We start from the raw sequence: 53956 nt of genomic DNA, 5'->3' as shown, positions 1-53956 counted from the left end.
GAACAAGCGAGGGGTCATCCGGGAGGATGGGGCCATGAGCGCCCAGATTCTCGATGGCAAGGCCACCGCAGCCGCGATCAAGTCCGACCTGACCGCCCGTGTGGCGGCCCTCGAGGAGAAGGGCGTCACGCCCGGCCTCGGCACGATCCTGGTCGGCGACGACCCGGGCAGCCAGAAGTACGTCGCGGGCAAGCACCGCGACTGCGCGCAGGTCGGCATCGCCTCCATCCAGCGTGAGCTGCCCGCCACCGCCACCCAGGACGAGATCGAGGCGGTCGTACGCGAGCTCAACGAGGACCCGGCGTGCACCGGGTACATCGTCCAACTCCCGCTCCCCAAGGGCATCGACGAGAACCGCATCCTGGAGCTGATGGACCCGGCCAAGGACGCCGACGGTCTGCACCCGATGAACCTCGGCCGTCTCGTGCTGAACGAGCCGGCGCCGCTGCCCTGCACCCCGTACGGCATCATCCAGCTGCTGCGCGAGCACGGCGTGGAGATCAACGGCGCGGAGGTCGTGGTCGTGGGGCGCGGTGTCACCATCGGGCGCCCGATGCCGCTGCTGCTGACCCGGCGCTCGGAGAACGCGACGGTGACGCAGTGCCACACCGGTACGCGTGACCTGGCGGCGCATCTGCGGCGGGCCGACATCATCGTCGCCGCGGCCGGTGTACCGCACCTGATCAAGGCCGAGGACGTGAAGCCGGGCGCCGCCGTGCTCGACGTCGGTGTCTCGCGCAACGGCGAGGGCAAGATCCTCGGCGATGTCGACCCCGGTGTCTCCGAGGTCGCGGCCTGGATCTCGCCGAACCCCGGCGGTGTGGGCCCGATGACCCGTGCGCAGCTCCTGGTCAACGTCGTCGAGGCCGCGGAGCGCGCGGCCGCGGCGCTCTGACGATGACCTCGCGCGTGAGCGCCAAGGGCGCCGCGGGCGCCGAGGACCCGGGCGAGGACGTGGACGCGGGCCGGATCGAGGGCTGGACGGAGGGCGAGGTGCCGGACGCCTCCGCCGAGTCCGCAGCCCCCGTCGAGGACCCCGCCGAGCCGTCCGCCAAGGACGCCTCCGCGACCGCCCCCGGGCGGTCGCGGCGTCCGCCCGCCATGACGACGGACACCGCGCGGCCCGAGGGCGGCGGTCGGGCCGCTCCCGTCGGGGCGCCCGCGCCGGCGCGGCAGTGGCCGCTGCTGACCGTGCTCGGGCTGACCGCGCTGGGACTGTTCATCGTCGGGACGGATTTCTTCGCGCAGTCGTTCCGGGTCGGCACGATGCTCGTCGGCGTCGCGCTGCTCACCGGCGCGGGGCTGCGGCGCGCGCTGCCGTCCGTCGGGATGCTCGCCGTACGGTCGCGGTTCACCGACATGGTCACGTACGGGGTCATGGGCGGGCTCATCGTGCTGCTGGCGCTCATGGTGCAGCCGAACCCCTGGCTCAGGATCCCGTTCCTGGAGGATGTCCTCCACCTCACGGTCACCTAGCCCCCGACGGAACGGCGGCGCCCGTCCTCTCCCCCGAGGGAGGACGGGCGCCGCCTGCGTTCGAGCGTCATGTACGTGCCAATGTGGTTCAAGGTTCGTCAGCGCCTTGTGGCACGGAAGTGACCATTCCGCTACGCCCCGGGGGCGCACGCCCGATTCGTATGCACCCGTGCGCTCCTGCCCCGGGAACTGCCATCCTGGCCCGGAGCATCCTTCTAGGGGGACACAAAGGAGGACAAGGGGGGAACGCGCATGCCTCGCTGGAAAGCGTTGCCGGACGAACTCGACCCACAGATACGCGAGTTCGCGAGTCAACTACGGCGCCTGATCGACCGCAGCGGACTGAGCATCGCCGCCGTCGCGGACCGCACCGGCTACAGCAAGACCTCATGGGAGCGGTATCTCAACGGACGGCTCCTCGCGCCCCGGGGCGCCGTCGTCGCGCTCGCCGAGGTGACCGGCACCGACACCGGTCATCTCACGACGATGTGGGAGCTCGCCGAGCGTGCCTGGAGCCGCTCCGAACTGCGCCGCGACCTGACCATGGAGGCCCTGCGGATCTCGCAGGCGCGCGCCGCCCTCGGGGATCCCGGCCCCTCCGGCGCGAACGCCTCGACGGAGACCAGGGGCGGAAGCGACGGCGGCCCGCCGCCCGCCCGGCGCACCGCCGCCCCCGTCGGACCGGCGCCACCTGCCGCGGCGCCGCCCCGGCAGCCGTCCGGGGCCTCACGCCCCCGCCGCGCCGCCCTGATCCTGACCGGCGTCCTCGGCGCCCTGCTCGTCATCGCCGCGGCCGTCCTCCTCACCGACCTCGGGGGCCGCTCCACCGGCGACGACGGGAAGAAGGCCGGCGGCACGCCCACCGCGACCCCGAGCGCACCGCCCAGCACCACCCTCCCCGCAGGGGTGAAATGCGCCGGAGCCGGCTGCGCGGGCCAGGACCCGGAGGCGATGGGCTGCGGCGGCACCTTCGCCACCACCGTCTCCCGCGCCCGGGTCGGCACCGCCGGCCAGGTGGAGGTGAGGTACAGCAGGACGTGCGGCGCCGCCTGGGCGCGGATCACCGGGGCGGGCCCCGGCGACACCGTCCGCATCACCGCCGCCGGTACCAGCCAGAACGCGGTGGTGGACGCCGACGCCGACGCGTACACGCCGATGGTCGCCGTGGCCAAGGGCACGGACGCGACGGCCTGCGCGACGCTGAAGAGCGGGGCGAAGGAGTGCACCGGCGAGGGGTGACGGCGCCGCGGCCCGGCGCGGCGGGGGTGCCGGGCGAGCGGTGACCGCGCCGCGGCGCGGTGCGAAGGCAGTCGGGTGGCAGTGAGCCGGACCACAAGGGGGTGGGGGTTGAGCGGGTCCCGGGTCGGATAGCCTGACCGCTGGATATCTCTTCACGTCGAGACATCGGGTCGACCGATCGATCGTCGATCAGGGGAGATGTCCAGCATCAGGGGCAGGGACCCCCACCGCCAGCTGTCTTACGGAGATCGCCATGACCCGCACTCCCGTGAATGTCACCGTCACCGGCGCGGCCGGCCAGATCGGCTACGCGCTGCTCTTCCGCATCGCCTCCGGCCACCTGCTCGGCGCGGACGTGCCGGTCAAGCTGCGCCTCCTCGAGATCCCGCAGGGCGTCAAGGCCGCCGAGGGCACCGCCATGGAGCTCGACGACTGCGCCTTCCCGCTGCTCAAGGGCATCGACATCTTCGACGACCCGAACAAGGGCTTCGAGGGCGCGAACGTGGCCCTGCTCGTCGGCGCCCGCCCGCGCACCAAGGGCATGGAGCGCGGCGACCTGCTCGCCGCCAACGGCGGCATCTTCAAGCCGCAGGGCAAGGCCATCAACGACCACGCCGCGGACGACATCAAGGTCCTCGTCGTCGGCAACCCGGCCAACACCAACGCCCTGATCGCCCAGGCCTCGGCCCCGGACGTCCCGGCCGAGCGCTTCACCGCGATGACCCGCCTGGACCACAACCGCGCGCTCTCGCAGCTGGCGGCCAAGACCGGCGCGTCCGTCGAGGACATCAAGCGCCTCACCATCTGGGGCAACCACTCGGCGACCCAGTACCCGGACATCTTCCACGCGGAGATCGCCGGCAAGAACGCCGCCGAGGTCGTCAACGACGAGCAGTGGCTGGCCGACACCTTCATCCCGACCGTCGCCAAGCGCGGCGCCGCGATCATCGAGGCCCGTGGCGCGTCCTCGGCCGCCTCGGCCGCCAACGCCGCGATCGACCACGTCCACACCTGGGTCAACGGCACCGCCGCGGGCGACTGGACCTCCATGGGCATCCCGTCGGACGGCTCCTACGGCGTCCCGGAGGGCCTGATCTCCTCGTTCCCCGTCACCTGCACGGACGGAAAGTACGAGATCGTCCAGGGCCTGGACATCAACGAGTTCTCCCGCGCCCGCATCGACGCCTCGGTCCAGGAGCTGGCCGAGGAGCGCGACGCGGTCCGCGAGCTCGGCCTCATCTGAGCCTGAGCCGGCTGTTCCCTCTCCGCCCCCGGTCGTCCGCGACCGGGGGCGGAGTCGTGTCCACGGCGCTCGGCCCCGTCACGCAGGGCGTCCGAACCCGGACAGCTCTCCCGCCAGTTCCGCGACGCCCCGCAGGGTGCGCAGCAACAGGCCGTGGCCGAAGGTGATCCGGGCCGCGCCCAGCCGCCCGAGCCCGGCGGGCGACGGCCCGTCGGGCAGGGCCAGCACGTTGAGCGGTGCGTCGATCCCGGCGCGCAGCAGCGGGAGATGGGCCGCGGGCGCCTTGATCGGGTACACGCAGTCCGCGCCCGCCTCCGTGTAGAGCCGCGCCCGCTCGATCGCGGCGGCCGGATCGTCCACCCCGCGCACATAGGTGTCCACGCGCGCGTTCAGGAAGAGCCGCGGCCCGGCCTCCGCCCGTACCTCCGCGAGCCAGGCGGCGTGCTCCCGCGGGTCCTTGAGCCGGCCGGAGCGGCTGGTGTCCTCCAGGTTCACCCCGGCCGCCCCGGTCTCCAGGACCCGCGCCACGAGCTCCTTCGGAGCCAGGCCGTAGCCGTCCTCCAGATCGGCCGTGACCGGTACGGAGACGGCCCGCACGACCCTCGCCACGGCCGCGAACATCTCCTCGGGCGGGGTCTCGCCGTCCTCGTACCCGAGGGAGGCGGCGATCCCCGCGCTCGGTGTGGCGAGCGTCGGGAAGCCGGCCTCCTCGAAGACGCGCGCGCTGGCCGCGTCCCACGGACCCGGCACGACCAGCGGATCGTCCGCCGAGCGCCCGGAGTGGAGGGCACGCAGTACGTCGGCGGGGGACGAGGGGGTCACTTGGCGTACTGCCCGGGGGTGTAGTGGCCGGGCGTCAGCCGGGTGCTGACGCCGATCCGGTTCCAGGCGTTGATGACGGTGATGGCGGCGATGACCCTTGCGAGTTCGGTCGCGTCGAAGTGGGCCGCGGCCTTCGCGTACACCTCGTCGGGGACGAAGCCGTCGGTGAGGACGGTGACGGCCTCCGTCAGCGCGAGCGCGGCCAGCTCGCGCTCGGTGTAGAAGTGCCGCGACTCCTCCCACGCCGACAGCTGGACGATCCGCTCGACCGACTCGCCCTCCGCCAGCGCGTCCTTGGCGTGCATGTCGATGCAGAACGCGCAGTGGTTGATCTGCGAGGCCCGGATCTTGATCAGGTGGTAGAGGGTCGGGTCCACGTCCTTCGCGGCCGCCTGCTCCAGCCGGATCATCGCCCGGTAGAACTCCGGGACCTGCTCGGCGAGGTTGAGGCGGGGGGCGTGCTCGTGGGCGTATTCGGTCGTCACGGTGTCGTTCGTCGTGGTGGTCGTCATGGTCATCACCGTACGGCCGGGATGGCGCAGGAGTATGGTCCATTTCCATGGCGAACGACTGGGCCACTTTTGGGACCGACCTCCATCTGGAGCTGCGGGGCACGGGTCTGCGGACGGGGCTGATGGACGCCCTGCGGGAGGCGGTGCGCAGCGGGCGCCTGGAAGCGGGCGTACGTCTGCCGTCCTCCCGCTCGCTCGCGGCGGACCTGGGCGTGGCCCGCAACACCGTCGCCGACGCGTACGCCGAGCTGGTCGCCGAGGGGTGGCTGACCGCCCGGCAGGGCTCCGGGACGCGGGTCGCCCAGCGGGCCGTGCCGCGCCGGGTGGCCGGGGCGGGCGCGCGGCCCCCGGTGACGGCGGCCAGGCCGGCCGCGGCCCGGCCGACGTACGACCTGAAGCCGGGCGCGCCCGACCTGGCGTCCTTCCCGCGCTCCGAATGGCTCAAGGCGTCCCGGCGCGCGCTCACGGCCGCGCCCCACGAGGCGTTCGGCTACGGCGATCCGCGCGGCCGGATCGAACTGCGCACCGTGCTCGCCGAGTACCTCGCCCGGGCGCGAGGCGTCCACGCGCGGCCGGAACGGATCGTGATCTGCGCCGGGTTCGTGCACGGGCTGATGCTGATGGGGCAGGTGCTGAGGGCCCGCCGCGTGCGGGAGGTGGCCGTCGAGTCGTACGGGCTCGACGCGCACTGGGAGCTGCTGCGCGGAGCCGGGCTGCGGCTGCCCGCCCTTCCGTACGACGAACTCGGCACCAGGACCGAGGGGTTGGCCGAGATGAAGGGCGTCGGCGCGGCGCTGATGACGGCCGCCCACCAGTTCCCGCTCGGCGCCGCGCTCCACCCCGACCGGCGGGTGGCGGCGATCGACTGGGCGCGGGCCTCGGGCGGGTTCGTCCTGGAGGACGACTACGACGGGGAGTTCCGCTACGACCGCCAGCCCGTGGGCGCGCTCCAGGGCCTCGACCCCGAGCGGGTCGTCTACATGGGCACCTCCAGCAAGTCCCTGGCACCCGGGCTGCGGCTGGCGTGGATGGTGCTGCCGGAGCGTCTGGTGGACGAGGTGGTGGCGGCGAAGGGGCGGGTGGACTGGGTGTCCAGCTCGCTGGAGCAGCTGACCTTCGCGGAGTTCCTCGCCTCGGGCGCCTACGACCGGCATGTCCGGGCGATGCGGCTGCGCTACCGGCGGCGGCGCGACGAGCTGGTGGCGGCGGTGGCCGCACACTCCCCGGAGACCCGGGTCAGCGGCATCGCGGCCGGCCTCCACGCGGTCCTGGAACTCCCGCCGGGCCTCGAGCCCGCGGTCCTGCGCTCCGCCGCGTGGCAGGGCCTGGCACTCTTCGGCCTCAACCGCTTCCGTCACCCGGACGTCCCGACGACCCAGGACGGTCTGGTCGTCGGTTACGGCACGCCTCCGGACAGCGCCTGGGCGGGCGCCCTGGCGGCGCTGTGCCGAGTCCTGCCCTGACGGCCAGCCGTCAGCCGCCCGCCGGGGATCCCGACGGTTCCGGTCCGGGCTCCGGGGTCGGGGGTTCGCCGAAGCGGGCCAGGACCAGCGCGCCGGCCACCGCGACGGTGAAGCCCAGGATCGCCAGCCAGCCCAGGCCCTCGCGCGTCTGGTCGCCCAGCCAGATCACGCCCACCAGCGCCGGGCCGATCGTCTCGCCGAGGACCGCGCCGGCCGTCGCCGTCGTCACCGAACCCCTCTGGAGCGCCGAGGTCAGCAGCACGTACGCGGTCCCGCCGCCCAGGAGCAGCGCGTACACCGCGGGGTTCGCGAGGTCCCAGCTGTCGATCAGCCGGACGGCCACCTCCACCACCCCGAAGCCGAAGCCCGCGAGGAGGCCGAGGGCCAGCGCCCGCGGCCTTCCGGGCAGCCGTCCGGCGACCGCGCCGAGCCCCAGCACCCCGAACGCCGCCGCGAGCATCGCCCACCGCAGCGCCTCCGACGAGCTCTGCTCGCCCTCGTCGCCCGCGGCGAGGGCGAGCATCGCGAGCCCCGCGCACACCACGCCCACCGCCGCCCACTCCATCCGGTGCAGCCGGACCTCGAGCAGCCACGAGGCGGCCACCGCCGTGACCGCCAGACTCGCGGCGAGCGCCGCCCCCACCATGTAGATCGGCAGCGTCAGCAGAGCGACGATCTGCAGCCCGAACCCGATCCCGTCCAGGGAGAGCCCGGCCAGATATCGCCACTGCCGCATCGCCCGCAACTGCAGTGCCACGTCGACGCCGGCGCCCGTCCCGGGCGTCACCGCCCGCGCGCCGAGCGCCTGCAACACCGACGCCATGCCGAAACAGAGCGACGATCCGAGCGCACAAATCATCCCCAAGAGCACAAAGGGACTCTAGTGCGAGGGCGTTCGGACAGCGGCCTAAACTGTGCGGTCGCTGACCCCGCGATCGGAAGGACTGACATGCGCAGGCTGAGGTCGAGCACGGTCGTGCTCGGCGGTATGGGGGTGCTCGCGGCGACGATCACGTCCTGCGGCTCCGAGCCGGACCGGCGGTGCGTCGACCCGCTGACCCGGGAGAAACTGCCGAGCTACGAATGCGAGAGCAGCAGTGGCAGCGGTAGTGGCAGCTCGACGCGCGGTTCGTACTACTACGGCGGCAGCGTGAGCGACAACAGGGTCAGCGGCGGCAGCTTCGACAAGACGGCCGTCGACACCGGCGGCTTCGGCTGCTCCGGTTCCGGCGGCGGCTGAGCGGGACGGACCGTACGACATGCAGCGGCACACGATCGACCCCCGGCCGGGGTGGCAGCAGACGGTGGAGGAGCAGGGGCTCGTCTACCCCCTGACCCGCTACCCCGACGACTCCCTGCGCCCGTACTGGGACGAGAGCGCCTACTACTCCTTCACGCTGCCCGAGGTCGAGGCGCTGGAGGAGGTCGTCGAGGAGCTGCACGCCATGTGTCTGGCGGCGGCGGCGCACATCGTCGAGCAGGATCGTTTCGCCGATCTTGGTCTCACCGACCCCCGGCTCGTCTCCCTCGTCGCCGAGTCCTGGCGCCGCCGTGCCGAACTGCCCTCCCTCTACGGGCGGTTCGACCTCCGCTACGACGGCACGGGCCCGGCCAAGATGCTGGAGTACAACGCCGACACCCCGACCTCCCTGGTCGAGGCCGCCAGCCCGCAGTGGTTCTGGATGGAGGAGCGCTTCCCCGGCGCCGACCAGTGGAACTCGCTCCACGAGCGGCTCGTCGACGCCTGGAAGCGCCAGGCGAAGCTGCTGCCGCCCGGGCCCCTGCACTTCGTCCACTCCGACGGGGACGAACTCGGCGAGGACCTGATGACCGTCGCGTATCTGCGCGAGACGGCCCAGCAGGCCGGGCTCGACACGCAGGCGCTGTCGGTCGAACAGATCGGCTGGGACCGGCTCTCGGGGCGGTTCGTGGACGACCGGCTCCGCTTCATCCGCAGCTGCTTCAAGCTCTACCCGTGGGAGTGGCTGACCACCGACCGCTTCGGCCCGTACGTCCTGGACACCCTCGACAACGGCGGCGGTACGGGCACGACCTGCTGGATCGAACCCGCCTGGAAGATGCTGCTCTCCAACAAGGCGCTGCTCGCGATCCTCTGGGAGCTCTACCCGGACCACCCGAATCTGCTGCCGGCCTACCTCGACGGCCCCCGCGAACTGGCCGCGACCGGCGGCTACGTCGCCAAGCCGCTGCTCGGCCGCGAGGGCGCGGGCGTCACCGTCCACGAGCAGGGCTCCCCGGCCGTGCTGCGCGAGGAGCCCTGCTGCTACCAGGAGTTGGCCCCACTGCCCGACTTCGACGGGAACCGTGTCGTGCTCGGCGCGTGGGTCGTCGAGGACGAGGCGGCGGGGCTCGGGATCCGCGAGTCCGCGGGCCTGATCACGGACGAGTACGCCCGCTTCCTGCCGCACGTCATCCTCTGAGCGCTCCGCCGACGACGGGCCCGCTCCGCCGACGATGGGCCCGCCCCGCCGACGATGGCGCCCGCGCCGCCGGGGCGGGCGCCGTGTCACTCCGAGAGCACCGCCCGCAGCTGCTCCAGACCCCAGTCCAGATCCTCCTTGCTGATGACCAGCGGCGGCGCGATCCGGATCGTCGAACCGTGCGTGTCCTTCACCAGCACGCCCCGGTCCATCAGCTTCTCCGAGATCTCCCGGCCCGTGCCCCGGGACGGCACGATGTCCACACCGGCCCACAGCCCGCGCCCGCGCACCGCCTCGACGGCGCCCCCGCCCACGAGCAGCCCCAGCTCGGCGTGGAGATGCTCGCCCAGCTCGGCCGCCCGCTGCTGGTACTCCCCGCTCCGCAGCATCGCGATCACCTCCAGCGCCACCGCGCACGCCAGCGGATTCCCGCCGAACGTCGACCCGTGCTCGCCGGGCCGGAACACCCCGAGCACAGCACGGTCCGCGACCACCGCCGAGACCGGGACGACACCGCCGCCCAGCGCCTTGCCCAGGACGTACACGTCCGGCACCACGCCCTCGTGCTCGCAGGCGAACGTCCGCCCGGTCCGGCCGAGGCCCGACTGGATCTCGTCCGCGATGAACAGCACGTTCCGCTCACGGGTCAACTCCCGCACCCCGCGCAGATATCCGGCGGGCGGCACCAGGACCCCCGCCTCGCCCTGGATCGGCTCCAGGAGCACCGCCACGGTGTGCGCGGTGACCGCACGCTCCATCGCCGTCAGATCGCCGTACGGAACGATCTCGAAACCCGGGGTGTACGGGCCGTAGTGGTCACGGGCCTCGTGGTCCGTGGAGAAGCTCACGATCGTCGTCGTCCGGCCATGGAAGTTGTTCGCCGCGACCACGATCTTCGCGTGCCCGTCCGGCACGCCCTTGACCTCGTACCCCCACTTCCGCGCGGTCTTCACCGCCGTCTCGATGGCCTCCGCGCCGGTGTTCATCGGCAGGACCATCTCCTTGCCGCACAGCTCCGCGAGCTGCGTACAGAACTCCGCGAACCGGTCGTGGTGGAACGCTCTCGACGTGAGCGTCACCCGCTCCAGCTGCGCCCGCGCGGCATCGATCAGCCGCCGGTTGCCGTGCCCGAAGTTGAGTGCCGAGTACCCGGCGAGCATGTCGAGGTAGCGGCGGCCCTCGACGTCGGTCATCCATGCCCCGTCCGCCGAGGCGACGACGATGGGCAGGGGGTGGTAGTTGTGAGCGCTGTGCGCCTCCGCGGAAGCGATCGCGTCTTGCGTTCTCGACACGGGATCTCCGTTCGTCCTGCGGGCTGGGGCGGGTGTGGCCCCTTTTTCTATCGTCGCTCGGATGCCGGACGAAGAAACCTGGGTGACGGCGCGCCCGCTAGGCTGGAAACACGCACGGCGACTGGCGTACGGGGAAGCGACCCCGGGGGAGCCGTGCGCGGCAGACCACACGAGATGCCGCCCGCCTGGGCATCTTCGGGAAACCGAACCTCCCGTGTGGTGCCGCCCAGTCGATCTGAGCCGTACCCCGGGATCCGCCGAACGCCCGGAGGAACGCCATGAACGACACCACCCCGCACCCCGCCCTTGCCGCCACCGACCCCGAACTCGCCGCGCTCGTCGGCGCCGAGGAGCAGCTGCAGGCCGAGACCCTGCGACTGATCCCCAGCGAGAACTACGTCTCCCAGGCCGTCCTCGAAGCCTCCGGCACCGTCCTGCAGAACAAGTACAGCGAGGGCTACCCCGGCCGCCGGTACTACGAGGGCCAGCAGAACATCGACCAGGTCGAGACCCTCGCCATCGAGCGCGCCAAGGCCCTCTTCGGTGTCGACCACGCCAATGTGCAGCCCTACTCCGGCTCCCCGGCCAACCTCGCCGTCTACCTCGCCTTCGCCGAGCCCGGCGACACCGTGATGGGCATGGCCCTGCCGATGGGCGGCCACCTCACCCACGGCTGGGGCGTCTCCGCGACCGGCAAGTGGTTCCGGGGCGTGCAGTACGGCGTACGCCAGGACACCGGGCTCATCGACTTCGACCAGGTCCGCGAGCTCGCCCTCAAGGAGCGGCCCAAGGTGATCTTCTGCGGGGGCACCGCGCTGCCCCGCACGATCGACTTCGCCGCCTTCGGCGAGATCGCCCGCGAGTCCGGCGCCGTGCTCGTCGCCGACGTCGCCCACATCGCCGGCCTGATCGCGGGCGGCGCCCACCCCTCCCCGGTCCCGCACGTCGACGTCATCTCCACCACCACCCACAAGACCCTGCGCGGCCCCCGCGGCGCGATGCTGATGTCCCGCGAGGAGCACGCGAAGGCCCTCGACAAGGCCGTCTTCCCCGGCCTCCAGGGCGGCCCGCACAACCAGACCACCGCCGCCATCGCCGTCGCCCTGCGCGAGGCGGCCCAGCCCTCCTTCCGCGACTACGCCCACGCCGTCGTCGCCAACGCCAAGGCCCTCGCCGAGGCCCTGCTCGCCCGGGGCTTCGACCTCGTCTCCGGCGGCACCGACAACCACCTGATCCTGATGGACCTCACCCCCAAGGAGGTCCCGGGCAAGGTCGCCGCGAAGGCCCTCGACCGGGCCGGGATCGTCGTCAACTACAACACCGTCCCCTACGACCCCCGGAAGCCCTTCGACCCCTCCGGCGTCCGCATCGGCACCCCCTCCCTCACCTCCCGCGGTCTCGGTACGGAGCACATGGCCCAGGTCGCCGACTGGATCGACCGGGGCGTCGCGGCGGCGGGCTCGGGTGACGAGGACGCGCTCCTCACGATCCGCGCCGAGGTCGCGGCCCTGATGGCATCCTTCCCCGCACCGGGCCTCCCGGTCTGATCCCGCACGGCCTGGCCCCGGACGGGCCGGACCGACGCGAGCCGGTCCGTGGCGGTCCGGGGGTCCGGTCGGGGCGATCCGGCCTGAGCCAGGCGGTCTGGCCCGTGGGGGGCCGACGCGAGCCGGTCCGTGGCGGTCCGGCCGCTCAGCCCGCCGACTCGGCGATGCGGCGGGCCCTCTCCAGGGAGGGTTCGCCCTCGAGTCGCAGGGTCAGGGCTCCCGCGTTTCTCGTCCAGAGGAGCGTGGGGCCCGCCGTGCGTATCGACTGGGTCCACTCCTTCCCGCTCGCGTCCGTCATCGGGAACCGCAGCAGATGGGGCTCGGCGAACCAGTAGCCCTCCGCACCGTCCGGCAGATCGACCCACTCCGGATGCGTCTGGACCTGCTTGCCGAAGGCCATGGGGAGCCGCGCCGGGAACTCGTCGAGCCGGACCGTCCGGCCGCCGTCCTCCCGCCAGCACAGGGTGATCACCGCCCGCCCCGGCTCAGCCGAGCCGGTCACCGAGACCGCGTCGGGCGGGCCCAGCGCGCTCGGTATCAGCGGCGTGAAGCCGGCCCTGCGCCCGGCCTCCTCCAGCGACACCGGATCGGTGCACTCCGGCACCACCGAGCCCGGGCCGGGATGCGTCCCGGGGTCGTACCGCACCTCCACCCCGCCGAAGCCGAACCAGTCCGCCACCGTCGCCCGGACGGGCGGCGTGAGCACCAGCACCACCAGGACCCCGGAGAGGGCCGCGAGCAGCGTCTTCCACCGCCCGCGCAGCCACCCGAACCCCGGCCGGCCGAACCGCCGCCGTGGGGCCGCGGGCGCCGGCACCTGCTCCGCCAGGAGCTGAGCGAGCACCCGCTCGGCCATGGTCTCCCCGTCCACGTCCGGCACCCTCAGATGCCGTCCGAGGTCACGCAGCTCATCCGGGAGCCCCTCGTCCGTCATGCTCGTCACCTCCCTCCAATGCCAGACCGAGCTTCTTCAGCGCCCGGCTCAGCCGGGACTTCACCGTCCCCCGCGGCCAGCCCAGCGCCTCGGCCGTCTCCGCCTCGTCCAGCTCCAGCAGATACCGGTGGATCACCACCTGCCGGTGGTCCTCACCCAGCCCGTCCAGCGCCGCGAGCAGCTGCCGCCGCCGCTCGCCCTCCTCCACCGCCACCGCCGGGTCCGCCCCGTCCGGTATCAGCGGCTCGCCCGCGAGCAGCTCCGCCTCCCGCCCCGCGACGGCCCGCTGCCGACCCGCCGAGCGCACTGTGTTCCTCGTCTCATTGACCACGATCCGCAGCAGCCACGGCCGGAACGCGGCCCCGTCCTTGAACCGCCCCAGCGACCGATACGCCTTGAAGAAGGCCTGCTGCACCACGTCCTCGGCCTCCGCCCCCGCCCCGCACGCCACCGCCGCACGCAGCGCGACCGCCGTGTGCGCGCGGACCAGCGCCGCGTACGCCTCCGCCTCCCCGGCGCGTACCCGTGCGATCACCGCGGCCTCGGCTGTGTCTACGACGACCCGGCCCCCCTCCAGCGTCCTCACACCTTTGATACACCGGCAGAACGCGATCGGTTCCCAGTCCGGGATCGCCGCCGGCACCTGAGAGAATGGTGAGCATGGCCTCTGACGTTCCCCGTGTGCTCTCCGGAATCCAGCCCACCGCAGGCTCGTTCCACCTCGGCAACTACCTCGGCGCGGTCCGCCAGTGGGTTGCCCTGCAGGAGACTCACGACGCCTTCTACATGGTCGTCGACCTGCACGCGATCACGGTCCCGCAGGACCCCGCGGAGCTGCGCTCCAACACCCGGCTCGCCGCCGCACAGCTGCTTGCCGCCGGGCTCGACCCCGAGCGCTGCACGCTGTTCGTCCAGAGCCACGTCCCCGAGCACGCGCAGCTCGGCTGGATCATGAACTGCCTCACCGGTTTCGGCGAGGCCTCCCGCATGACCCAGTTCAAGGACAAGTCCGCCAAGCAGGGCGCGGACCGGGCCACCGTCGGTCTCTTCACGTACCCGATCCTGCAGGTCGCCGACATCCTCCTGTACCAGGCCAACCAGGTCCCGGTCGGCGAGGACCAGCGCCAGCACATCGAGCTGACCCGCGACCTCGCGGAGCGGTTCAACGGCCGCTTCGGCGAGACGTTCACGATCCCGGCGCCGTACATCCTCAAGGAGACGGCCAAGATCTACGACCTGCAGGACCCGGCGATCAAGATGAGCAAGTCGGCGTCCACGCCCAAGGGTCTGATCAACCTGCTCGACGAGCCGAAGATCACGGCGAAGAAGGTCAAGAGCGCGGTCACCGACACCGACACGGTCATCCGCTTCGACCCCGAGAACAAGGCCGGCGTCTCCAACCTGCTGACCATCATGTCCACGCTCACCGGGACCGGCATCGCCGATCTGGAGAAGAGCTACGAGGGCAAGATGTACGGCGCGCTGAAGACCGACCTGGCCGAGGTCATGGTGGACTTCGTCACGCCGTTCCGCACCCGTACGCAGGAATACCTGGACGACCCGGAGACGCTGGACCAGCTCCTGGCCAAGGGCGCGGAGAAGGCGCGTGCCGTCGCCGCGGAGACGCTGGCGCAGACGTACGAGAAGGTGGGCTTCCTGCCCGCCAAGCACTGAGTCCAAGGACCCTGGCCTCAAGGGTGGTGCAGGCCGCACACTGGCGGCTGCACCACCCATCGACCTGAGAAGACCGACGACGGAGGAGAACGACGTGGGGACCGTAACGCTCGGCGTTTCGATCGCGGTCCCGGAGCCCTACGGCAGCCTGCTCCAGGAGCTGCGCGCGGGCTTCGGGGATCCCGCCGCGCACGGCATCCCCACCCACGTCACCCTCGTCCCACCGACGGAGGTCGACGAGGAGCGGCTGCCCGCGATCCGGGCGCACCTCGCCGAGGTCGCGTCCGGCGTCCGCCCCTTCCCGGTCCGGCTGAGCGGCACCGGAACGTTCCGCCCGCTGTCACCGGTCGTGTACGTCATGCTCGCCGAGGGCGTCTCCGCCTGCTCCTGGCTCCAGGAGCGGGTCCGGGACGAGTCCGGGCCGCTCGTGCGCGAGCTGCAGTTCCCGTACCACCCGCACGTCACCGTCGCGCACGGCATCTCCGAGGAGGCGATGGACCGGGCGTACGAGGAGCTGACCGACTTCGAGGCGGCCTGGGCCTGCTCGTCCTTCGCGCTCTACGAGCAGGGGCCGGACGGGGTGTGGCGGAAGCTGCACACGTACGAGTTCGGCGGCTGCGGCACCGTCCCCGCGGTCCCCGCCCAGGGCACCCCGGTCGACACCCCGACCCCGGCCGCCGGCTGACCCCGGGGCCTCACACCGGCAGCCGCCGGAAGACGGGCCTCGGCACGTGCCGGAGCGCGGCCATCACCATCCGCAGCGCGCCCGGCACCCACACCGTCTCCGAGCGGCGCCGCAGCCCCAGCTCGATCGCCGTCGCGACCGCCTCCGGCGTCGTCGCCAGTGGGGTGGCCTCGAGACCGGCCGTCTTCCGGGACCGTACGAACCCTGGCCGCACGACCATCACATGCACCCCCGTTCCCTGCAGGGCGTCCCCGAGCCCCTGCGCGAACGCGTCGAGACCGGCCTTGGACGAGCCGTAGATGAAGTCGGCGCGGCGGGCGCGCTCCCCGGCGACGGAGGAGAGCACCACCAGTGACCCGTGCCCCTGCGCCTGCAGCGCCGCCGCGCAGACGAGCCCGGCGGAGACCGCCCCCGTGTAGTTGGTCTGCGCGACCCGGACGGCGGCGAGTGGATCGGCCTCGTCGTGGGCCTGGTCGCCGAGGATCCCGAAGGCGAGCAGCACCAGGTCGATGTCCCCCTCGGTGAAGATCTTGCCGAGTCGCTCCGCGTGCGACTCGGGGTCGAGGGCGTCGAACGGGACGGTGTACACCTCGACCCCCAGCACCCGCAGCGAGTCGGCGGCGGCCGTCAGGGCGGGGGAGGGGCGCCCGGCGAGCCAGACCGTACGGGTGCGGCGGGCGATCAGCCGACGGGCGGTGGCGAGCCCGATCTCGGAGGTGCCGCCGAGGAGAAGCAGGGACTGCGGGGTGCCGAAGGCGTCCTTCATGACGATCAAACTCCTCGGAGAGCAATCGGAGGGCGAGACGACGGGAGAGGTCCGAGGCGACCACGGACCGTGGGGCGACCACGGCGGGCGCGGTGCGGCCCCGGCCGGTGGGGGCTCGACCGGGTGTCGCTCTCGGCGGCCATGGAGGTGACCGTATCGCCCTGCATGTGCCCGATGCCCCGTTTGACCGCAGTTCGGCGAAATGGGTGATCGTATGAGCATCGGAAGAGATGCCCCGCCGTCGCCGACACGGTGTCAGGGTCCGGTGTGGGCAGGGTTCTTGCGGTGCGTCTGCGATTCTGGGGCCCGGATGGTCACATTCCGGTCAACTGGTGGATCAAGGGGTATGCGAACGACATGGACTGGCTGACCAAGCTCCCCGTCATCGGCCCCTGGGTCGCCCGGCTCATGCGGACCCATGCCTGGCGTTCGTACGAGACCCTCGACGCCGCCCACTGGACCCGGCTCGCCGCCGCCATCACCTTCATCAGCTTCCTCGCGCTCTTCCCCCTGATCGCCGTCGCCGCCGCGATCGGCGCCGCGCTGCTCAGCAAGGAGCAGCTGGACAAGATCGAGGACAAGGTCTCCGACCAGGTCCCCGGCATCTCCGACCAGCTCAACATCGGCGGGCTCGTGGACAACGCGGGCACGATCGGCCTCGTCGCCGGCGCGCTGCTGCTCTTCACCGGCATCGGCTGGGTCGGCTCGATGCGGGAGTGTCTGCGTGCGGTGTGGGGGCTCGACGACGAGGACGAGGGCAACCCCGTCGTCCGCAAGGGCAAGGACGCGCTCGTGCTGTTCGGACTCGGAGGAGTCGGGCTCTGCTCGCTCGCCGCGTCCTGGCTCGGTTCCACCGCCGTCGGCTGGAGCGCCGACCGGGTCGGGATCTCCGGCGAAGGAGCCACCGGCATCCTGCTCCAGGTGGCCTCCGTCGCCGTCGCCGCCGTCGCGGGCTTCCTCGTCCTGCTGTACCTGCTGACGCTGCTTCCCGGCGTCCGCCCGCCGCGCCGCCGTCTGGTGGTGGCGGCGGTGATCGGAGCGATCGGCTTCGAGCTGCTCAAGCTGCTGATCGGCGGCTACATGCGGGAAGTCGCGGGGAAGTCGATGTACGGCGCGTTCGGCGTCCCGGTCGCGCTGCTGCTCTGGATCAACTTCACCGCGAAGCTGCTGCTGTTCTGCGCGGCCTGGACGGCGACCGGGGCTAGTGAGTCGGCTCGTCGTCGACGCCCTCGCGGGGCTTCGGACGACGGCCGACCAGCTCCGGCAGCGGCCAGCGACGGTTGACGAGGAAGACCGCGCCCGCGAGCACGACGAGGACGCCGCCGACCACGCCGAGGGCGACCCCGACGCCGCCGGCCCTCCCTCCGGCCGCCGAGCTCTCGGCGGCACCCGTGCCCGGGGCGTTCTTGCCGGGGGCGGGGGTGGAACCGTCGTTCCCGGCTCCCTGGTTCGTACGGGCGGACCTCGGCGGCACCAGCTGGCCGACCGGCGTCACCTTCCCGGACGCCGCGAAGCCCCAGTCGAGGAGCCGGGCGGTCTCCATGTAGACCGCGTGCTGCTCCTTCGAGGACGGGTTCATCACCGTCACGAGCAGCACTTTGCCGTTGCGCTCCGCAACGCCGGTGAAGGTGGAGCCGGCGTGCGTCGTGTTGCCGTTCTTCACGCCCGCCATGCCCTGGTACGGCGCGACGCCGAGCGCGCCGGTCAGCAGCCGGTTGGTGTTCTGGATCTCGAAGGTCTCGCGCTTCTTGCCCGGCTTCTGCTCGCCGGGGAACTTGGCGCGGGCCGTGGCCGCGTACTCCCGGAAGTCGGCCTTCTGCATCCCGCTGCGGGCGATGAGGGTGAGGTCGTACGCGGAGGAGACCTGGCCCGGGGCGTCGTAGCCGTCCGGCGACACGACCTGGGTGTCGACGGCCTGGAGCTCGGCGGCGTGGTCGTTCATGTCCTTCACGGTCTTCGGGATGCCGCCGTTCATCTCGGAGAGCACCCGCACGGCATCGTTGCCGGAGCGAAGGAAGACACCGAGCCAGAGGTCGTGCACGGTGTAGGTCTGCTTCTCCTTGACGCCGACGAGGCTGGAGCCCGAGCCGATGCCGGCGAGCTCCTTGGGGTCGACGGTGTGGCTCGTGGTCTTCGGGAACCTCGGCAGGACGGTGTCCGCGAAGAGCATCTTGAGCGTGGAGGCCGGAGCGAGCGGCCAGTGGGAGTTGTGCGCGGCGAGCACGTCGCCGGTCTCCGCGTCCGCGACGATCCAGGACCGCCCGGTCAGCTCCTTGGGAAGCACCGGGGCGCCCGTGCCGAGCTTCACCTGGGTCCCGGGCAGGCCGAGCAGCTTGCCGCCGACGGAGGCCATGGCAGCGGGGGGCTTGGGCTGTTGGTCCTCCTTGTTGTCCGCGTGGGCCGGCGAAACGGAGACAAGGGGAAGCAGTGCGGCAGCAGTGACCGCCCAAGCGGTCTTCTTCGAGGCAGACACGATCGAAAACGTACAGGTACGCGTCAGGGGACCGCACCCGCGGGGCGGTTCGCTCCCGGGCTCTCCACCCGGGCGCCCCGGCCGTGGAGACCGTGGGACGGGCGGTGATACTGGGGCTATGAAGCTCAGCCGTCCCGTCTCCTGGTTCCTGCTCGCGTTCGGGGTGTGGAGTTGGTTCATCTGGATCACTTTCGTCAAGAACCTGTGGAACGACGGGAGCGGTCTCGCCTTCGACGACGCGGGCGACCCGACGGCCTACTTCTGGGTTCATCTGCTGCTCGCCATCACGTCCTTTGTCCTGGGGACGGTGGTCGGCGTGATCGGGTTGCGTGGCGTGCGCGCATTGCGGCGCGGATAGGGGTTGGGGCGCGTGCTCGTCTTCATGGTGGTGCTGGTCGTGGTCCTCGCCCTGCTGGGCGGGGTCCACTGGTACGTGTGGAAGCGACTGGTCCGTGATGTGACGGTCGCGGGGGGCACGGCACGGCGCGTGGGTACGGCGGCCGCGTTCGTCCTGCCCGTGCTGTCGCTCGCCGCCCTCACCTCCGGCCGGGCCGGAGCCCCCTTCTGGCTCCAGCAGGTGGTGTCCTGGCCGGGCTTCCTCTGGCTGGCCCTGCTGCTCTACGTGACCCTCGCCCTCGTGGTCGGCGAGGCGGTACGCCCGCTCCTGCGGCGGTGGCTCGAGCGCCGCGGGGCCGGGGCGGCCGCAGCCGGCGAGGGCCGGGACGGGACGGCGTCCGCGCCGGAACCCACGGGCTCCGGGCCCACCGGATCGCGCGCCGGAAAGCCGGCGGGCGGCCCGGTCGCCACGGCGGGCGGGGGCGCCTCCGCGCCGGCCGGCGGGCTGCTGACCGAGGTCGACGCCGAGCCGTCGCCGACCGGACCGCAGGCCGAGGCCTCCGCCGCCACGGACGTGTCCACCGCGGCCGAGGGCGGGGCCGGGACCCCCGGCGGCACCGATGCGGCCGGTACCGCCGGTGCGACCGGTCCCTCGGGCGCCACCGCCGTGTCGCGGCGGCTGTTCGTGTCGCGGGTCGTCGGCGGGGCCGCTGCCGCAGCCGCGGTGGGGACCGTCGGATACGGGACGTACGGGGTGCTGCGCGGGCCCCGCGTCAAGCGGGTCACCGTGCCGCTCGCCAAGGTGCCGCGCGCCGCCCATGGATACCGGATCGCCGTCGTCTCCGACATCCACCTCGGGCCGATCCTGGGCCGCGCCCACAGTCAGCGCATCGTCGACACCATCAACGCCACCCAGCCCGACCTGATCGCCATCGTCGGCGACCTCGTCGACGGGACCGTCGAGAACCTCGGATCCGCCGCCGAGCCCCTCGCCCGGCTCCGGGCCCGGCACGGCTCGTTCTTCGTGACCGGCAACCACGAGTACTTCTCCGGCGCCGACGCCTGGGTCGACCACGTCCGCGAGCTCGGCCTGCGCCCCCTGCGCAACGAACGCGTGGAGATCGCCGCCGGCTTCGACCTCGCCGGGGTCGACGACGTCGCGGGCGAGAGCGAGGGCCAGGGCCCGGACTTCGCCGCCGCGCTCGGCGACCGCGATCGCGCGAAGGCTTCCGTCCTGCTCGCGCACCAGCCGATCGTCATCCACGACGCCGTCCGTCACGGCGTCGACCTCCAGCTCTCCGGCCACACCCACGGCGGCCAGCTCTGGCCCGGCAACTACCTCGCCGACCTCGCCAATCCGACGGTTGCCGGTCTGGAGCGGTACGGCGACACCCAGCTCTACGTCTCCCGCGGCGCCGGCGCCTGGGGACCCCCCGTACGGGTGGGCGCGCCCTCCGACATCACCCTCGTGGAGCTGGCTTCCAAGCAGGCGTGACAGCAGGCCTGACAGCGGCGCGGCAACGGCGTGGCCGGGGCGTCACAGGACGGGTTGCAGGGGCGTAAGTCCCTCTATCCCGGACATATGCGTGCAGTGTGAAGGTTTACTCTTCCACATGTGAAATACGTGTGATTGGGTTGCGCCATCGCGGCATGGCTGGGCGCCGCCGCGCCAGGGGTGGGCACGAAAAAAGGAAGCACGGCGATGCGGTCGACGGTCCGTCTGCGGATCCTCATCACTTGTGGAGTTCTGGTGGCCGCCGGGGTGGGGGGCTGGCAGCTTCTTCCCTCCGACGACGTCCGGAAGGACCCCATCACCGTCGGCACCACCGACGAGGTGACCTCGCTCGACCCGGCGGGCGCGTACGACGCCGGTTCCTGGGCGATGTACAGCAATGTCTTCCAGTCGCTGCTGACGTTCAAGCCGGGCTTCACCACGCCCGTCCCGGACGCCGCCGACAACTGCAAGTTCCTCGGGGCCAGGCTCACCACGTACCGGTGCGAGCTCCGTGACGACCTCACCTTCGCCGGCGGCCGCAAGGTCACGGCCGAGGACGTCAAGTTCTCCTTCGACCGGATGCTGGGCATCAACGCGGACGTCGGTCCCGCCCCGCTCTTCCCGACGCTGAAGAACGTCGTGGCGGACGGCCAGATCGTCACCTTCAATCTGAGCGGCCGTGACGCCACCTTCCCGCTGAAGCTGGCTACGGGCGCCGGCTCGATCGTCGACCGCACCCAGTACCCGGCCAAGAAGCTGCGCGAGGGCACCACGGTCGAGGGCTCGGGGCCGTACGTCCTCAAGGAGTACAAGCCCGGCGAGAGCGCGCGTCTGGAGCCGAACCCGAACTACCGGGGCGCGCTCACCAGGACCGGCGGCCCGGTCGTCGTCCGGTACTTCACCGAGTCCGAGCAGCTCGCCTCCGCGTGGAACACCAAGCAGGTCGACGTCACGCACCGGCAGATGCCCCCGGAGTTCCTCTCCAAGCTGGGGAGCGAGAAGGGCTCGGCCCGGATCACGGAGGCGCAGACCGCCGAGATCCGCAATCTCTACTTCAACGTGAAGTCTCCGTCGCCGATGGCGAAGAAGGCGGTCCGGCAGGCCGTCGCCGCCGTCATCGACCGTCCGGCGATCGTCACCGGCGCCTACCACGGCACGGTCGAGCCGCTGTACTCGCTCATCCCGCAGGGCTTCAACGGCCACAGCACCGCGTTCTACGACAGGTATCCCGAGCCGTCGAAGCAGAAGGCCGCGAGCCTGCTGGAGAAGGCCGACATCGAGACCCCGGTCTCCTTCACCATCGGGTACCGCAAGGACGCCACCTACGGCGCCGAAGCGGCCGAGCTGAAGCGGCAGTTGGAGGCCACCGGCCTGTTCAAGGTGAAGCTCGTCGAGGCGGAGTGGAAGGACTTCCAGAAGGCGTACGTGAAGGGTGACTACGACGCGTACCCCGTCGGCTGGCTCCCCGACTTCCCGGACTCCGACAGCTTCACCGCTCCGCTCGTCGGGTCGGACAACGCGATGCACAACGGCTTCGCGAGCAGGAAGATCGACTCGCTGATCTCCGCCACGCAGCAGTACAGCGACCGGGGCGCGGCCTCCAGCGACTTCGAGTCCATCCAGGCGGAGGTGGCCGCGGACGTGCCCCTGGTGCCGCTGTGGCAGAAGAAGGACTACGTCCTGGCCACGGACGACGTCGCCGGTTCGCAGTACCTGACCGACGGCACCGGTATCTGGCGGCTGTGGGAACTCAGCTGGATCTGATCTCCCGCTTTCACACCGAGGCCCCGAGTCGACCTGCGACTCGGGGCCTCGGTGCGGGCGGTGCGTCAGTCCTTCGCCTTGGGCGTCTTCGCCTTCGGGGCCGCCCGCTTGGGCATGCCCGAGGCCGCCATGCCCGCCGCCGTCGGCATGAAGTCGGCGAGGAGGTCGTGCGTCTCGCGCACCAGGGGACGCAGCAACCGGAAGCGGGAGAGCGAGATCGCCCGGGCGGTGACCGGTGCGAGCCGCTCGACCAGACGGCGGCTGTTGGCGCAGCCCTCGGAGCGGTCGTACACCCAGAACAGCACCAGCCCCATCTGCTGGAGCCAGAGCAACTGCGGTAGTGGTTCGGCCAGTTCGGGGTCGACCTTCACGGAGGCGCCGGAGATGACCCTCCGGTGCACCTCGATGGCCGCCTCGCGCGGGCCCTCCGACTCGGGGGAGAAGGGGCTGAGCGGGCTGTCCGGGTCGGCCGCGTTCTTGAAGAACTGGGCGGCGAACTCGTGGTACGGCTCGGCGATGTCGAGCCAGCCGAGGAGGACCCCGCGGATGCGGGCCGTGAGGTCCTTCTCGTCGCTGTCGAGGATTCCCTCGACGGCCGTCTGGTGCTCCTCGGCGATGCGGTCGTAGAAGCCCTGGACGAGGTGTTCCTTGGAGGCGAAGTAGTAGTACGCGTTGCCGACGGAGACCCCGGCCTCCTGGGCGATGGCCCGCATCGTCGTCTTGTCGTAGCCGCGCTCCTTGAAGAGCCGGAGCGCGGTCTCGAGGATGAGCGTGCGGGTCTGTTCGCTCTTCGCGGCCTTGGCGGGCTGCGGGGCGGGCTCGGCAGCCTGCTCGGCGGGCTCGGCGGGCTTCTCTTCCTTCACGTCCTTCACAGTGCCCGAGCCTAACCGGGCGTGCCGGGTACTTCGCAGCGCCCGTCCTCGCAGGAGGCCCCCTTGATCGCCTCGCGCCACTTGGCGGCGGCGAGGACGGTCGCCCGGGCCAAGGGCTGTCCGGCCGGGGTGGCCAGCCAGTGGGCCTTGGGCCGGTGGTCGGCCAGGGCCCAGAGGCAGACGATCCAGGCGGACGTGGCGCGGTAGATCTGTCCCCGGTCCCCGATCACGGTGATCTCCTTCAGGGTGGAGTCGTGGTCGAGGTCCGGGAAGCGGCGCTTGGCCTCGTGGGAGGCGGCCGGGACGAGGTCGAGCGGGACCAGCTGCCGCTGCCGGAGGAGCCAGTGCCGCAGGTGGACACAGAGCGAGCAGTCGGCGTCGTACAGCACGGTCAGGCGGTGTACGGGTGTGGTCGGTCGTCCGGTCGGCGTCGTCATGGCCGGCTCACGCGCCGGCGCCGGCGCCCGCACCGGTGGCGGGCGGTGCCCAGGGGCCGCCGCGGCCGGACTGCTCGGTCCAGCCCTGCGGGGGCACCGGCGGGACCTGCTCGCGCTCCATCACGCCCCGGCGACGGATCTTGTTGAGGACGTAGACGTTGCCGAGGTGCATCACGCCGAGGACGAGGAGGACCACGCCGAGCTTGACCGAGAGGGCCTCGAAGAGGGACCGGGCGTCGGCCACGGCCTCGTCCTGGCTCAGATAGAGCGCGACGAAGCCGAAGTTGACGAGGTAGAACCCCACCACCAGGAGGTGGTTCACGGCTTCGGCGAGCTTCTCGTTCCCGTGCAGGACGTCGGCGAGGAAGATCCTTCCGTTGCGGCTGAGGGTGCGGGCGACCCAGATGGTCAGAGCCACGCTGATCAGCAGATAGACGATGTAGGCGACGACAGTGAGGTCCATGCCCCACGCTCCCTTGAACGCGTTCAAAAGCTGGCAGTCATGACTGTAGACCCTCTTTTGAACATGTTCAAGGGAGGGTCGGGGAGGGGGTGGGGAAACCCGTAGGCGATGGGGGTACCGGACGCCTAAGGTGACGCCTGATGCTCTCTCATGACGTGGCCGGTGAAGGCCCTTCCACAGTTGTCCTGCTCCACTCCGGCGTCTGCGATCGGAGGATGTGGGACGCCCAGTTCGCGGCGCTGGCCGCCGCCGGGCACCGCGTGGTGCGCTGCGACCTCCGCGGCTTCGGCGAGACCCCGGTCGACCGCCCGCACACCCACTGCGACGACGTCGTGGAACTCCTCGACGCCCTCGGCGTCGAACGCGCCGTCCTCGTCGGTTCCTCCTTCGGCGGCGAGGTCGCCCTGGAGACCGCGGTCCGCCACGCCGACCGCGTCTCCGCGCTCGCGCTGCTCTGCTCCGGCATACCCGACTTCAACCCGAGCGACGAACTGCGCGCCTGGGGCCGACGCGAGGACGAGCTGCTCGAAGCGGGCGACCTGGACGGGGCGGTCGCGCTCAACGTCGACACCTGGCTCGGCCCGGAGGCCGACGACGAGGCGCGCGAGCGGGTACGGGTGATGCAGCGGCGCGCCTTCGACGTACAGCTCGCCGCCTCCGAGGAGTTCCGCCCGGTCGACGCCGGTGTGGCATCGGCGGAGCTGGCCGGGATCGACATGCCGTGCCTGGTCGTCTCCGGTGCCCACGACGTGCCCGACTTCCGGGAGATGTCGGCCCGACTCGCGACGCTGCTGCCCGGCGCCCGTCACGTCGAACTGGAGTGGGCAGCCCACCTTCCCGCCCTGGAGCGCCCCGAGGAGACGAGCGCGCTGCTCGCCGGCTTCCTGGCGGAGGTCAGAGCCCCCGGCGTATCCGTGAAGTGATCGTGCGGTCGGTGATCCCCCCGTCGGCGGCGAGCAGGAACGCCTTCGAGAGGATCACCGACAGCATCCCGCCGTCCTCCTCGAACGGCAGGAACACCCTCTCCGGGGCCTGCGGAGATCGGTCCGCCTCGATGTGCAGCGGGGCGTCCTCCGGCTCCATCAGGACGTTCCCCGAGCCCAGGTGGATCCGGTACGCGCGCAGCTCGCCCCGGACCCGAAGGAACCGCTCCGTCAGCTCCGTCCGGTCGGCGATCCCGGTGCGCGGCAGCAGCCGGGCAAGCGTCTCGCGGCGGATCCGGGCCGCGGCGGTCAGCTCGCCGAACGACCAGCTCTGCCAGTACCCGTCGTACGCCCGCTCCTCACCGCGGTCCCGCCAGTCCGGGTCCGCGCCGATGGACGCCACTCCCACGAACAGATCGACGTCCCGCAGCGCTTCCGACAGCACGAGCGCCGGTACGTCGGCCGGTGCCACCCGCTCCCAGAGGCCTCGCGTCCCGGCAGGGGCCGAGCGGCGCTCGAAGCGGACCTGGTCGGTGGAGCAGAGTGCGGCGACCCCGCTTGCGGAGGCGCCCGCGTCGACCAGCTCGAGGAAGAACCGGGCCCGCCAGAACACCCCCTCGTCCACCGGTAGATCACCGGGGCGCGGCAGGTCCCGCACCATCTCGGAGGAGCCGCCCTCCCCGAAGTAGCCCAGGTGGCCTCCGGTCCAGCCGCGCTCGGCCATCAGGGCGCGCGCCTGGCCGTAGCGCAGGATGTGTCCGGCGAAACGGTTGGAGTAGGAGCCGGTCGCCACCTCGGCCGGGGTGAGCGGGTACACCTCGCGGAAGACCTGCTTGAACGGCTGGCGCAGCTCCCGCTCCGTCAGCTCGGCCCGCCATTCGGCCACGTCCTCGGCCTCGGTGCGGATCGGATGCCACAGGCGCAGCCGGGATCCGGGGGAGACGGGGATCGCCGTGCCGTCCGCGCCGGCCAGCGCCCAGCCGCCGCCGGTCCGCTCCGGCACACCGGCCGTCCAGCGCTCGTCGGCGTCCGGGGCGACCTCCCACAGCAGCACACGGGCGGCGGAACCGGTCACCGGGTGGTCGATGTAGTACCGCTCCCAGTCCTCCGCCGGCCAGGTCGTCCCCGCCGCCAGGTGGTCCTCCAGCCGGGCCCGCTCCAATGCCAGCAGGGTCCTGAGCTCCTTCAACGCGACGCGGAGCGGCGCGAGTCGCTCGCCGTACGCTTCCCGGGCCGCCTTCGGCGCCGACTTCAGCACCCTGCCCTGGGGGCCCCGGAACGACAGCGAGGCCACGCCGGGCTCCTGCACGGAGAGCACGGCGGTGTACTCCCCGAGCGCCTCCTCCCGCATCCCCCGCCCGTCGAGCCCATGGGTCGGCACCCCGCGCTCCCGCAGCATCCCCGGAGTGAGCCCGGCCCGCCCGGCGACGGTCTCCAGGGCCTTCGTGATGGCTTTGGCGACCGCCCTGTTGCGAATTCTGCCCCTGAGCCGCCCGAGCCACTGGACGGCGTCGGCGGCCCGTTCGCCCTCGCAGGTTCCGAGGACGGCGACTCCTGCCGAGGCGAGCTTGGCGCTGCGGCAGATCCCGCCCGAGCCGCCCGTGCCCGTACCGGCGTTCAGCGCCACGGCTCCTACGGTGGGCACCACCCAGGAGCCGGTCAGGCCGGATGCCGCCCACAGGGCCCCGCGCACGATCGCCTCGTTGCGCTCGCCGACGAGGCCCGGCTCGCGGTGGACGCCCATGGGATGAGGCGCTACCACCGCGTGCTCGGCCTGCTCCGCGACCCCGTCGAGCAGCGCCCGCACCAGCTCGTCGCCGGGCTCCACCGCGGCGAGCAGCTCCCCGGCGGCCTTCTGCCACTTCCGGGTCGGCCGGGACGTGCCGAGCGCCGCGCAGTGCTCCAGGAACGCCCGCACGCCGGACGCCGCGAGCAGCTCCGGGTGCTCGGCCCGCATGCGCGGCCCGTAGGCGTCCTCGTCGTTCAGCAGCGCCGACGGCAGTCCGGTGGCGTCGGGCGTCCCGGGGCCGATCAGCCGGTCCAGAGCCTCCCGTATCGCGGCGTTCTCCGAACCCTCCTCCTGATCGCCCCAGGCCGACAGGGAGGCCTTGCGGGCCGCCCGCATCAGGGCCCGGTCGCACCCGCCCACCTCGAGGGCGGCGGCCAACGGGAGCCGCATCAGCGGACCGTACTCCTGGAGCAGCTGCATCGGATCGACCATGGCCATCACGCCCACGAGCCGTTCGAGCAGCTCCTCCGCCTGGGACACCGACCATCCGAGCGGCCGCCCGGCCAGCCAGGACACGCTCCAGTCGGTGACCCGGTCCGCGCCCGCCCGGCACTGGTTCCGGTGGATCCACAGGGCGGCCCTGCGCAGCTCGTCGGGCGACAGCCCCTGGAGCAGCTCCTGGACAGCGGTGCCCCCCTGGGTCCGCTGCCGCACCCCCGCCTCGTACAGCCTGACTTCCAGACTCGTCGTCCCCACCATGCCCGTGACGGTACGGGGCGCCACTGACATCCGGAACGGCGGGGACGGCCCTGGACGGCGCGCCGCGGACCCCGCCCCCTCAGCCGAACTTCCGTACCCCCGGAACCAGCGCCGTCCCCAGGCAGCAGCCGCCCACCACCACCGCGGCGGCGATCAGCGGGACCTCCGGGCCCCAGGCGGAGGCGGCGAGGGGGGCCAGGGCGTAGCCGAGCGGCATGGCGGCCAGGGAGAGCAGCCAGTCGTAGGACGTGACACGGGCCAGGGCATGGGCGGGGATCGCCTGTTGGACGGCGGTCTCCCAGACGGGGGAGAGGAAGCCGAGGCCGGCCTGGGCGAGCCCGTACGCGGCGATGGTCAACGGCGCGGGCGCGGGCAGGGCGAGCAGGAGCAGCGGCAGGGCGTACGTGGCGAGGCCGAGGTTGGCCATGAGGACGGGGCGCCGGGGGCGCACGCGGTGGGCGAGCAGCGAGCCGAGCAGGAGGCCCACCGCGCCGGTCTGAAGGAACGCCAACCACACCCCCTTGCCGCCGAGCTGGGTGAGGGCGATCGACGGGCCGAGGGTCATCAGGACGGCGGCGGCGCCGTTCCAGGCGCCGTGGCCGACGAGGCTGGTCCAGTACCAGTCGCGGGACCTGACCTCCTGCCAGCCCTCCTTGAGGTCGGCGCGCAGCGAGCGGCGGGGGATCGGCACCCGCTCCACCCGTACGGCGAGGAGCAGCGCGGCGCTGATCGCGAACGTGGCCGCGTCCAGGACGAACGCCCACCCGGCGCCCGCCGTCAGGATCAACGTGCCGGCGAGGGCCGGCCCGCCGATGCGGGTGGCACTCCGGGCGATGCCCATGGCCGCGTTGGCGCGCTGGAGCGCCTCCGGGGCCACGGTCCCCTTGACGAGGGGCGACCCGGTCGGCATCGAGAACGCGCCGGCCGCGCCGCCGAGGACCTCGGCGGCGGCGATGACCCAGAGGGAAGGCTCACCGCTCAGCAGCTGGGCGCCGACGAGGAGTTGGGTCGCGCAGCGGACGAGATCGGTGGTCAGGGCTACCGTACGGGCGTTGAAGCGATCGCCGACGACTCCACCCACCGGCAGCAGGAGCAGCTTGGGGACCATCGCGCAGGCCAGGACGAGCGCGAGCGCGGAGGACGAGCCGGTGGCGTCCCAGACGGCGATGGCGAGGGCGGCCGGGATGGCGGCGTCACCGAGGAGGGACAGGGTGCGGCCGGCGAAGAGCAGTCGGAAGGAGCGGGTGCGCAGCGGGTGGGGGACGGGTGCGGGCATGGACACGGGTGCCGTGTCGGAAGGGACGGCGGGCATGACCACGACAGTATTTCGGCAGCGAATAGTTCGTCAACGAAATATTTGGTGTCGAAGGGATCTGGAGGGCGACGTACGATCGATCCATGGAGTCGACCGAGCCCTCGGGGCCGACGCAGCGGGACTGGACCGACGAGCATGTGGCCCAGTGGCAGCCGGTGCTGCCCGGCCTCGACCCGGTCGTGGAGGGCGCGGTCACCCGGATGAAGAAGCTCTCCGTCCATCTGCGGCGGGTGCGCGAACAGTCCCTCGTGGACTTCGACCTGGAGCGGTTCGAGTTCGACACCCTCCACAAGCTCGCAGGCCGCGGCGGCAGCGCCGCACCCTCCGAACTGGCCCAGGACCTCGACCTCGCCCCCGCCTCGGTCACCGGTCGCCTCGACGCCCTGGAGAAGCGCGGCTTCGTCCGCCGCACCCAGTCCACGACCGACCGCCGCCGCGTCGTCGTCGAACTCACCGCCTCGGGCCGTGAGACCTGGCTCGGTGCGATGGACGTCCTCGGTCACGAGGAGTACCGCCTCCTCGGCGTCCTCGACGAGGACGAACGCACCGTCCTCAACGACCTGCTCCGCCGCGTCATGGTTGCGGCAGAGTCGCCGGACGGCTCTTCCGACGCTCCTCGTACCCCTTGAAGCCGGCCTGCGCGATCCGGATGACCCGGGCCACCTCCTGGTCCACGTCCTTGCCGGTCGGCAGCGTCGAGTACACCACCACCCGGTCCAGGTCCGGCGTCGCGAACACCCCGCTCGTGTAACCCCGGTTGGTCCCGGTCTTGCCCCAGACCAGCGGCCCGCCGTCGGGCAGCCGGGTGCGCGTCAGGCCGCCGTGACTGAAGCTCGCACCGGGTATGGGCGGAGTCGTGAACAGCAGCTTCCGCTCGGCGGGTTCCAGCAGACCGCCGCGCATCAGGGCGTTCATGAAGCGTGTGAGCTCGGGGGCCGTGGAGACCATGCCGCCCTCGGCCCAGGCCCAGTCGTCGGCGGGAAGCGAGGTGTGCCGCAGGCCGAGGGGGCGCAGCACCCGGTCGCGGAGCTCTTCGCGGTACGTCCGGCCCGTCACCTTCTCGACGACCAGACCCACGATGAAGTAGTTGATGCCGTTGTACTGGACGGTCGCGCCCGGAGTCGTCGGGGTGCCGCAGGACACCGCGGAGGTCACGATCTCCACCGGCGTCCCGGGCTTGAAGCACTCCGGCTTCTGCAGACCGCTGCTGTGGCTGAGCAACTGCCCGACGGTGATGGGCGAGTACGAGGCGGGGAGCAGGCCGGGCAGAAGCTCCTGGACGGTGTCGTCCAGTGACAGCCGGCCCTCGCCGACGAGCTGGAGCGCCATGGCCGAGGTGAAGAGCTTGGTGACGCTGCCGATGGCGAACGGCGCGTCCGCGGGCGCCGTCCACTCGCCCGCGGTCCCGGTCCATCGCCCGTCGCGCCCGGAGACCTTGACCATCGCCCCGCGCACGTATTCGTCGGGCAGCCCGGCGAGCGCGGCCCGCAGTGCGGCCCGGTCGACGGTTCCGCTCAACGCGCCGTGCGCGTCGGGCGGTGTCGCGACCGAGATCGTGGCCAGGGGCGCCGCCGATGCCCCCGTGCGGGAGCCCGGGGTCGCCGCCGTGGCCGGTACGGTCGCTGCGAGGACGCCGACGAGGGCGGCCCCGGCCGCCGCCGTCATCGCCCAACCCGACGTGCTGATCCGTGAGTTCGTCATGGATCAAGAATCCCGCCGGATGATCGTCCGGCCCATCGGGGACGACCCTGGTCGGCCCCCGACTCGACCCGGAAGGGATCCCCGGCCCGACCCTGACGGCGGGCAGCAGCACGCCGCCTCCCGGATCGACCCCTACATGCTCAGCGAGCGCGCGTAGTTGAGCTGCGCCATCACCCGGTGCATGGTGTCCGGGCCGGTCGCGGGGATCATCGTGGCGTGGTGCCGGCCGCCGCTGGTCACCGTGACCTGGATGAAGCCGGTGGTCGTCTTCTCCTTCATCAGCAGGAACAGCAGGCCCAGCAGACAGAAGATGAAGAAGATGACGGCCAGCACGATCGCGACCGTGGGCATCTTCTCCTCGGTCCGCGACATGTCCATCGCGTTCCACACCGCGCCCTTGAGGGGCATCGCACCGGCCGGAGTGATGATCTGGTCCCCGACGACCGTGATGTCGCCGAGGCTCAGCACCGGCGCACCGCCACCGCCCTGCACCGCCGGCGCGTGCTGCGGCGGCACCGGAATGCCCGGCAGCGTCGGCTGGTACTGCTGCCCCGGCACCGGCTGCGGATACCCGTAACCGGGCGCCCCCGCCTGCTGGTCGGGACCCCACTGGTACTCGCCGCTGTCCTTGTAGGGGTTCGGCTCGCTCATCTCTCCCCGTCCTCCGTTGTGAAAGCCCGCTGACGAAAAAGCCCGCCTCTGCACGCTGAGCGTACAGAAGCGGGCTTCCCCGCAGTGACCAGGTGTCAGAAGCGACGCGTGATCAGCGCACGCTTCACTTCCTGGATCGCCTTCGTGACCTCGATGCCACGCGGGCAGGCGTCCGTGCAGTTGAACGTCGTACGGCAACGCCACACGCCGTCCTTGTCGTTCAGGATCTCCAGGCGCTGCTCGCCCGCCTCGTCACGCGAGTCGAAGATGAAGCGGTGCGCGTTGACGATCGCGGCCGGACCGAAGTACTGGCCGTCGTTCCAGAAGACCGGGCAGGACGACGTGCACGCGGCGCACAGGATGCACTTGGTGGTGTCGTCGAAACGCTCGCGGTCCTCGGCCGACTGCAGACGCTCGCGCGTCGGCTCGTTGCCCTTGGTGACCAGGAACGGCATGACGTCCCGGTACGCCTGGAAGAAGGGCTCCATGTCGACCACGAGGTCCTTCATCACCGTGAGGCCCTTGATGGCCTCGACGGTGATCGGCTTCTCGGGGTTGATGTCCTTGATCAGCGTCTTGCAGGCGAGCCTGTTCTTGCCGTTGATCCGCATCGCGTCCGAGCCGCAGATGCCGTGCGCGCACGAGCGACGGAAGGTCAGCGTGCCGTCGACGTCCCACTTGATCTTGTGGAGGGCGTCGAGCACACGCTCCTTCGGGTCGATCTCGATCTGGAAGTCCTCCCAGACCGACGCGTCCGACACCTCGGGGTTGAAGCGGCGGATGCGCATCGTGATCGTGATGTACGGGGAGGCGGCGGACTCCGCCTCGACCTTGTCCAGTACGGGGGTAGCCATCAGTACTTACGCTCCATCGGCTGGTAGCGGGTCTGGACGACCGGCTTGTAGTCGAGACGGACGGTCTCGGAGCCGTCCTCGCCGACCTCGCGGTACGCCATGGTGTGGCGCATGAAGTTGACGTCGTCGCGGTTCGGGTAGTCCTCGCGGTAGTGACCGCCGCGGGACTCCTTGCGCGCCAGGGCCGAGACGGCCATGACCTCGGCCAGCTCGAGCAGGTTGCCCAGCTCGATCGCCTCGAGGAGGTCCGTGTTGAAGCGCTTGCCCTTGTCCTGGATGGACACGTTCTCGTAGCGCTCGCGCAGCTCGGCGATCTTCTCGACGGCCGTCTTGATCGTCTGCTCGGTGCGGAACACCATCACGTTGGCGTCCATCGTCTCCTGGAGCTCACGACGGATGTCGGCCACCCGCTCGTTGCCCGTGGAGTTGCGCAGCTTCTCGATCTGCGAGACGACCAGGGACTCCGGGTTCTCCGGGAGCTCGACGTAGTCGTGCTTGGCGGAGTACTCGGCGGCGGCGATGCCGGAGCGCTTGCCGAAGACGTTGATGTCGAGCAGCGAGTTGGTGCCCAGACGGTTGGCGCCGTGCACGGAGACACAGGCGACCTCGCCGGCCGCGTACAGGCCCGGGACGACGGTGGTGTTGTCCGCCAGGACCTCACCCTCGACGTTGGTCGGGATGCCGCCCATGGCGTAGTGCGCGGTGGGCTGGATCGGGATCGGGTCCGTGTACGGCTCGATGCCGAGGTACGTACGGGCGAACTCGGTGATGTCCGGGAGCTTGGCGTCGAGCTGCTCCGGCGGAAGGTGCGTCAGGTCCAGGTACACGTGGTCGCCCTCGGGGCCGCAGCCACGGCCCTCGCGGATCTCCGTGTAGATGGAGCGCGAGACGACGTCACGGGACGCGAGGTCCTTCATGACCGGCGCGTACTTCTCCATGAAGCGCTCGCCGTCCTTGTTGCGGAGGATGCCGCCCTCACCACGGGCGCCCTCCGTCAGCAGGATGCCCATGCGCCAGATGCCCGTCGGGTGGAACTGGAAGAACTCCATGTCCTCCAGCGGCAGGCCGCGCCGGTAGCAGGCCGCCTGGCCGTCACCCGTCAGCGTGTGCGCGTTGGAGGTCACCTTGAAGAACTTGCCCGTGCCGCCGGAGGCGTAGATCACGGCCTTGGCCTGGAAGATGTGGATCTCGCCGGTGGCCAGCTCGTACGCGACCACACCGGCGGACTTCTTGACGCCGTCGACCTCGGTGATCAGCTGGTCCAGGACGTAGAACTCGTTGAAGAACTCCACGCCCTCCTTGACGCAGTTCTGGTAGAGCGTCTGGAGGATCATGTGGCCGGTGCGGTCCGCGGCGTAGCAGGACCGGCGGACCGGCGCCTCGCCGTGGTTGCGGGAGTGACCGCCGAAGCGGCGCTGGTCGATGGTGCCGTTCGGGGTCCGGTTGAACGGCAGACCCATCTTCTCCAGGTCGAGGACGGCGTCGATGGCCTCCTTCGCCAGGATCTCGGCGGCGTCCTGGTCGACCAGGTAGTCACCACCCTTGACCGTGTCGAAGGTGTGCCACTCCCAGTTGTCCTCCTCCACGTTGGCCAGCGCGGCGGCCATGCCGCCCTGCGCGGCGCCCGTGTGGGAGCGGGTGGGGTAGAGCTTGGTCAGCACGGCGGTGCGGCTGCGCTTCGTCGACTCGATGGCGGCGCGCATGCCGGCGCCGCCGGCGCCGACGATGACGGTGTCGTACTTGTGGATCTTCATGACGTGGATTACCTCAGCCCCGTGCCTAGCGGATGTTCGGGTCGAAGGTGAAGATCACCAGCGTGCCCAGAAGGATGGTGAACACCGTGGCGGTGTACAGCAGGCCCTTGAGCCACAGGCGCGTGTTGGCCCGCTCCGCGTAGTCGTTGATGACCGTGCGGAGGCCGTTGGCGCCGTGCAGCATGGCGAGCCAGAGCATCAGCAGGTCCCAGACCTGCCAGAACGGGGACGCCCAGCGGCCGGCCACGAAGGCGAAGCCGATCTTGGAGACGCCGCCGTCGAGGAAGAGCTGGATCAGCAGGTGGCCGAGGACCAGGACGACGAGGACGATGCCCGAGAGGCGCATGAAGAGCCACGCGGCCATCTCGAAGTTGCCTCGGGTCGCCCGCGGCGTCTTGCCGGTGCGCTTGCGGGGGGCCTCGATGTACGGGGCCGGGTTGTCCACGTCGTAGTGGGCCGCGCCCTCGACGGGACCGATCGCGGAAGTGGTGTCAGCAGACATGTCTGGCGTCAGCTCCCGAACAGTTCACGTGCGGCGTGGCCGAGGACGGGGTAGATGGAGCCCGCCATCAGCACGACCCAGATGCCCACGACGGTCCAGAGCATCTGCTTCTGGTAGCGCGGGCCCTTGGACCAGAAGTCCACGGCGATGACCCGGAGGCCGTTCAGCGCGTGGAAGAGAATGGCGGCGACCAGGCCGTACTCGAGGAGTGCGACGATCGGCGTCTTGTACGTGGCGACCACGTCGTCGTACGCCTCGGGGGAGACGCGGACGAGAGCGGTGTCCAGCACGTGTACGAACAGGAAGAAGAAGATGAGGACGCCGGTGACTCGATGAGCCACCCAGGACCACATTCCTTCCCGGCCGCGGTACAGCGTTCCAGCCGGCACGGAAAAACCCTCCGGGAGCGGGGATCAGGGTCGGCCGGCTTCAGTGTCGGTCTGACCCGGCCGGGTACGGTCCACCGGCCCCGGTCATCGTAGCGACGACTTGTCGGTTCGCTCGCGCGGGGTCCATAGGTGTGATCAAAGATGCACGGACGGACTATCGGCTGGGCCGGAATCGCCGTATTCCGGACGGAATCACGAGGTGGCGATTCCGAATGTGAGGCGGATGCGGGCGAGCCGCCGGAGCTCGTCGGCGGCGATCACCCGCTCCTCCTCCGGTTCGTTGCCGAGCCGTGACCGGATGCCGGCGAGGACCTGGTCGAGGCGCTCACCGGGGCGAACGCCGTCGAGACTGATCACGAAGGCGTGCCCGAACCTGCTCTCGTACGCGGCGTGGGCGGCCCGCAGGGCGGTGTGTGCCGCGGGCGGGGCGTCGGGGTGCGGCGCGGCGGAGGACTCGGCGGCCAGCGCCTCGTCGAGATCGGCGGCGGACAGGTCGTAACCGGCCTCGTCGGCGGCGGCGAGCAGCGCGTCGAGGGTGGGGTACGGGCGGTGCGCGGTCACCCGTTCGGCCCAGCGGCGGCTGTGGCAGCAGGAGAGGAGCAGCTCCTGGGCGTCAGCTGCCGGGGCCACGTTGAAGCGCCTGAGACCGGCGAGGTGGCGGGGGCTGCCGTGCTGGGCAGGTATCGCGGGAGTGGCGGCGGAGCCCAGGTTCCGGGAAGAGGCACGGGTGTCGCTGGTCAGCGTGGACTCCGGGAAAGGTGGGGTGGGTGTGACGCAACGTTATCGACGGGCAGGGGGAACTGTCCGACGGATGCGCGATTTTCACCCGGAAGGGAGAGTTTCGGAACGTACGCGTGACGTTTCGGCGTCGCCGCCCGCCCCCGAATGGCCCTACCTCACTCCCTGAGGGAGGATTCCCAGTGATGCGGTACGCCATACGAAGGCCCCAGGTGGGCCCCACTCTCCTCGCGGCCGCGGTGGCACTGGCCACCGTGACGGCCTGCTCCGACGGCTCCTCCTCCGGCCCCGGCGGACCCACGTCCGGATCCGGAACGCCGACGTCCGTGACCAGCGCGGCGCCGGAGCCGAGCCCCACGCCCACCCGGACGTACCCGCTCTCCACCGCCCCGCTCACCGTCCCGGCCGTCCGCACCCACGAGGCGGCCCGCGGCCCGGGCTGGCGCCCCACGCCCGAGGCCGGCGTCGTCATCGCCCAGGGCAGCGAGGGGCTCGCCGACGAGGGACGGCTGCTCGCGGGGGAGCTCAAGATCGCGTACCGGGGCGCCGTCGCCGCGCGTGCGGGCGACGTCGAGCTGGCGCTCGGCGGGAAGGGCGCCCCCGAGTCGTACACCCTCACCACCCGCGACGACCGGGTCCGGATAGCCGGCCCCGACCAGGCGGGTGTCTTCTACGGCACCCGGACCCTCAAGCAGTCGGTGACGGGCTCCGGCGCGATGCCCGAGGGCGTCGTCACCGACGCGCCGGCCAAGCCCCAGCGCGGCCTCAACCTGGACATCGCCCGCAAGCACTTCACCGCGGAGTGGATCGAAGCCCGGATGCGGGAGATGGCCGACCTCAAGCTCAACCAGCTCGGTCTGCACTTCTCCGACGACCAGGCGTTCCGCATCGAGTCCACCTCGCACCCCGAGATCGTCACCGATCCGCACCTGACGACGGCGGAGGTGAAGCGCATCCTGGCCCTCGGCGAACGCCTGCACATCGACGTCTTCGGCGAGATCGACTCGCCCGGACACCTCGGCGCCGTACTGCGCGCCTACCCGCAGCTCCAGCTGCGCAATGTGCAGGGCGTGCCGCGGCAGGGCGCGATCGACATCTCCAAGCCGGAGTCGGCGGAGCTCATCGACGACCTGCTGCGCGAGTACACGGCGCTGTTCGGCGGCCGGTGGTTCCACATCGGGGCCGACGAGTACCAGGCGCTGACCGTCAGCGACCCCGCCGCCTCCTACCCGCAGCTGGCGAGCGCGGCCCGTGAGAAGTACGGCCCGGGCGCCGGCGTCCAGGACCTGACCGAGGGCTGGATGAACGACCGCGCAGCCGTGGTGCGCGCCGCGAAGCAGACGCCGAAGGCCTGGAACGACGGCTTCTTCCGGGGCGGGGTCGTCACCGCCGACAAGGACATCGAGGTCGAGTACTGGACCGGCAAGGAGATCGGCGCCCGGCCGCCCACGGAGTTTCTGGCCGAGGGCCGCAAGGTCGTGAACCTCAACGACGAGTTCCTGTACTACGTCCTCGGCGAGCCGAACCAGTTCACGTACCCCACCGGCCGCCGGATCTACGAGCAGTGGACCCCGCTCGTGCTGCGCGGCACGACCCCCGTCCCGGCGCGGTACGGACCCCAGATCCTGGGCGGCCGGTTCGCCGTCTGGTGCGACCTGTCCAGGTCGCAGACGCAGGCGCAGGTGGCGGACGGGATCCGGATGCCGCTCACGGCGACGGCGCAGAAGCTGTGGGACGAGCGGAAGCCGACGATGAGCTGGGAGCAGTTCCAGCAGCTGGCGGTGCGGGTCCGGTAGGTGACAGCTGCTAGCAGAATGCTTGCGATGCGGCTAGAGTTGTTGCATGGCGACTCTCTATGTGCGAGACCTGTCCGAGGAAGCGCTGACCGAGCTGAAGATAAGGGCCGCCCGCAGCCGGCAGTCCCTGCAGGCCTATGCGCGGACCTTGTTGGAGCAGGAAGCCGCGACGCCTTCGCTGGAAGACGTGATCGCCCGCATCCAGGACCGTGCGACGGCGCGGCTCTCCACCGAGGACGTGCTCGACGAGATCGACCGGGGAAGGCGGCGCGAGTGATCGTCGTGGACGCCGGTGCGCTCGTCATGCTGCTCGCCGACGCGGGGTCTGTCGGCGCGGCACTGAGGGAGCGGGTGAAGGGGGAGCGCCTGCTCGCTCCGTACCTGGTGGACGTCGAGGTGACGTCCGCTCTCCTCGGCAGGCATCGCGGCGGAAAACTGACCGACAGGGAGCTGGACGACGCCGGCGCGGCGTTCGCCGTGCTCCCGCTGCGCAGGTCGGAGCACTTGTTCCTGCTGCCGCGTGTGCGTGAGCTCTACGCGAACCTCAGTGCGTACGACGCCGTGTACGTGGCGCTGGCCGAGGGGTACGACGTTCCGCTCGTGACGAGTGACGGCCGGATCAGGGACGGCGTGCGGGCCACCCGGGCCAAATGTCAGGTCGAGGTGTTCAACGAGAAGACCCACGGCCCCTCGTAGGTCGCCGCAGTCCTCGCGATCCTCTTTGTCCGGCGTTTGACCTCTATGCAACACCGCAAGGCCGCTGGCATGATTCCGGCCGCGCAGTGACGTAATCGCGCCAAGCGGCGCAGTAAGGGGAAGTACTGCGTCCGCAACGGGAGGCATGCATGAGCCTGCTGGAACTGATCGACCAGGCCGACGAGCGGAGTCTGGCGGCCGCCGGACTCGCCTGTCTGGACCGGTGTCTGCCGCTGCTCGCCCCCGAGGGCGGGGAGGTGCTGCGGCCCGTCTGGGCGGCGGTCGCGCGTGGCGACGGCGGGGCCTGGGGCGAGGCGATGGCCAAGGCCCGGGTCGAGCTGGGCGCTGACGCCGGGGACGAGGCGGTGGCCGGGCTCGTACGGGAGATGCTGGACGCCGCGCCCGCCGAGTGGGCCGAGGAACCGCTGCGCGAGTGGGCCTCCGAATGCTCCGTCACCGCGCTGGCCCTGCACGGCCGGTACGACGCGGCCGAGGTCACCGACGAGTCGATCGAGCGCTGCCGGGCCGGGGACGGCGCCGGCGCGGGGCCGCTCCTCGCGGGCGAGCTGCGCCGGCAGGAGACCGTCCTCGAATCGGTCGCGCACGGGCCGACGGGACTGCGCCGGGCCCGCGAGCTCTCCACGGAAGGCGGCCGAGTGCTCCGCGCCGTCGTCTCCCGCCGGGCCCGCACGGCCTGACGGCCCGGTCGGGCCCGCCGGTCGTCTCCCGCCGGCCCGCACGGCCTGACGGTCGGGTCATGCCCCGCCGTCGTCTCCTGCCGGGCCCGCACGGCCTGGTCGGGCCCCATCAGCTCTCGTACGGACGAATGGCCGGGCACCGCACCCTTCGGGGTACCCGGCCACTCCCGTACGGACAACAAGTGGCCGGGCGCCCCTCTCGGGGCACCCGGCCACAGCCGTCGTTCCGCTGCCGTCATTCCGTCGGCTTCACCGCGAGTTCGTCGATCGCCGCCGCGATGTCCGCCTCCGCCTGCGCCTTGTCGAGGCCGAGGCCGGTCAGGACGCCGTCGCCGTCCTCGAACTCCAGCAGCGCCAGCAGGATGTGCTCCGTGCCGACGTAGTTGTGGCCGAGCCGGAGCGCCTCGCGGAAGGTCAGCTCCAGGACCTTCTTCGCCGCCGCGTCGTACGGGGTGAGCGCGGGCGCCTCCTCGGCCGCCGCGGGCAGCGTCGGGGTGACCGCGGCGCGCAGCGCCTCCGGTGTCACGCCCTGCGCGGTGATCCAGTGCATCGCGATGCCCTCGGGCTCCGCGAGCAGGCCGAGGGCCACGTGCCCGGTGCCGATCTCGGCGTTTCCGGCGGCCGTCGCCTCGTTCTGGGAGGCGACCACGACGTTCCTGGCCCGGGGGGTGAAGCGGCTGAACCCGGCGTTCGGGTCCATCTTCTCCGCGTCCGGGTCCTTGGGGACGAAGCGCTTCTGGGCCGCCTGGCGGGTGACGCCCATGCTCCTGCCGATGTCGGTCCAGGAGGCGCCCGAGCGCCGGGCCTGGTCGACGAAGTGTCCGATCAGATGGTCGGCCACGTCGCCGAGATGGTCCGCGGCGATCACCGCGTTCGACAGCTGGTCGAGCGCGTCGGTGTTGGTCTTCTTGATCGCTTCGATGAGGTCGTCGAGCCGGACGGGGACGGTCATGCCGACTGGTTTCGTCATAGAGGCAACCCTAGGTTGACAGTCCTTGGCTGTCAACCGTCGGTTGACAGTTCGGCGGGCGCCATGATGATCGCCATGACGACGACGAGCGATCCCACCGCACCCGGCATCACCGCCGACGACCTCCAGCACGCCGTCCGCCTCTCCCTCACCACCCTGCGCGGCGCCGCGGTCACGACCACCGCCGCCGACTGGCAGCACCCCGCCGGCACCCTGACCTGGAGCTGCTGGGAGACCGTCGAGCACCTCGCCGACGACCTCTTCGCCTACGCGGCCCAGCTCGGCCTCGACGCACCGGCGCTCGACACCGAGGTGCCCTTCCTCTGGGAGCGGCGCCGTGAGGGCGGCCCCGCCAATGTCACGTACGCCGATCCCGAGGCCGGGACCACCGGGCTGCTCCATGTGCTGGAGTCCTGCGGCGCGATGCTGACCGCCGTGGTCCGCACCGTCCCCGCGGACCGGCGCGCGTACCACTGCTTCGGTCTCTCCGACGCCGAGGGCTTCGCGGCCATGGGCATCGTCGAGACCCTCGTCCACACCCATGACATCGCCACCGGCCTCGGCGTCCCGTTCCACCCGCCGGCCGGCCTCTGCGGTCAGGTGCTCGGCCGGCTCTTCCCCGACGCCCCGACGGACACGGACCGCTGGCCGACCCTGCTGTGGGCCACCGGCAGGGGTGAACTCCCCGGGCGCGAACGGCGCACCTCCTGGCGCTGGTTCGCCGCTCCGAAGGGGGGAGCGGCAGCCGGTCCGGCGGTGTGACCGCGGGAAGCCTCTGACCCGGCGGTGTGACCAGCGCCACCTCCGCCACCTGTGACACTTGCGCCCCGCAGGTCGCTTGGTTGGGCATGTGCCGGGAATCCGAACCCGCGCCCGTCGTACCGTCCGCCGACGCAATGCGCGCCCATGTCGTCGAACGGCTCACGGCCAGGAGCCGGCTCCCGCTCGGAAAGGTCGTCAACCGATTCGAGACAGGTCCGGAGGAATCCGTACAGCGCTTCTGTCTGCTGCTGCACGGGCGGACCAGGACGCCTGTGCGCTGCCTGTGAACCAGTGACGTTTCTCCGGGCCCGCGCGCTGAAGGGAGGGGGACGGCGCGTCGCGCCCTGCCCCATGGGGGGACATGGGCACGGTGTGCGGTGCCGAGTCGGCACGAAGAGGGAAGCGTGGGCGCGTACGACGCGGAACTGGGGATCCTTGTCGAGCGCGCGCAGCGCGGGGACGAAGACGCCTTCGCCGAGGCCTATCGTCTGGTCCACCCCGGACTGCTCGGGTACGTACGCGGCCTGGTCGGCGAGGACGCCGAGGACGTCGCGTCGGAGGCCTGGCTGGAGATCGCCCGGGACCTGGGACGGTTCCGCGGCGACGGGGCGGGATTCCGCGGCTGGACCGCGGCGATCGCCCGCAACCGGGCGCTCGACCATCTGCGCCGCCAGAGCCGGCGGCCCCGCACCTCGTTACTCGAACAGGATGTACTGGAACTGCCCGGCGGTCACGACACGGCGGCCGCCGCCCTGGAGAGGCTGTCGACGGAGCAGGCGCTCGCCCTGGTCCGCAGCCTGCCGCGCGATCAGGCCGAGGCCGTGCTGCTCAGGGTCGTCGTCGGCCTGGACGGGCCGGCGACGGCACGCGTCCTGGGCAAACGACCCGGGGCGGTCCGCACCGCGGGCCACCGGGGTCTGAGGAGACTGGCGGGACTGCTCGCCGCCGTGGAGCCGCCGCGACGGCGGAAGGATGGGTCATGACACGCGAACCGGACCCGCTGGCCGCAGCGCTGGGCGCGGCGCTGCGGGGCGAACAGGGCGGTGCCGACGCGGGCGAGGCCAGGGCGCGCGAGGCGTTCCGCGCGGCGCGGGAGACCGAGGGGTACGCGGCGCGCCGCACCAGACGGCGGGACGACTGGCGATCGGTGCTGCCGGTACGCGGACGGTGGTGCGGTTGCCTGCCGCAGCGCGTCGGCCTCCCCAGGAGGTGAACCGCCCGCGGACGAAGGGTCAAAAGCCCTGAAATATGGGCGAAAAGGAGGACGACCGGGGCCGCCACCCCCCACAGGAGAGGCCCCGGTCGCCGTCCGCCGGAGCCGCAGCACGGCCCCGTACTCCCTACAGCGCCATGGATGCGTTTTCTGTCACACCGTCCTGCACCCCTAGAAGGTTGCAGGTTGTACAAAGACCGGACGAACATGGACGTGGCGACGGGGAAGGACGTAGCGTGCTCATGCGCGCCGGCTGGTGCTGCGGTGACGACCAGCCGCGATGACGAACAGGTGTGGGGATTGCTGGGGGACGACGCGGAGCTGACGGCCGCGGTGCTCGCTGCGCAGAACGGGGACGAGGACGCCTTCCGTACTGTGTACCGCGCCGTGCATCCCCGGCTGCTGGGCTACATACGCACGCTCGTCGGTGACGCCGACACCGAGGACGTCGCCTCGGAGTCCTGGCTCCAGATCGCGCGCGACCTCGACCGCTTCAGCGGCGACGCGGACCGGTTCCGGGGCTGGGCGGCCCGTATCGCCCGCAACCGCGCGCTGGACCACATCCGGATGCGGGGCAGACGCCCCGCCGCGACCGGAGACGAGACCGAACTCACCGACAAGCCCGCCGACTCCGACACCGCGGACGAGGCTCTGGAAGCACTGGCCACCGGCCACACCATGAATCTGATCGCCCAATTGCCGCAGGACCAGGCCGAGGCCGTCGTCCTGCGGGTCGTCGTCGGCCTGGACGCCAAGAGCGCCGCCGACACCCTGGGGAAGCGGCCCGGCGCGGTACGGACCGCCGCGCACCGAGGCCTCAAGCGCCTCGCCGAACTCCTCCATGCCGAGGGCGACGGAACCGGAACCCCGCTCGGGGGTGTACCGCCGCAGCGCGGTCGCAGACCGGGGGCGTCGGCCCCCGGTGGTGTGACGCAATCGCGTGCGCGGACGCAGAAGGACATGTGATGGCCGACGAGCGGTACCAGTGGCTCGACCAGGAGGCCGCGGAGCGGCTGCTCCGCGGCGAGCCGGTCGACGCCGTGGACGATCACGCCCGTGAGCAGGCCGAGCGCCTCGCCGAGGCCCTCGCAGCGGCCCGGTTCCCGCCCCTTGCCGTACCGGCGGACGCCGAACTCCCCGGCGAGGAGGCCGCCCTGGCCGCCTTCCGCAAGGCCGCTGCCGAGCGCTCCCTCGCCATGTCCCCGGCCGTCTTCGCACCCGGCGCCGCCGAGCTCGGCGGAGTACGGCTCGGGCGGGTGCCCGCCGCCCGGCAGTGGGGACGCTCGCTGCGGTACGGACTGGCCGCCGCGGTCGCCGCCGTCGCCGTCGGCGGGGTCGCCGTCGCCTCCGGCACGGGCATCCTGCCCTTCGACGACCGGGACCGGCCGGCTCCGGCCGGCTCCGTCTCGGCCGTGGAGATACCCGAGCCGGTCGCCTCGGGCTCCCCGGACGAGGGCTTCGGCACGGCCACGCCGTCGACGCCGCCCTCGGGAGAGGAACCGACGCCGGACGCGTCCCCCTCGCTGTCCCCGCCCCCGGCGACGCCCGGTGCCGACGGTACGGGCAGCTCGGGCGGGAACGACGGCACCCCCGAGCCGGGGAGGACCACGGGCCCCGCGAACCGGGACAGTCTCTCCGCCAAGATCGTCAAGGCGTGCCAGGACTACCGTGCCGGGCGCCTCGACGACAGTGCCCACCGCCGGCTCACGGACTCCGTCCGCACGGGCGAGACGGTACGGCGCTACTGCGACCGCGTCCTGGCCGGCGGAGCCACGGGCGGTGCCACCAGGGAGCCGTCCACCGACTCCTCGGGCGGCAAGGGCGACGGCAAGGGCGACGACGGCTCCTCCGGAGAGGGCGAGCGAGCGGGAGCCCCCTCCGGCGCCGGCGGCAAGGGCCGCCACGAGAACCGCGGCAAGGGCCGGGGCGACCATCGCGTCGACGGCCGTGACGACACCCGTGGGAACCACGGTGACAGCGGCCGGAACACCGGTCGCGACGATCGTTCCGACCGCTCCCGGGACCTGGCGTAACACTTTTCGGCCCGTCGGCGCAGTACTGAGTGAGCCGACTGGTCATCGGCCGCGCAGAGAGCCGGGGTTCCCCCCGTACCTTCGGCTCCGCGCACCCGGCGCGGGTGGGACACGTTCCCCCGGTCCCACCCGCGCCCCTTCTCCTCCCGCGTCCCTACCAGTGGACGACGACCTTGTCGCCGACCTTCACCTGGTCGAAGAGCGCCGCCAGCTTCGTCTTGTCCCGGACGTTGACGCAACCGTGCGAGGCCCCGTTGTAGCCGCGGGCCGCGAAGTCCGACGAGTAGTGCACGGCCTGGCCACGGCTGAAGTACATCGAGTACGGCATCGACGTGTGGTACAGCTTCGACCAGTCCTGGCGGACCTTGCGGTCGACCTGGAACGTGCCCTCGCGGGTCGGGGTGTTCTCCGAGCCGAAGCGGACGTCCATCGACGAGACGACCTTGCCGTCGATCATCCAGGCCAGCGTCCGGCTCTCCTTGCTGATGCACAGCACACGGCCGGTCATGCAGCGCTCGTCCGGCTTGTCCAGCTTGTTGGTGGTGGACGGCTTGAGCTCGTCCGCCGTCGGCTTGTGCGTCATCCCCAGCAGCCGCTCCCAGGTGGTCTCGTCGACCGAGCCGGTCTGCGGCAGCCCCCGCTTCTTCTGGAAGGCCTTGACCGCGCCGCCGGTCATCGTGCCGAAGAAGCCGGTGGGCGCGCGGTCGAAGTAGCCGACCTGGCGCAGCCGGGCCTGCAACTCGCGCACCTTCGCGTTCTCGTCGCCGTCCTTCATCAGGACCTTGGCGGCCGGCTGCGTGGAGGTGGGGGAGGAGCTGGGCGTGGTGGACGGCTTGTCGTCCGTCGTCGGCGTACCGCTCGGCTCGGCCGTCGGCGAGGTCGGGGCCGGTGCCGAGGACGAGGTCGACGGAGCGGCGGTCGTCGACGGCGACGTGCCCCCGCCGCCGGCCGCCTGGGCCGTACAGCTGGTGGCGAGTGCCATGGCGGCCACGGCCAAGAGTGTTCTGGGTATGACGGACGAACGGCGCATCGGAAGCCCCCCGGAATGTGTCTGTGTACCTATTGGATGCTTCCCATGCCCGCTTGGTTGCGCACCTGCCGCAAGTACGGAGGATGCTTGTGAGGAAGGTCCCGGCGTGCGGCGCTCCACACGTCGCGGGGCCGCCGCTACAGTCCGCCGCGAGGGTCGATACCGCGGAGCAGGTCTACCGGGAGGCACAGCAGATGGCGCGCGAGTCGGAGTCGGGTCTCCCCATCGAGCCGGTCTACGGACCGGACGCCCTGGACGGATGGGCACCCGCCGAGAAACTCGGCGAGCCGGGCTCGTACCCCTTCACGCGCGGTGTGTACCCGTCGATGTACACCGGCCGTCCCTGGACCATGCGCCAGTACGCCGGCTTCGGCACCGCGGTCGAGTCCAACGCCCGCTACAAGCAGCTCATCGCCAACGGCACGACGGGCCTGTCCGTCGCCTTCGACCTGCCGACCCAGATGGGCCACGACTCGGACGCACCGATCGCGCACGGCGAGGTCGGCAAGGTCGGCGTGGCCATCGACTCGATCGACGACATGCGGGTGCTGTTCGACGGGATCCCGCTGGACAAGGTCTCCACGTCGATGACCATCAACGCCCCCGGCGCCCTGCTGCTGCTCCTCTACCAACTCGTCGGCGAGGAGCAGGGTGTCCCGGCGGACAAGCTGACGGGCACCATCCAGAACGACGTGCTCAAGGAGTACATCGCCCGCGGCACGTACATCTTCCCGCCCAAGCCCTCGCTGCGGCTGATCGCGGACATCTTCAAGTACTGCAGGGCCGAGATCCCGAAGTGGAACACCATCTCGATCTCCGGCTACCACATGGCCGAGGCCGGCGCCTCGCCCGCGCAGGAGATCGCGTTCACCCTCGCCGACGGCATCGAGTACGTCCGTACCGCCGTCGCCGCCGGCATGGACGTGGACGACTTCGCGCCCCGCCTCTCCTTCTTCTTCGTGGCCCGTACGACGATCCTGGAGGAGGTCGCCAAGTTCCGGGCCGCCCGCCGGATCTGGGCGCGGGTGATGAAGGAGGAGTTCGGGGCGGAGGACCCCAAGTCGCTGATGCTCCGCTTCCACACCCAGACCGCCGGTGTACAGCTCACCGCCCAGCAGCCCGAGGTCAACCTGGTGCGCGTCGCCGTCCAGGGCCTCGCCGCCGTCCTCGGCGGCACGCAGTCCCTGCACACCAACTCGTTCGACGAGGCCATCGCCCTGCCGACGGACAAGTCCGCGCGCCTGGCGCTGCGCACCCAGCAGGTCCTCGCCTACGAGACCGATGTCACCGCCACCGTCGACCCCTTCGCCGGCTCGTACGTCGTGGAGAGGATGACGGACGACGTCGAGGCCGCCGCGCTGGAGCTCATGCGGAAGGTCGAGGACATGGGCGGCGCGGTCGACGCGATCGAGCGCGGCTTCCAGAAGAACGAGATCGAGCGCTCCGCCTACCGGATCGCGCAGGAGACGGACAGCGGCGAGCGGGTGGTCGTCGGTGTCAACCGCTTCACGATCGACGTCGAGGAGCCCTACGAGCCGCTGCGCGTGGACCCGGCGATCGAGGCTCAGCAGGCCGCGCGGCTGGCCACGCTGCGCTCCGAACGCGACCGGGCGGCCGTGGACGCGGCGCTCGCCGAGCTGCGGAAGGCGGCCGAGGGAACGGCCAACGTCCTGTACCCGATGAAGGCCGCGCTCAAGGCGCGGGCCACCGTCGGCGAGGTGTGCAACGCGCTGCGGGAGGTCTGGGGCACGTACACCCCGTCCGACGCGTTCTAGGCCATTCCGCTTCGCGCCAGGCGATTCCGCATCGCGAAACATGAAGGCGGACCGTCGTACCCACGTGCGAGACTCCGTTTCATGCTGGGAGTCACCGATCTGCCGACCTATCTCGCGGGCCTCGCCCTCATCATCCTGCTGCCGGGGCCGAACTCGCTGTACGTGCTGTCCGTCGCCGCCCGCAAGGGCACCCGGACCGGATACAAGGCCGCCGCAGGCGTCTTCACCGGGGACGCCGTCCTGATGACGCTGGCCGCGCTCGGTGCGGCCTCGCTGCTCCAGACCACGCCCCTGCTCTTCATGATCGTGAAGTACGCGGGCGCGGGCTATCTGACCTGGATGGCGATCGGCATGCTGCGGGCCGCGTGGAGCATGTGGCGCAGCCGCGGCGAGCTGACGGCCGAGGAGCCCGAGGCGGCTGGGGCCGCACCCGGGGAGAACCCGTACCGCCGCGCGCTGATCATCAGCCTCTTCAACCCGAAGGCGATCCTCTTCCTGATCTCGTTCTTCGTGCAGTTCGTGGACCCCGGATACGCCTACCCGGCCCTCTCCTTCCTGGTGCTCGGCACGCTCCTCCAGCTCGGCAGCTTCCTCTACCTCACGACGCTGATATTCGGCGGGACGCGGCTCGCCTCCGCGTTCCGGCGGCGCAGGCGGCTCTCGGCCGGGGCGACCTCGGCGGCGGGCGCGCTCTTCCTCGGCTTCGCGGCCAAGCTGTCCCTCAGCAGCACCGCCTGACCCCTCGGCGGCACCGCCTTGACCCTGACACCGTGTGAGGCCGTTCCGTAGGGGGCGTCATGTTCACCATCGGAGACTTCGCCCGGCACGGGCGGGTGTCGGTCCGGATGCTGCGCCACTACGACGCCATCGGACTGCTGCGCCCGGCCCATGTCGACCCGCACAGCGGCTACCGCTTCTACGAGGCCGGCCAGCTGGCCCGCCTCAACCGCGTCATCGCGCTCAAGGAGCTCGGCTTCACCCTCGAACAGGTGGGGTCGATCCTCGACGAGCAGCTCGGCGCGGAGGAGCTGCGCGGCATGTTGCGGCTGCGCCAGGCCGAGCTGGAGACGGCCCTGGCGGAGGCGGCGGGACGGCTGGCACAGGTCGGCGCGCGGCTCCGGGCCATCGAGAGCGAGGGACACATGTCCACGCAGGACGTCGTGATCAAGAAGGTTCCGCCGGTGCGGCTCGCCGAGCTGAGCGGGGAGGCCGCCGGGTTCGGCACCGGAGAGATCGGCCCGGTCATCCAGCCGCTGTACGAGCGGCTGTGCGCGACCCTGGAGGCCGCGGGCGTGACCGGGTTCGGTCCCGGGATCGCGTACTACGAGGACGCGGGCCGGGGCGACGGCTCGATCGTCGTGCACGCGGGGATGACGATCCCGGCCGGGACCGAGCCGGACGGCGTCGACATCGTCGTGCTGCCGGGCCTGGAGGAGGCGGCCACGGTCGTCCACCGGGGCCCGATGGAAGACCTCCTGCCGACCGTCCAGACCCTGGCCACCTGGATCGACGCCCACGGCTACCGCTCGGCGGGCTATGCCAGGGAGCTGTATCTGGAGTGCCCGGACGACAGGGCGATGTGGGTGACGGAGCTCCAGGAGCCGGTCGTCCGCGCCTAGCGGTTCCGCGCCTGGCGGTACGGAGGGGGTGGGGCCCGGGCCCCACCCCCTCCGTCACTTCGCGAGGGCCCGCTTCAGACGCAGCGCGCGGCGGGCCAGCCGACGGACCTGCGGGTGACGCGGGACCGGGAGGCCGCCCGGAAGACCCAGGACCGTGAGCCGACGGCGCGTGAAGTAGTGCCGGGTCCGCTCGGCGAGCGGCCCCGACAGATGACGCGCCGCCGCACCCCGCAGATCCACACGGACCTTGGGCTGCATCGCGAACCCGACCGCTGCGACCAGACCCGCCAGCCCCTCGTCGTCCAGCCGCTCGTCGTCCAGCCCCTCGTCGGGCGTGTGGCCCTCCAGGTCGGGGACGAGCGCGTCGACGAGGGTGAGCGGCACACGGTTGCTGTTCTGGTACGGGGTCAGCCGGTCCAGGACCGTCCGGGTGCCGACCCGGGCCACCGGGATCCAGTAGAACGCCTGCGCCGTCATCAGAGCCGTCGAGAAACAGCCGACCACCAGCGCGGGCCGCAGCTCCCGGTACACCACCTCCGCGAGGACCGGCCGGTCGAGCACGGCCAGTTCGGCACCGAGCGCCGACGCCTCCGCGGCCAGCCTCCGCGTCCAGGCGTCCGGCGCCGTCGGGTGCGGCTTGAAGACGAGCCGACGGTGGCCGCGCGCGATCGCGCCGCGCACCATGCGTACGTGCAGCTCCTCCTCCTCGGCCGGAGTGAGCAGGGAGAGCGCCGCCAGATACTGGCCGAGGAGCAGTGCGGGACCCTCCTCCTCGGAGCCGGGACCCGGGAGATCCGCCAGCTCCGCGACCACCTTCGTGAAGGCCTCCGTCGGCACCACCTCGGCCGTCGCCCCGAACTCCGCGAGCAGCAGCGGCGCGAGCCCGGGCACCAGGTCGAGATGGAGCAGCCGGCGCACCCGCTCACCGACCAGCGGGTCGATCTTGTTGCGGGTCGGGCCGTAGCTCATCAACCCGTCGGCGTACACATCGAGCGGAGCCTCGGAGAACAGCCGGGCGATCGTCAGGGCCGGGGCGACCTGCACCGACTCCACGGCCAGTTCGACCCGGTCGTCGCCGAGCCCCCACAGCAGCCGCAGATGACGCTCCAGCATCGGCAGGTCGTCCGCCCGCGGCGTCCAGCCGGAGGGGTGGAGCGGGGAGATCGCCTCGTTCCACGACAGCACGCCGTCGAACCGGCCGCGCAGCCGCTCGAAGCCGGGCATCTCGTCCAGCGCCGGCGTCGTCTCCGGCACCGCCGCGTTGTTGCCGACGAGCAGCAGACGCCGGTCGGCAGGGCCGAAGCAGCCGCTGTCCAGGGCTGCGGCCAGCGTCGTCGCGCCGTAGAGCGTCGAGGCGTAGAAGATCTGGGTTGTCCTCACGCGGCTGCCTCCGAGGCCGAAGGGGCGGGCAGGGAGCTCACGCCCACGCGGCGGCGGCGCAGCTTGCGCAGCACGGCCGCCCGCTGCTCGTCCATCGAGCCCAACGCGTCACCGAGCACGTCCTGCGGCATACGGCGCAGGGCGGCCGCGCTCATCGAACGCAATTTCTTCGCCACGGCCGGTTCGAATCGTTCGACCGAGGAAATGTGGTGCGAAATAAGAGCGCAATAGGTACGGACAGCCTTCGGGAGAAGCTGTTCCGCGTCCACATCCTTCGCCGTTTCTTCGATCACCTGGTCGAAAGCGCGGATGAAATCCAGCTGGCGTACATCTCCTATCTGGGTGAGCGAGGTGGACACCCCGCGCCGGTAGAAGATCCCCAGTGTGCTGACGGCGGCGAAGGAATCCGCCTCCCGGTGCAGCTTCCAGATCCACGGACGGTCCTCCGCCGTCCGCAGCCCGGGCGTGAAGTGCAGCAGCCCTCGGTCGAGCAGGCGCCGGTGGTACATCCCCGCCCAGGCGTACGGATAGTCCACCGACGTCGTCCGGTCCGCGGGCAGGATCGCGTCGCGGGGGCGCAGCACCTCGCCGCGCCGCCCGACCGGGGACCGGCGGACCGAGCGGTTCCGCCCCGTGCACACCACATGGTCGGTACGGAGGAAGTCGCACTCCAGCTCGTCCATGGCCGTCACCAGCCGGGCGAAATGGCCGGGCGCGAGCCAGTCGTCCCCGTCGAGGAAGGCGAGGTACCGCCCACGGGCCGCGTCGAGTCCGGTGTTGCGCGCGGTGGCGAGCCCCTCGTTCTGCGCGTGTCTGATGAGGACCGCCCCCGGAACCTCGCGTACCGCCCGTTCGAGGAGCTCCGGGGTCCCGTCCGTCGAACAGTCGTCGACAAGAAGGAACTCGAAGTCCTCACGGGCGTTCGCGCGCAGGCTTGTGAGGGTGTCGGGGGCATATGTCTGCACGTTGTAGAACGGCACGACGACGGAGAGCTTGACCACCCGGCCGACGCTAGGCGCCGCCCCGGCATTCGTTCTGACCGACAGAGAGATGTTCGGTGAACACAAAGAGGCGGGCGCCTTAACCGCCCCCGATCCCGCCCATTTTCAGAAGCGGGAAGGGCTCTGTTCACCGTTTGTTGTGGCTCAGTTGGGCCGGGAAACGGAATGCCTCTCTAGCGTCCTCGACGTGCCAGCAAGTACCAAAGAAGCGGTACGCGTCGCCGTACTCGCCGACTCCGACACCCGGTGGAAATGGGGCGCGCTCACCGCACGCCGCATCACGGCCGCCGAGCCCACCGGTTTCGTCCTGCGCGGTCGGGCCACACCCACCGCGCGCCAACTCGCCGAGACCGGGGTGTCCACGACACCCCCGCGCGAGGTGACGGGCGCGGAGTTCCTCCGCGAGGTGAAGGACGGGGCGTACGACCTCGTCGTACTCTCCCTCGTCGGCGGCACGGTCCGCGCGGTCCTCCAGGGGATCGCCGATCTGAGCCTGGAACGACGCCCGGTGATCGTCACCGGCTATGTCGGCGTCGTCTACGAGAAGCTCGCCGACGGACTGCTCCTGCGCCACGGCGCGGACGTCGTCCTCGCCAACTCCCGCCACGACGCCGAACGTTTCCGCGCCGTGTACGAAGGAGTGGGCGCCGACGCCTCCTCGGTGGTGGAGGCCGCGCTGCCGTTCCTCGGCGGTGCGCCCTACGCCCCCGAGGCCGGCCGGGACACCCTCGTCTTCGCCGCCCAGCCCTCCGTGCCGGTGACCCGCGCCGACCGTACGTACCTGCTCCGCAGGCTCGTCGAACACGCCAGGCTGCACCCGGGTCGCGAGGTCCTGCTCAAGCTCCGCTCCAAGCCCGGCGAGCACACCACCCACCTGGAGGAGCTGCCGTACCAGAGGCTGGTACGCGATTTGGACACCCCGCCCAACTTCCGCCTGGTGTACGGGCACATGGGCGAGGTCCTGGACCGCACCGACCTGCTGGTCACGGTCTCCTCGACGGCCGCGCTCGAAGCGCTCCACCGGCGGATCCCCACGGCGATCCTCACCGACATGGGCGTGCGCGAAGTCCTCGGCAACCACCACTTCATCGGCTCGGGACTGCTGACCTCCTTCGACCGGCTCGACAAGGACGTGCGCCCGGAGCCGGACGAGGAATGGCTCTCGCGGCAGGGCGTCGCCGCCGGAGGTTCGTACGAGAAGGCCTTCGACGCCGCCCGTGACCGGGTCGCCGCACTGCTCGCCGGACCCGCGCTGCCCCCCATCACCCCCTACTACACAGCGGAGACGGCCCCCGGCTACCTGCCCGGGATCCTCGCCCGCCACCGCCTCGACGTGACCGCGCCGGAACCCCGCGACAGCGGGCTGCGCCGGATCGTCCGGGAGGCGGCGCGGGGCGCGTACCGCCACGGCGTCCAGCGCGTGGCCCCCGTCATCCGCCGCCTTGGAGAACTCTGATGACCACGACCGTGCTTGCCGTCATCCCGGCGCGGGGCGGCTCCAAGGGCGTCCCCGCCAAGAACCTCGCCCCGGTGGCGGGCCTCCCGCTGGTCTCCCGCGCGGTCCGCGCCTGTCTCGGCGCCCGACTGGTCACCGACGTCCTCGTCTCCACGGACGACGCGGCGATCGCGGCCGCCGCCCGCGCCGCCGGCGCGGAGGCGGTCCACCGCCCGGCAGCCATCGCCGGCGACACCGCCACCAGCGAATCGGCCGTCCTGCACGCGATGGACGCCTTCGAGGCCACCCACGGCCGCCGTGTCGACGTGGTCCTCCTCGTCCAGTGCACCAGCCCCTTCCTCACGTCGGAAGAGGTCGACGGCACCGCCGAGAAGATCACCACCGGCGGCGCCGACACCGCCTTCACCGCGGCCCCGACCCACGGCTTCCTGTGGCGCGAAGGCGGCGAGGGCGGCTCGGAGGGCGGGGGCGGCTCGCAGGGCGCCCACGGCGTGAACCACGACAAGGCCCACCGCCCCCGCAGGCAGGACCGAGAGGCCGAGTACCTGGAGACCGGCGCCGTCTACGCGATGACCGCCGAGGGATTCCGTACCCACGGGCACCGCTTCTTCGGCCACACCGCCCTCGTCGTCACCGACCCCGCCCGGGTCCTGGAGATCGACGACCCCCGCGACCTCGCCCGCGCCCGCGCGCTCGCGCCGCTGCTCGACACCCCCGTGTCCCCGCGCTACGACGAGATCGACGCCGTCGTCCTCGACTTCGACGGCACCCAGACAGACGACCGGGTCCATCTCGACTCCGAGGGCCACGAGTTCGTCTCCGCGCACCGCGGCGACGGCCTCGGCATCGCCGCCCTGCGCCGCGCCGGAATGCCGGTCCTGATCCTCTCCACCGAGCAGAACGCCGTCGTCGCCGCCCGCGCCCGCAAGCTCAAGATCCCCGTCCTGCACGGCATCGACCGCAAGGACCTCGCCCTCAAGCAGTGGTGCGAGGAACAGGGCATCGACCCGCAGCGCGTCCTCTACGCCGGCAACGACGTCAACGACCTCCCGTGCTTCCACCTCGTCGGCTGGCCCGTCGCGGTGGCGAGCGCGCACGACTCCGTACGGGCCGCCGCCCGTGCGGTGACCCTCACCCCCGGTGGCTCCGGAGCCGTCCGCGAGATCGCGGCCTGGCTTCTCGGACCCGAGCTCGACACCCCCAACTCGTAAGGAACGGCAAGAATATGAACACGCGCACTCGTACCTTCGGCAGCAAGACCGCCGGCCCGGGTCACGCCGTCTACGTCACCGGCGAGATCGGCATCAACCACAACGGCGAGCTCGAGAACGCCATCGCGCTCATCGACGTCGCCGCCGACGCCGGCTGCGACGCCGTGAAGTTCCAGAAGCGCACGCCGGAGATCTGCACCCCGCGCGACCAGTGGGACATCGAGCGCGACACCCCCTGGGGCCGCATGACGTACATCGACTACCGCCACCGCGTGGAGTTCGGCGAGGACGAGTACCGCGCCATCGACGAGCACTGCACGAGGCGCGGCATCGACTGGTTCGCCTCCCCGTGGGACACCGAGGCCGTCGCCTTCCTGGAGAAGTTCGACGTCCCGGCCCACAAGGTCGCCTCCGCCTCCCTCACCGACGACGAGCTGCTGCGCGCCCTGCGCGACACCGGCCGCACGGTCATCCTGTCGACGGGCATGTCCACCCCGAAGCAGATCCGCCACGCGGTCGAGGTCCTCGGCTCGGACAACATCCTGCTCTGCCACGCCACGTCCACGTACCCGGCGAAGGCCGAGGAGCTCAACCTCCGCGTGATCGACACGCTGAAGGAGGAGTACCCGAACGTCCCGATCGGCTACTCCGGCCACGAGACCGGCCTCCAGACCACGCTGGCCGCCGTCGCGCTGGGCGCCACCTTCGTCGAGCGCCACATCACCCTCGACCGCGCCATGTGGGGCTCCGACCAGGCCGCGTCCGTCGAGCCGCAGGGCCTGCAGCGCCTGGTCCGCGACATCCGCACCATCGAGACCGCGCTCGGCGACGGCATCAAGAAGGTCTACGAGTCGGAGCTCGGCCCGATGAAGAAGCTCCGCCGGGTCCAGGGGCTCGTCGCCGCATGACCGGCCAGCTGGCGTTCGTCGAGAGCCCGGTCCAGCTCCTGAACGTCCTGGAGTGGGCACACGCCCGGTCCACCGCCGCGGACCCCAGCGATCCCGGCCTTCCCCCTCCCGGGGTCGTGGGGGGGGGGGGGGGGCCCGGGGGGGGGCGGGCCCCCCCCC

56 protein-coding genes and 1 riboswitch are annotated in these 53956 nt (G+C 71.6%); of the genes, 32 read left to right on the top strand and 24 right to left on the bottom strand.

Annotated elements, in window-relative coordinates; genetic code table 11:
- Positions 1 to 34 precede the first annotated feature (34 nt).
- The 4 genes from ACFC0D_RS17125 (at position 35) to ACFC0D_RS17110 (ending at position 3958) form a co-directional block, all read left to right on the top strand.
- Entirely contained in the window at positions 35 to 895 is an 861-nt protein-coding gene (locus ACFC0D_RS17125) for a bifunctional methylenetetrahydrofolate dehydrogenase/methenyltetrahydrofolate cyclohydrolase (RefSeq protein ID WP_376435998.1), read from the top strand.
- Between the two features lie 2 nt (positions 896 to 897).
- On the top strand, positions 898 to 1476 hold the full coding sequence (locus tag ACFC0D_RS17120) for a DUF3017 domain-containing protein (protein WP_376435995.1): 579 nt from the start codon (positions 898 to 900) through the stop codon (positions 1474 to 1476).
- A 252-nt stretch (positions 1477 to 1728) separates the two neighbouring features.
- A complete protein-coding gene (locus tag ACFC0D_RS17115) occupies positions 1729 to 2715 on the top strand; it encodes a helix-turn-helix domain-containing protein (RefSeq protein WP_376435993.1) in 987 nt (328 codons plus the stop codon).
- A 253-nt stretch (positions 2716 to 2968) separates the two neighbouring features.
- On the top strand, positions 2969 to 3958 hold the full coding sequence (locus ACFC0D_RS17110; protein WP_376435990.1) for a malate dehydrogenase: 990 nt from the start codon (positions 2969 to 2971) through the stop codon (positions 3956 to 3958).
- Between the two features lie 78 nt (positions 3959 to 4036).
- Here the strand turns inward: ACFC0D_RS17110 and ACFC0D_RS17105 are convergent, their stop codons facing one another.
- Together ACFC0D_RS17105 and ACFC0D_RS17100 are read right to left on the bottom strand one after the other, a co-directional pair.
- Entirely contained in the window at positions 4037 to 4780 is a 744-nt protein-coding gene (locus ACFC0D_RS17105) for an isocitrate lyase/phosphoenolpyruvate mutase family protein (RefSeq protein ID WP_376435987.1), read from the bottom strand.
- Positions 4777 to 5298, bottom strand: a complete 522-nt coding sequence (locus tag ACFC0D_RS17100) for a carboxymuconolactone decarboxylase family protein (protein WP_376435984.1) — start codon at positions 5296 to 5298, stop codon at positions 4777 to 4779. Before ACFC0D_RS17100 ends, ACFC0D_RS17105 begins: the two co-directional genes overlap by 4 nt.
- Positions 5299 to 5339: 41 nt before the next feature.
- Here ACFC0D_RS17100 and ACFC0D_RS17095 point away from each other — a divergent pair, with 41 nt between their 5' ends.
- Positions 5340 to 6755 (top strand): PLP-dependent aminotransferase family protein, encoded by a 1416-nt coding sequence (locus ACFC0D_RS17095; RefSeq protein WP_376435982.1) that lies wholly within the window; start codon positions 5340 to 5342, stop codon positions 6753 to 6755.
- 10 nt (positions 6756 to 6765) lie between these two features.
- Here ACFC0D_RS17095 and ACFC0D_RS17090 read toward each other — a convergent pair whose 3' ends face one another.
- Complete coding sequence (locus ACFC0D_RS17090; protein ID WP_376435980.1) at positions 6766 to 7614, bottom strand: hypothetical protein; 849 nt, start codon at positions 7612 to 7614, stop codon at positions 6766 to 6768.
- A 90-nt stretch (positions 7615 to 7704) separates the two neighbouring features.
- Between ACFC0D_RS17090 and ACFC0D_RS17085 the strand changes: the two genes are divergently transcribed.
- Together ACFC0D_RS17085 and ACFC0D_RS17080 are read left to right on the top strand one after the other, a co-directional pair.
- On the top strand, positions 7705 to 7995 hold the full coding sequence (locus ACFC0D_RS17085; protein WP_376435977.1) for a hypothetical protein: 291 nt from the start codon (positions 7705 to 7707) through the stop codon (positions 7993 to 7995).
- A 19-nt stretch (positions 7996 to 8014) separates the two neighbouring features.
- The gene (locus ACFC0D_RS17080; protein ID WP_376435974.1) at positions 8015 to 9196 is read left to right on the top strand and encodes a glutathionylspermidine synthase family protein; all 1182 of its coding nucleotides are present in this window, start codon (positions 8015 to 8017) and stop codon (positions 9194 to 9196) included.
- Between the two features lie 86 nt (positions 9197 to 9282).
- Here ACFC0D_RS17080 and rocD read toward each other — a convergent pair whose 3' ends face one another.
- Positions 9283 to 10488 (bottom strand): ornithine--oxo-acid transaminase, encoded by a 1206-nt coding sequence (gene rocD / locus ACFC0D_RS17075; protein ID WP_376435972.1) that lies wholly within the window; start codon positions 10486 to 10488, stop codon positions 9283 to 9285.
- A gap of 107 nt (positions 10489 to 10595) precedes the next feature.
- Positions 10596 to 10686: riboswitch (ZMP/ZTP riboswitch) on the top strand.
- 80 nt (positions 10687 to 10766) lie between these two features.
- Between rocD and glyA the strand changes: the two genes are divergently transcribed.
- A complete protein-coding gene (gene glyA, locus ACFC0D_RS17070) occupies positions 10767 to 12035 on the top strand; it encodes a serine hydroxymethyltransferase (RefSeq protein WP_376435969.1) in 1269 nt (422 codons plus the stop codon).
- Between the two features lie 145 nt (positions 12036 to 12180).
- On the opposite strand, the gene ACFC0D_RS17065 is transcribed toward glyA, so the two are convergent.
- Together ACFC0D_RS17065 and ACFC0D_RS17060 are read right to left on the bottom strand one after the other, a co-directional pair.
- Positions 12181 to 12969, bottom strand: coding sequence for a hypothetical protein (locus tag ACFC0D_RS17065; RefSeq protein WP_376435967.1), 789 nt, complete (start codon positions 12967 to 12969; stop codon positions 12181 to 12183).
- The gene (locus ACFC0D_RS17060) at positions 12944 to 13555 is read right to left on the bottom strand and encodes an RNA polymerase sigma factor (RefSeq protein ID WP_376435964.1); all 612 of its coding nucleotides are present in this window, start codon (positions 13553 to 13555) and stop codon (positions 12944 to 12946) included. Before ACFC0D_RS17060 ends, ACFC0D_RS17065 begins: the two co-directional genes overlap by 26 nt.
- Before the next feature lie 74 nt (positions 13556 to 13629).
- Between ACFC0D_RS17060 and trpS the strand changes: the two genes are divergently transcribed.
- Together trpS and ACFC0D_RS17050 are read left to right on the top strand one after the other, a co-directional pair.
- Entirely contained in the window at positions 13630 to 14643 is a 1014-nt protein-coding gene (gene trpS, locus ACFC0D_RS17055; protein WP_376435961.1) for a tryptophan--tRNA ligase, read from the top strand.
- Between the two features lie 94 nt (positions 14644 to 14737).
- Positions 14738 to 15328 carry a 2'-5' RNA ligase family protein gene (locus ACFC0D_RS17050; RefSeq protein WP_376435959.1) on the top strand — a complete coding sequence of 197 codons (591 nt, stop codon included), beginning with the start codon at positions 14738 to 14740 and terminating at the stop codon, positions 15326 to 15328.
- Positions 15329 to 15338: 10 nt separating this feature from the next.
- Here the strand turns inward: ACFC0D_RS17050 and ACFC0D_RS17045 are convergent, their stop codons facing one another.
- Positions 15339 to 16094, bottom strand: a complete 756-nt coding sequence (locus ACFC0D_RS17045) for a decaprenylphospho-beta-D-erythro-pentofuranosid-2-ulose 2-reductase (RefSeq protein ID WP_376435957.1) — start codon at positions 16092 to 16094, stop codon at positions 15339 to 15341.
- A 357-nt stretch (positions 16095 to 16451) separates the two neighbouring features.
- Here ACFC0D_RS17045 and ACFC0D_RS17040 point away from each other — a divergent pair, with 357 nt between their 5' ends.
- Positions 16452 to 17378, top strand: coding sequence for a YihY/virulence factor BrkB family protein (locus tag ACFC0D_RS17040; protein WP_376436062.1), 927 nt, complete (start codon positions 16452 to 16454; stop codon positions 17376 to 17378).
- On the opposite strand, the gene ACFC0D_RS17035 is transcribed toward ACFC0D_RS17040, so the two are convergent.
- Positions 17296 to 18567, bottom strand: a complete 1272-nt coding sequence (locus ACFC0D_RS17035; RefSeq protein ID WP_376435955.1) for a D-alanyl-D-alanine carboxypeptidase family protein — start codon at positions 18565 to 18567, stop codon at positions 17296 to 17298. The two genes, ACFC0D_RS17040 and ACFC0D_RS17035, sit on opposite strands and share 83 nt — an antisense overlap.
- Before the next feature lie 118 nt (positions 18568 to 18685).
- Here ACFC0D_RS17035 and ACFC0D_RS17030 point away from each other — a divergent pair, with 118 nt between their 5' ends.
- From ACFC0D_RS17030 to ACFC0D_RS17020, 3 genes are all read left to right on the top strand, one after another.
- On the top strand, positions 18686 to 18925 hold the full coding sequence (locus ACFC0D_RS17030; protein ID WP_376435952.1) for an SCO4848 family membrane protein: 240 nt from the start codon (positions 18686 to 18688) through the stop codon (positions 18923 to 18925).
- Between the two features lie 12 nt (positions 18926 to 18937).
- On the top strand, positions 18938 to 20398 hold the full coding sequence (locus ACFC0D_RS17025) for a metallophosphoesterase (RefSeq protein WP_376435949.1): 1461 nt from the start codon (positions 18938 to 18940) through the stop codon (positions 20396 to 20398).
- A 207-nt stretch (positions 20399 to 20605) separates the two neighbouring features.
- The gene (locus ACFC0D_RS17020; protein WP_376435946.1) at positions 20606 to 22162 is read left to right on the top strand and encodes an ABC transporter substrate-binding protein; all 1557 of its coding nucleotides are present in this window, start codon (positions 20606 to 20608) and stop codon (positions 22160 to 22162) included.
- A gap of 65 nt (positions 22163 to 22227) precedes the next feature.
- Here ACFC0D_RS17020 and ACFC0D_RS17015 read toward each other — a convergent pair whose 3' ends face one another.
- The 3 genes from ACFC0D_RS17015 to ACFC0D_RS17005 are packed head-to-tail and all read right to left on the bottom strand — an operon-like array spanning position 22228 to position 23934.
- A complete protein-coding gene (locus tag ACFC0D_RS17015) occupies positions 22228 to 23034 on the bottom strand; it encodes a TetR/AcrR family transcriptional regulator (protein WP_376435944.1) in 807 nt (268 codons plus the stop codon).
- An 11-nt stretch (positions 23035 to 23045) separates the two neighbouring features.
- Complete coding sequence (locus tag ACFC0D_RS17010) at positions 23046 to 23471, bottom strand: thiol-disulfide oxidoreductase DCC family protein (protein ID WP_376435942.1); 426 nt, start codon at positions 23469 to 23471, stop codon at positions 23046 to 23048.
- A 7-nt stretch (positions 23472 to 23478) separates the two neighbouring features.
- Positions 23479 to 23934 (bottom strand): hypothetical protein, encoded by a 456-nt coding sequence (locus ACFC0D_RS17005; protein WP_376435940.1) that lies wholly within the window; start codon positions 23932 to 23934, stop codon positions 23479 to 23481.
- Between the two features lie 137 nt (positions 23935 to 24071).
- Between ACFC0D_RS17005 and ACFC0D_RS17000 the strand changes: the two genes are divergently transcribed.
- On the top strand, positions 24072 to 24857 hold the full coding sequence (locus ACFC0D_RS17000; protein ID WP_376436060.1) for an alpha/beta fold hydrolase: 786 nt from the start codon (positions 24072 to 24074) through the stop codon (positions 24855 to 24857).
- Here ACFC0D_RS17000 and ACFC0D_RS16995 read toward each other — a convergent pair.
- Positions 24829 to 27345 (bottom strand): DUF4132 domain-containing protein, encoded by a 2517-nt coding sequence (locus ACFC0D_RS16995; protein ID WP_376435937.1) that lies wholly within the window; start codon positions 27343 to 27345, stop codon positions 24829 to 24831. The two genes, ACFC0D_RS17000 and ACFC0D_RS16995, sit on opposite strands and share 29 nt — an antisense overlap.
- A 79-nt stretch (positions 27346 to 27424) precedes the next feature.
- Positions 27425 to 28657 (bottom strand): MFS transporter, encoded by a 1233-nt coding sequence (locus ACFC0D_RS16990; RefSeq protein WP_376435934.1) that lies wholly within the window; start codon positions 28655 to 28657, stop codon positions 27425 to 27427.
- A gap of 86 nt (positions 28658 to 28743) precedes the next feature.
- Here ACFC0D_RS16990 and ACFC0D_RS16985 point away from each other — a divergent pair, with 86 nt between their 5' ends.
- Positions 28744 to 29289 carry a MarR family winged helix-turn-helix transcriptional regulator gene (locus tag ACFC0D_RS16985; protein WP_376435931.1) on the top strand — a complete coding sequence of 182 codons (546 nt, stop codon included), beginning with the start codon at positions 28744 to 28746 and terminating at the stop codon, positions 29287 to 29289.
- On the opposite strand, the gene ACFC0D_RS16980 is transcribed toward ACFC0D_RS16985, so the two are convergent.
- The 7 genes from ACFC0D_RS16980 to ACFC0D_RS16950 form a co-directional block, all read right to left on the bottom strand.
- Positions 29234 to 30361 (bottom strand): serine hydrolase domain-containing protein, encoded by a 1128-nt coding sequence (locus ACFC0D_RS16980; RefSeq protein ID WP_376435928.1) that lies wholly within the window; start codon positions 30359 to 30361, stop codon positions 29234 to 29236. The genes ACFC0D_RS16985 and ACFC0D_RS16980 overlap by 56 nt on opposite strands.
- A gap of 132 nt (positions 30362 to 30493) precedes the next feature.
- On the bottom strand, positions 30494 to 31012 hold the full coding sequence (locus ACFC0D_RS16975; protein ID WP_376435925.1) for a hypothetical protein: 519 nt from the start codon (positions 31010 to 31012) through the stop codon (positions 30494 to 30496).
- A gap of 95 nt (positions 31013 to 31107) precedes the next feature.
- Positions 31108 to 31866 (bottom strand): succinate dehydrogenase iron-sulfur subunit, encoded by a 759-nt coding sequence (locus tag ACFC0D_RS16970; RefSeq protein WP_329116894.1) that lies wholly within the window; start codon positions 31864 to 31866, stop codon positions 31108 to 31110.
- A complete protein-coding gene (sdhA, locus tag ACFC0D_RS16965) occupies positions 31866 to 33620 on the bottom strand; it encodes a succinate dehydrogenase flavoprotein subunit (RefSeq protein ID WP_376435922.1) in 1755 nt (584 codons plus the stop codon). Before sdhA ends, ACFC0D_RS16970 begins: the two co-directional genes overlap by 1 nt.
- Positions 33621 to 33645: 25 nt before the next feature.
- Positions 33646 to 34122 (bottom strand): succinate dehydrogenase hydrophobic membrane anchor subunit, encoded by a 477-nt coding sequence (locus ACFC0D_RS16960; protein ID WP_329116889.1) that lies wholly within the window; start codon positions 34120 to 34122, stop codon positions 33646 to 33648.
- A gap of 8 nt (positions 34123 to 34130) precedes the next feature.
- Positions 34131 to 34511: a succinate dehydrogenase, cytochrome b556 subunit gene (gene sdhC / locus ACFC0D_RS16955; protein ID WP_352191932.1), complete on the bottom strand. Its 381-nt coding sequence runs from the start codon at positions 34509 to 34511 to the stop codon at positions 34131 to 34133.
- Between the two features lie 192 nt (positions 34512 to 34703).
- The gene (locus tag ACFC0D_RS16950) at positions 34704 to 35219 is read right to left on the bottom strand and encodes a 2-oxo-4-hydroxy-4-carboxy-5-ureidoimidazoline decarboxylase (RefSeq protein WP_376436057.1); all 516 of its coding nucleotides are present in this window, start codon (positions 35217 to 35219) and stop codon (positions 34704 to 34706) included.
- 215 nt (positions 35220 to 35434) lie between these two features.
- Between ACFC0D_RS16950 and ACFC0D_RS16945 the strand changes: the two genes are divergently transcribed.
- The 4 genes from ACFC0D_RS16945 to ACFC0D_RS16930 all read left to right on the top strand — a co-directional run bounded on the left by ACFC0D_RS16945 (position 35435) and on the right by ACFC0D_RS16930 (position 38439).
- The gene (locus ACFC0D_RS16945; protein ID WP_376435919.1) at positions 35435 to 37045 is read left to right on the top strand and encodes a glycoside hydrolase family 20 protein; all 1611 of its coding nucleotides are present in this window, start codon (positions 35435 to 35437) and stop codon (positions 37043 to 37045) included.
- Positions 37046 to 37091: 46 nt separating this feature from the next.
- Entirely contained in the window at positions 37092 to 37322 is a 231-nt protein-coding gene (locus ACFC0D_RS16940) for an antitoxin (protein WP_376435916.1), read from the top strand.
- Positions 37319 to 37741: a type II toxin-antitoxin system VapC family toxin gene (locus ACFC0D_RS16935; protein ID WP_376435914.1), complete on the top strand. Its 423-nt coding sequence runs from the start codon at positions 37319 to 37321 to the stop codon at positions 37739 to 37741. The genes ACFC0D_RS16940 and ACFC0D_RS16935 overlap by 4 nt, the downstream gene beginning before the upstream one ends.
- A gap of 149 nt (positions 37742 to 37890) precedes the next feature.
- Positions 37891 to 38439, top strand: coding sequence for a hypothetical protein (locus ACFC0D_RS16930; RefSeq protein ID WP_376435911.1), 549 nt, complete (start codon positions 37891 to 37893; stop codon positions 38437 to 38439).
- Between the two features lie 235 nt (positions 38440 to 38674).
- Here the strand turns inward: ACFC0D_RS16930 and ACFC0D_RS16925 are convergent, their stop codons facing one another.
- A complete protein-coding gene (locus ACFC0D_RS16925) occupies positions 38675 to 39409 on the bottom strand; it encodes a Clp protease N-terminal domain-containing protein (protein ID WP_376435909.1) in 735 nt (244 codons plus the stop codon).
- 75 nt (positions 39410 to 39484) lie between these two features.
- Between ACFC0D_RS16925 and ACFC0D_RS16920 the strand changes: the two genes are divergently transcribed.
- The 6 genes from ACFC0D_RS16920 to ACFC0D_RS16895 all read left to right on the top strand — a co-directional run bounded on the left by ACFC0D_RS16920 (position 39485) and on the right by ACFC0D_RS16895 (position 43417).
- Entirely contained in the window at positions 39485 to 40171 is a 687-nt protein-coding gene (locus ACFC0D_RS16920; protein ID WP_376435907.1) for a hypothetical protein, read from the top strand.
- Between the two features lie 134 nt (positions 40172 to 40305).
- Positions 40306 to 40458, top strand: coding sequence for a hypothetical protein (locus ACFC0D_RS16915; RefSeq protein WP_376435904.1), 153 nt, complete (start codon positions 40306 to 40308; stop codon positions 40456 to 40458).
- A gap of 117 nt (positions 40459 to 40575) precedes the next feature.
- Positions 40576 to 41154 carry an RNA polymerase sigma factor gene (locus ACFC0D_RS16910; protein ID WP_376435902.1) on the top strand — a complete coding sequence of 193 codons (579 nt, stop codon included), beginning with the start codon at positions 40576 to 40578 and terminating at the stop codon, positions 41152 to 41154.
- Positions 41151 to 41384 carry a hypothetical protein gene (locus tag ACFC0D_RS16905; RefSeq protein ID WP_376435899.1) on the top strand — a complete coding sequence of 78 codons (234 nt, stop codon included), beginning with the start codon at positions 41151 to 41153 and terminating at the stop codon, positions 41382 to 41384. Before ACFC0D_RS16910 ends, ACFC0D_RS16905 begins: the two co-directional genes overlap by 4 nt.
- 300 nt (positions 41385 to 41684) lie before the next feature.
- Positions 41685 to 42350 (top strand): RNA polymerase sigma factor, encoded by a 666-nt coding sequence (locus ACFC0D_RS16900; RefSeq protein WP_376436055.1) that lies wholly within the window; start codon positions 41685 to 41687, stop codon positions 42348 to 42350.
- Complete coding sequence (locus tag ACFC0D_RS16895; protein ID WP_376435897.1) at positions 42350 to 43417, top strand: hypothetical protein; 1068 nt, start codon at positions 42350 to 42352, stop codon at positions 43415 to 43417. Before ACFC0D_RS16900 ends, ACFC0D_RS16895 begins: the two co-directional genes overlap by 1 nt.
- 154 nt (positions 43418 to 43571) lie before the next feature.
- Here the strand turns inward: ACFC0D_RS16895 and ACFC0D_RS16890 are convergent, their stop codons facing one another.
- Positions 43572 to 44399 (bottom strand): L,D-transpeptidase family protein, encoded by an 828-nt coding sequence (locus ACFC0D_RS16890; protein ID WP_376436052.1) that lies wholly within the window; start codon positions 44397 to 44399, stop codon positions 43572 to 43574.
- Positions 44400 to 44641: 242 nt separating this feature from the next.
- Here ACFC0D_RS16890 and ACFC0D_RS16885 point away from each other — a divergent pair, with 242 nt between their 5' ends.
- The 3 genes from ACFC0D_RS16885 (at position 44642) to ACFC0D_RS16875 (ending at position 47841) form a co-directional block, all read left to right on the top strand.
- Positions 44642 to 46222, top strand: a complete 1581-nt coding sequence (locus ACFC0D_RS16885; protein WP_376435894.1) for a methylmalonyl-CoA mutase — start codon at positions 44642 to 44644, stop codon at positions 46220 to 46222.
- A gap of 81 nt (positions 46223 to 46303) precedes the next feature.
- Positions 46304 to 46960 carry a leucine efflux protein LeuE gene (gene leuE, locus ACFC0D_RS16880; RefSeq protein ID WP_376435891.1) on the top strand — a complete coding sequence of 219 codons (657 nt, stop codon included), beginning with the start codon at positions 46304 to 46306 and terminating at the stop codon, positions 46958 to 46960.
- 59 nt (positions 46961 to 47019) lie between these two features.
- On the top strand, positions 47020 to 47841 hold the full coding sequence (locus ACFC0D_RS16875; RefSeq protein WP_376435890.1) for a MerR family transcriptional regulator: 822 nt from the start codon (positions 47020 to 47022) through the stop codon (positions 47839 to 47841).
- A gap of 54 nt (positions 47842 to 47895) precedes the next feature.
- Here the strand turns inward: ACFC0D_RS16875 and ACFC0D_RS16870 are convergent, their stop codons facing one another.
- Both ACFC0D_RS16870 and ACFC0D_RS16865 read right to left on the bottom strand, forming a co-directional pair.
- The gene (locus tag ACFC0D_RS16870; RefSeq protein WP_376435887.1) at positions 47896 to 49221 is read right to left on the bottom strand and encodes an alpha-2,8-polysialyltransferase family protein; all 1326 of its coding nucleotides are present in this window, start codon (positions 49219 to 49221) and stop codon (positions 47896 to 47898) included.
- Positions 49218 to 50222 carry a glycosyltransferase family 2 protein gene (locus ACFC0D_RS16865; RefSeq protein ID WP_376435884.1) on the bottom strand — a complete coding sequence of 335 codons (1005 nt, stop codon included), beginning with the start codon at positions 50220 to 50222 and terminating at the stop codon, positions 49218 to 49220. Before ACFC0D_RS16865 ends, ACFC0D_RS16870 begins: the two co-directional genes overlap by 4 nt.
- 187 nt (positions 50223 to 50409) lie before the next feature.
- Between ACFC0D_RS16865 and ACFC0D_RS16860 the strand changes: the two genes are divergently transcribed.
- From ACFC0D_RS16860 to ACFC0D_RS16850, 3 genes are read left to right on the top strand one after another with little or no spacing between them, the layout of a single operon-like run.
- The gene (locus ACFC0D_RS16860; RefSeq protein ID WP_376435881.1) at positions 50410 to 51678 is read left to right on the top strand and encodes a DUF6716 putative glycosyltransferase; all 1269 of its coding nucleotides are present in this window, start codon (positions 50410 to 50412) and stop codon (positions 51676 to 51678) included.
- Positions 51678 to 52889: a cytidylyltransferase domain-containing protein gene (locus ACFC0D_RS16855; RefSeq protein WP_376435877.1), complete on the top strand. Its 1212-nt coding sequence runs from the start codon at positions 51678 to 51680 to the stop codon at positions 52887 to 52889. Before ACFC0D_RS16860 ends, ACFC0D_RS16855 begins: the two co-directional genes overlap by 1 nt.
- A gap of 14 nt (positions 52890 to 52903) precedes the next feature.
- Positions 52904 to 53797 (top strand): N-acetylneuraminate synthase family protein, encoded by an 894-nt coding sequence (locus ACFC0D_RS16850; protein WP_376435874.1) that lies wholly within the window; start codon positions 52904 to 52906, stop codon positions 53795 to 53797.
- Positions 53798 to 53956: the final 159 nt, after the last annotated feature.

The sequence above is a fragment of the Streptomyces sp. NPDC056222 genome, assembly GCF_042264065.1.
GTDB lineage: Bacteria > Actinomycetota > Actinomycetes > Streptomycetales > Streptomycetaceae > Streptomyces.
Note: the sequence above shows the minus strand (reverse complement) of the source record. Positions and strands in the feature narration are given on the sequence as shown.

Excerpts from the sequence above, each read along its gene's own strand:
- ACFC0D_RS17125 (WP_376435998.1), top strand. The coding sequence starts at position 35 with ATGAGCGCCCAGATTCTCGATGGCAAGGCCACCGCAGCCGCGATCAAG.
- ACFC0D_RS17120 (WP_376435995.1), top strand. The coding sequence starts at position 898 with ATGACCTCGCGCGTGAGCGCCAAGGGCGCCGCGGGCGCCGAGGACCCG.
- ACFC0D_RS17115 (WP_376435993.1), top strand. The coding sequence starts at position 1,729 with ATGCCTCGCTGGAAAGCGTTGCCGGACGAACTCGACCCACAGATACGC.
- ACFC0D_RS17110 (WP_376435990.1), top strand. The coding sequence starts at position 2,969 with ATGACCCGCACTCCCGTGAATGTCACCGTCACCGGCGCGGCCGGCCAG.
- ACFC0D_RS17100 (WP_376435984.1), bottom strand. The coding sequence starts at position 5,298 with ATGACCATGACGACCACCACGACGAACGACACCGTGACGACCGAATAC.
- ACFC0D_RS17095 (WP_376435982.1), top strand. The coding sequence starts at position 5,340 with ATGGCGAACGACTGGGCCACTTTTGGGACCGACCTCCATCTGGAGCTG.
- ACFC0D_RS17090 (WP_376435980.1), bottom strand. The coding sequence starts at position 7,614 with ATGATTTGTGCGCTCGGATCGTCGCTCTGTTTCGGCATGGCGTCGGTG.
- ACFC0D_RS17085 (WP_376435977.1), top strand. The coding sequence starts at position 7,705 with ATGCGCAGGCTGAGGTCGAGCACGGTCGTGCTCGGCGGTATGGGGGTG.
- ACFC0D_RS17080 (WP_376435974.1), top strand. The coding sequence starts at position 8,015 with ATGCAGCGGCACACGATCGACCCCCGGCCGGGGTGGCAGCAGACGGTG.
- glyA (WP_376435969.1), top strand. The coding sequence starts at position 10,767 with ATGAACGACACCACCCCGCACCCCGCCCTTGCCGCCACCGACCCCGAA.
- ACFC0D_RS17065 (WP_376435967.1), bottom strand. The coding sequence starts at position 12,969 with ATGACGGACGAGGGGCTCCCGGATGAGCTGCGTGACCTCGGACGGCAT.
- trpS (WP_376435961.1), top strand. The coding sequence starts at position 13,630 with ATGGCCTCTGACGTTCCCCGTGTGCTCTCCGGAATCCAGCCCACCGCA.
- ACFC0D_RS17045 (WP_376435957.1), bottom strand. The coding sequence starts at position 16,094 with ATGAAGGACGCCTTCGGCACCCCGCAGTCCCTGCTTCTCCTCGGCGGC.
- ACFC0D_RS17040 (WP_376436062.1), top strand. The coding sequence starts at position 16,452 with ATGGACTGGCTGACCAAGCTCCCCGTCATCGGCCCCTGGGTCGCCCGG.
- ACFC0D_RS17030 (WP_376435952.1), top strand. The coding sequence starts at position 18,686 with ATGAAGCTCAGCCGTCCCGTCTCCTGGTTCCTGCTCGCGTTCGGGGTG.
- ACFC0D_RS17020 (WP_376435946.1), top strand. The coding sequence starts at position 20,606 with ATGCGGTCGACGGTCCGTCTGCGGATCCTCATCACTTGTGGAGTTCTG.
- ACFC0D_RS17010 (WP_376435942.1), bottom strand. The coding sequence starts at position 23,471 with ATGACGACGCCGACCGGACGACCGACCACACCCGTACACCGCCTGACC.
- ACFC0D_RS17005 (WP_376435940.1), bottom strand. The coding sequence starts at position 23,934 with ATGGACCTCACTGTCGTCGCCTACATCGTCTATCTGCTGATCAGCGTG.
- ACFC0D_RS16995 (WP_376435937.1), bottom strand. The coding sequence starts at position 27,345 with ATGGTGGGGACGACGAGTCTGGAAGTCAGGCTGTACGAGGCGGGGGTG.
- ACFC0D_RS16990 (WP_376435934.1), bottom strand. The coding sequence starts at position 28,657 with ATGCCCGCCGTCCCTTCCGACACGGCACCCGTGTCCATGCCCGCACCC.
- ACFC0D_RS16985 (WP_376435931.1), top strand. The coding sequence starts at position 28,744 with ATGGAGTCGACCGAGCCCTCGGGGCCGACGCAGCGGGACTGGACCGAC.
- ACFC0D_RS16980 (WP_376435928.1), bottom strand. The coding sequence starts at position 30,361 with ATGACGAACTCACGGATCAGCACGTCGGGTTGGGCGATGACGGCGGCG.
- ACFC0D_RS16975 (WP_376435925.1), bottom strand. The coding sequence starts at position 31,012 with ATGAGCGAGCCGAACCCCTACAAGGACAGCGGCGAGTACCAGTGGGGT.
- ACFC0D_RS16970 (WP_329116894.1), bottom strand. The coding sequence starts at position 31,866 with ATGGCTACCCCCGTACTGGACAAGGTCGAGGCGGAGTCCGCCGCCTCC.
- sdhA (WP_376435922.1), bottom strand. The coding sequence starts at position 33,620 with ATGAAGATCCACAAGTACGACACCGTCATCGTCGGCGCCGGCGGCGCC.
- ACFC0D_RS16960 (WP_329116889.1), bottom strand. The coding sequence starts at position 34,122 with ATGTCTGCTGACACCACTTCCGCGATCGGTCCCGTCGAGGGCGCGGCC.
- ACFC0D_RS16945 (WP_376435919.1), top strand. The coding sequence starts at position 35,435 with ATGCGGTACGCCATACGAAGGCCCCAGGTGGGCCCCACTCTCCTCGCG.
- ACFC0D_RS16940 (WP_376435916.1), top strand. The coding sequence starts at position 37,092 with ATGGCGACTCTCTATGTGCGAGACCTGTCCGAGGAAGCGCTGACCGAG.
- ACFC0D_RS16930 (WP_376435911.1), top strand. The coding sequence starts at position 37,891 with ATGAGCCTGCTGGAACTGATCGACCAGGCCGACGAGCGGAGTCTGGCG.
- ACFC0D_RS16925 (WP_376435909.1), bottom strand. The coding sequence starts at position 39,409 with ATGACGAAACCAGTCGGCATGACCGTCCCCGTCCGGCTCGACGACCTC.
- ACFC0D_RS16920 (WP_376435907.1), top strand. The coding sequence starts at position 39,485 with ATGACGACGACGAGCGATCCCACCGCACCCGGCATCACCGCCGACGAC.
- ACFC0D_RS16915 (WP_376435904.1), top strand. The coding sequence starts at position 40,306 with ATGCGCGCCCATGTCGTCGAACGGCTCACGGCCAGGAGCCGGCTCCCG.
- ACFC0D_RS16905 (WP_376435899.1), top strand. The coding sequence starts at position 41,151 with ATGACACGCGAACCGGACCCGCTGGCCGCAGCGCTGGGCGCGGCGCTG.
- ACFC0D_RS16895 (WP_376435897.1), top strand. The coding sequence starts at position 42,350 with ATGGCCGACGAGCGGTACCAGTGGCTCGACCAGGAGGCCGCGGAGCGG.
- ACFC0D_RS16890 (WP_376436052.1), bottom strand. The coding sequence starts at position 44,399 with ATGGCACTCGCCACCAGCTGTACGGCCCAGGCGGCCGGCGGCGGGGGC.
- ACFC0D_RS16885 (WP_376435894.1), top strand. The coding sequence starts at position 44,642 with ATGGCGCGCGAGTCGGAGTCGGGTCTCCCCATCGAGCCGGTCTACGGA.
- leuE (WP_376435891.1), top strand. The coding sequence starts at position 46,304 with ATGCTGGGAGTCACCGATCTGCCGACCTATCTCGCGGGCCTCGCCCTC.
- ACFC0D_RS16875 (WP_376435890.1), top strand. The coding sequence starts at position 47,020 with ATGTTCACCATCGGAGACTTCGCCCGGCACGGGCGGGTGTCGGTCCGG.
- ACFC0D_RS16855 (WP_376435877.1), top strand. The coding sequence starts at position 51,678 with ATGACCACGACCGTGCTTGCCGTCATCCCGGCGCGGGGCGGCTCCAAG.
- ACFC0D_RS16850 (WP_376435874.1), top strand. The coding sequence starts at position 52,904 with ATGAACACGCGCACTCGTACCTTCGGCAGCAAGACCGCCGGCCCGGGT.